Source organism: Hydrogenophaga sp., assembly GCF_031426985.1.
Lineage (GTDB): Bacteria > Pseudomonadota > Gammaproteobacteria > Burkholderiales > Burkholderiaceae_C > Hydrogenophaga.
Genome location: NZ_JASJOY010000055.1, coordinates 46,552 through 101,867, shown reverse-complemented (window position 1 = coordinate 101,867; position 55,316 = coordinate 46,552). Strand labels below are relative to the sequence as shown.

The 55,316-nt window shown below is 68.9% G+C and carries 52 protein-coding genes and 4 riboswitches (1 of these 56 running past the window's edge); of the genes, 29 read left to right on the top strand and 23 right to left on the bottom strand.

Going from position 1 to position 55,316, the window contains the following annotated elements; translation table 11 throughout:
* The 4 genes from RMP09_RS08020 to RMP09_RS08005 all read right to left on the bottom strand — a co-directional run.
* A protein-coding gene (locus RMP09_RS08020) for a PQQ-dependent sugar dehydrogenase (protein ID WP_310565451.1) crosses the window boundary here: on the bottom strand, positions 1-292 show its 5' portion. It extends 956 nt beyond the left edge of the window; the window shows 292 of its 1,248 coding nt (coding positions 1-292); the start codon lies at positions 290-292; its stop codon lies beyond the left edge, outside the window.
* Positions 293-340: 48 nt separating this feature from the next.
* On the bottom strand, positions 341-790 hold the full coding sequence (locus tag RMP09_RS08015) for a thioesterase family protein (protein ID WP_310565450.1): 450 nt from the start codon (positions 788-790) through the stop codon (positions 341-343).
* Positions 791-883: 93 nt separating this feature from the next.
* Positions 884-1,849, bottom strand: coding sequence for a DMT family transporter (locus RMP09_RS08010; RefSeq protein WP_310565449.1), 966 nt, complete (start codon positions 1,847-1,849; stop codon positions 884-886).
* 99 nt (positions 1,850-1,948) lie between these two features.
* Complete coding sequence (locus RMP09_RS08005) at positions 1,949-2,731, bottom strand: SDR family oxidoreductase (RefSeq protein WP_310565448.1); 783 nt, start codon at positions 2,729-2,731, stop codon at positions 1,949-1,951.
* 142 nt (positions 2,732-2,873) lie between these two features.
* Between RMP09_RS08005 and RMP09_RS08000 the strand changes: the two genes are divergently transcribed.
* The 7 genes from RMP09_RS08000 (at position 2,874) to gcvP (ending at position 11,184) form a co-directional block, all read left to right on the top strand.
* Positions 2,874-4,556 carry an electron transfer flavoprotein-ubiquinone oxidoreductase gene (locus RMP09_RS08000; protein WP_310565447.1) on the top strand — a complete coding sequence of 561 codons (1,683 nt, stop codon included), beginning with the start codon at positions 2,874-2,876 and terminating at the stop codon, positions 4,554-4,556.
* On the top strand, positions 4,556-5,212 hold the full coding sequence (locus RMP09_RS07995) for a nucleoside/nucleotide kinase family protein (protein WP_310565446.1): 657 nt from the start codon (positions 4,556-4,558) through the stop codon (positions 5,210-5,212). The genes RMP09_RS08000 and RMP09_RS07995 overlap by 1 nt, the downstream gene beginning before the upstream one ends.
* 80 nt (positions 5,213-5,292) lie before the next feature.
* Complete coding sequence (locus tag RMP09_RS07990; protein ID WP_310565445.1) at positions 5,293-5,817, top strand: hypothetical protein; 525 nt, start codon at positions 5,293-5,295, stop codon at positions 5,815-5,817.
* 38 nt (positions 5,818-5,855) lie between these two features.
* Positions 5,856-5,955: riboswitch (glycine riboswitch) on the top strand.
* Between the two features lie 12 nt (positions 5,956-5,967).
* A riboswitch (glycine riboswitch) is annotated at positions 5,968-6,071 on the top strand.
* 67 nt (positions 6,072-6,138) lie between these two features.
* The gene (gene gcvT / locus RMP09_RS07985) at positions 6,139-7,275 is read left to right on the top strand and encodes a glycine cleavage system aminomethyltransferase GcvT (protein ID WP_310565444.1); all 1,137 of its coding nucleotides are present in this window, start codon (positions 6,139-6,141) and stop codon (positions 7,273-7,275) included.
* Position 7,276: 1 nt separating this feature from the next.
* Positions 7,277-7,750, top strand: a complete 474-nt coding sequence (locus RMP09_RS07980; protein ID WP_310565443.1) for a GNAT family N-acetyltransferase — start codon at positions 7,277-7,279, stop codon at positions 7,748-7,750.
* A gap of 29 nt (positions 7,751-7,779) precedes the next feature.
* Positions 7,780-8,151 carry a glycine cleavage system protein GcvH gene (gene gcvH, locus RMP09_RS07975; protein WP_310565442.1) on the top strand — a complete coding sequence of 124 codons (372 nt, stop codon included), beginning with the start codon at positions 7,780-7,782 and terminating at the stop codon, positions 8,149-8,151.
* 105 nt (positions 8,152-8,256) lie between these two features.
* A complete protein-coding gene (gene gcvP, locus RMP09_RS07970) occupies positions 8,257-11,184 on the top strand; it encodes an aminomethyl-transferring glycine dehydrogenase (protein ID WP_310565441.1) in 2,928 nt (975 codons plus the stop codon).
* Between the two features lie 49 nt (positions 11,185-11,233).
* Here gcvP and RMP09_RS07965 read toward each other — a convergent pair whose 3' ends face one another.
* Together RMP09_RS07965 and RMP09_RS07960 are read right to left on the bottom strand one after the other, a co-directional pair.
* Complete coding sequence (locus RMP09_RS07965) at positions 11,234-11,866, bottom strand: trimeric intracellular cation channel family protein (protein WP_310565440.1); 633 nt, start codon at positions 11,864-11,866, stop codon at positions 11,234-11,236.
* Positions 11,863-12,789 carry a LysR family transcriptional regulator gene (locus RMP09_RS07960; protein ID WP_310565439.1) on the bottom strand — a complete coding sequence of 309 codons (927 nt, stop codon included), beginning with the start codon at positions 12,787-12,789 and terminating at the stop codon, positions 11,863-11,865. The genes RMP09_RS07965 and RMP09_RS07960 overlap by 4 nt, the downstream gene beginning before the upstream one ends.
* 76 nt (positions 12,790-12,865) lie before the next feature.
* Between RMP09_RS07960 and RMP09_RS07955 the strand changes: the two genes are divergently transcribed.
* The 6 genes from RMP09_RS07955 to RMP09_RS07930 all read left to right on the top strand — a co-directional run bounded on the left by RMP09_RS07955 (position 12,866) and on the right by RMP09_RS07930 (position 20,750).
* Positions 12,866-14,038: a M20 aminoacylase family protein gene (locus RMP09_RS07955; protein WP_310565438.1), complete on the top strand. Its 1,173-nt coding sequence runs from the start codon at positions 12,866-12,868 to the stop codon at positions 14,036-14,038.
* A gap of 31 nt (positions 14,039-14,069) precedes the next feature.
* Positions 14,070-15,068: a tripartite tricarboxylate transporter substrate binding protein gene (locus tag RMP09_RS07950; protein ID WP_310565437.1), complete on the top strand. Its 999-nt coding sequence runs from the start codon at positions 14,070-14,072 to the stop codon at positions 15,066-15,068.
* 8 nt (positions 15,069-15,076) lie between these two features.
* A riboswitch (glycine riboswitch) is annotated at positions 15,077-15,173 on the top strand.
* Positions 15,174-15,288, top strand: a riboswitch (glycine riboswitch).
* Positions 15,289-15,349: 61 nt separating this feature from the next.
* Positions 15,350-16,606: a D-amino acid dehydrogenase gene (locus tag RMP09_RS07945; protein ID WP_310565436.1), complete on the top strand. Its 1,257-nt coding sequence runs from the start codon at positions 15,350-15,352 to the stop codon at positions 16,604-16,606.
* Positions 16,607-16,640: 34 nt separating this feature from the next.
* Positions 16,641-18,029, top strand: a complete 1,389-nt coding sequence (locus RMP09_RS07940) for an L-serine ammonia-lyase (RefSeq protein ID WP_310565435.1) — start codon at positions 16,641-16,643, stop codon at positions 18,027-18,029.
* A 157-nt stretch (positions 18,030-18,186) separates the two neighbouring features.
* Positions 18,187-20,124 (top strand): radical SAM protein, encoded by a 1,938-nt coding sequence (locus tag RMP09_RS07935; RefSeq protein ID WP_310565434.1) that lies wholly within the window; start codon positions 18,187-18,189, stop codon positions 20,122-20,124.
* 20 nt (positions 20,125-20,144) lie between these two features.
* Positions 20,145-20,750 (top strand): glutathione S-transferase, encoded by a 606-nt coding sequence (locus RMP09_RS07930; protein WP_310565433.1) that lies wholly within the window; start codon positions 20,145-20,147, stop codon positions 20,748-20,750.
* A 10-nt stretch (positions 20,751-20,760) separates the two neighbouring features.
* On the opposite strand, the gene RMP09_RS07925 is transcribed toward RMP09_RS07930, so the two are convergent.
* Positions 20,761-21,201, bottom strand: coding sequence for a GFA family protein (locus tag RMP09_RS07925; protein ID WP_310565432.1), 441 nt, complete (start codon positions 21,199-21,201; stop codon positions 20,761-20,763).
* Entirely contained in the window at positions 21,198-21,857 is a 660-nt protein-coding gene (locus RMP09_RS07920) for a DsbA family oxidoreductase (protein ID WP_310565431.1), read from the bottom strand. Before RMP09_RS07920 ends, RMP09_RS07925 begins: the two co-directional genes overlap by 4 nt.
* A gap of 89 nt (positions 21,858-21,946) precedes the next feature.
* Here RMP09_RS07920 and aroE point away from each other — a divergent pair, with 89 nt between their 5' ends.
* Both aroE and RMP09_RS07910 read left to right on the top strand, forming a co-directional pair.
* Positions 21,947-22,768: a shikimate dehydrogenase gene (gene aroE / locus RMP09_RS07915; protein WP_310565430.1), complete on the top strand. Its 822-nt coding sequence runs from the start codon at positions 21,947-21,949 to the stop codon at positions 22,766-22,768.
* 103 nt (positions 22,769-22,871) lie between these two features.
* Complete coding sequence (locus RMP09_RS07910; RefSeq protein ID WP_310565429.1) at positions 22,872-23,762, top strand: DMT family transporter; 891 nt, start codon at positions 22,872-22,874, stop codon at positions 23,760-23,762.
* A gap of 7 nt (positions 23,763-23,769) precedes the next feature.
* Here RMP09_RS07910 and RMP09_RS07905 read toward each other — a convergent pair whose 3' ends face one another.
* A complete protein-coding gene (locus RMP09_RS07905; RefSeq protein WP_310565428.1) occupies positions 23,770-24,723 on the bottom strand; it encodes a sterol desaturase family protein in 954 nt (317 codons plus the stop codon).
* A 67-nt stretch (positions 24,724-24,790) separates the two neighbouring features.
* Here RMP09_RS07905 and RMP09_RS07900 point away from each other — a divergent pair, with 67 nt between their 5' ends.
* From RMP09_RS07900 to RMP09_RS07875, 6 genes are all read left to right on the top strand, one after another.
* Positions 24,791-25,357: a TetR/AcrR family transcriptional regulator gene (locus RMP09_RS07900; RefSeq protein ID WP_310565427.1), complete on the top strand. Its 567-nt coding sequence runs from the start codon at positions 24,791-24,793 to the stop codon at positions 25,355-25,357.
* A gap of 90 nt (positions 25,358-25,447) precedes the next feature.
* Positions 25,448-26,116, top strand: coding sequence for a response regulator (locus tag RMP09_RS07895; RefSeq protein WP_310565426.1), 669 nt, complete (start codon positions 25,448-25,450; stop codon positions 26,114-26,116).
* Entirely contained in the window at positions 26,113-27,537 is a 1,425-nt protein-coding gene (locus tag RMP09_RS07890; RefSeq protein WP_310565425.1) for a sensor histidine kinase, read from the top strand. Before RMP09_RS07895 ends, RMP09_RS07890 begins: the two co-directional genes overlap by 4 nt.
* 113 nt (positions 27,538-27,650) lie before the next feature.
* Positions 27,651-28,637 carry a tripartite tricarboxylate transporter substrate-binding protein gene (locus tag RMP09_RS07885; protein WP_310565424.1) on the top strand — a complete coding sequence of 329 codons (987 nt, stop codon included), beginning with the start codon at positions 27,651-27,653 and terminating at the stop codon, positions 28,635-28,637.
* Between the two features lie 15 nt (positions 28,638-28,652).
* On the top strand, positions 28,653-29,099 hold the full coding sequence (locus RMP09_RS07880; RefSeq protein ID WP_310565423.1) for a tripartite tricarboxylate transporter TctB family protein: 447 nt from the start codon (positions 28,653-28,655) through the stop codon (positions 29,097-29,099).
* A gap of 1 nt (position 29,100) precedes the next feature.
* Complete coding sequence (locus RMP09_RS07875) at positions 29,101-30,612, top strand: tripartite tricarboxylate transporter permease (RefSeq protein WP_310565422.1); 1,512 nt, start codon at positions 29,101-29,103, stop codon at positions 30,610-30,612.
* Here the strand turns inward: RMP09_RS07875 and RMP09_RS07870 are convergent.
* Complete coding sequence (locus tag RMP09_RS07870; protein ID WP_310565421.1) at positions 30,578-32,149, bottom strand: M28 family metallopeptidase; 1,572 nt, start codon at positions 32,147-32,149, stop codon at positions 30,578-30,580. The genes RMP09_RS07875 and RMP09_RS07870 overlap by 35 nt on opposite strands.
* Before the next feature lie 332 nt (positions 32,150-32,481).
* Between RMP09_RS07870 and RMP09_RS07865 the strand changes: the two genes are divergently transcribed.
* Positions 32,482-32,961: a VOC family protein gene (locus RMP09_RS07865; RefSeq protein WP_310565420.1), complete on the top strand. Its 480-nt coding sequence runs from the start codon at positions 32,482-32,484 to the stop codon at positions 32,959-32,961.
* Between the two features lie 6 nt (positions 32,962-32,967).
* On the opposite strand, the gene RMP09_RS07860 is transcribed toward RMP09_RS07865, so the two are convergent.
* Positions 32,968-34,419: a PLP-dependent aminotransferase family protein gene (locus tag RMP09_RS07860; RefSeq protein ID WP_310565419.1), complete on the bottom strand. Its 1,452-nt coding sequence runs from the start codon at positions 34,417-34,419 to the stop codon at positions 32,968-32,970.
* Positions 34,420-34,503: 84 nt separating this feature from the next.
* On the opposite strand from RMP09_RS07860, the gene RMP09_RS07855 reads away from it, so the two are divergent.
* Together RMP09_RS07855 and ccoG are read left to right on the top strand one after the other, a co-directional pair.
* Positions 34,504-35,163, top strand: a complete 660-nt coding sequence (locus tag RMP09_RS07855; protein ID WP_310565418.1) for an acyl-CoA dehydrogenase family protein — start codon at positions 34,504-34,506, stop codon at positions 35,161-35,163.
* Positions 35,160-36,596, top strand: a complete 1,437-nt coding sequence (gene ccoG, locus RMP09_RS07850) for a cytochrome c oxidase accessory protein CcoG (RefSeq protein ID WP_310565417.1) — start codon at positions 35,160-35,162, stop codon at positions 36,594-36,596. Before RMP09_RS07855 ends, ccoG begins: the two co-directional genes overlap by 4 nt.
* Before the next feature lie 173 nt (positions 36,597-36,769).
* Here ccoG and RMP09_RS07845 read toward each other — a convergent pair whose 3' ends face one another.
* From RMP09_RS07845 to RMP09_RS07795, 11 genes are all read right to left on the bottom strand, one after another.
* Positions 36,770-37,405 (bottom strand): SMI1/KNR4 family protein, encoded by a 636-nt coding sequence (locus tag RMP09_RS07845; protein WP_310565416.1) that lies wholly within the window; start codon positions 37,403-37,405, stop codon positions 36,770-36,772.
* A 128-nt stretch (positions 37,406-37,533) separates the two neighbouring features.
* Positions 37,534-37,926 carry a hypothetical protein gene (locus RMP09_RS07840; protein ID WP_310565415.1) on the bottom strand — a complete coding sequence of 131 codons (393 nt, stop codon included), beginning with the start codon at positions 37,924-37,926 and terminating at the stop codon, positions 37,534-37,536.
* A gap of 138 nt (positions 37,927-38,064) precedes the next feature.
* Positions 38,065-38,391: a hypothetical protein gene (locus RMP09_RS07835; RefSeq protein ID WP_310565414.1), complete on the bottom strand. Its 327-nt coding sequence runs from the start codon at positions 38,389-38,391 to the stop codon at positions 38,065-38,067.
* A gap of 317 nt (positions 38,392-38,708) precedes the next feature.
* Complete coding sequence (locus tag RMP09_RS07830) at positions 38,709-39,671, bottom strand: alpha/beta hydrolase (protein WP_310565413.1); 963 nt, start codon at positions 39,669-39,671, stop codon at positions 38,709-38,711.
* Positions 39,672-39,684: 13 nt separating this feature from the next.
* Positions 39,685-40,761 (bottom strand): alkene reductase, encoded by a 1,077-nt coding sequence (locus RMP09_RS07825; protein ID WP_310565412.1) that lies wholly within the window; start codon positions 40,759-40,761, stop codon positions 39,685-39,687.
* 48 nt (positions 40,762-40,809) lie between these two features.
* Positions 40,810-41,514, bottom strand: coding sequence for an SDR family oxidoreductase (locus RMP09_RS07820; RefSeq protein ID WP_310565411.1), 705 nt, complete (start codon positions 41,512-41,514; stop codon positions 40,810-40,812).
* 134 nt (positions 41,515-41,648) lie between these two features.
* A complete protein-coding gene (locus RMP09_RS07815; RefSeq protein ID WP_310565410.1) occupies positions 41,649-42,650 on the bottom strand; it encodes an NADP-dependent oxidoreductase in 1,002 nt (333 codons plus the stop codon).
* 105 nt (positions 42,651-42,755) lie between these two features.
* Complete coding sequence (locus RMP09_RS07810) at positions 42,756-43,361, bottom strand: TetR/AcrR family transcriptional regulator (protein WP_310565409.1); 606 nt, start codon at positions 43,359-43,361, stop codon at positions 42,756-42,758.
* A 32-nt stretch (positions 43,362-43,393) separates the two neighbouring features.
* Positions 43,394-44,626 (bottom strand): efflux RND transporter periplasmic adaptor subunit, encoded by a 1,233-nt coding sequence (locus tag RMP09_RS07805; RefSeq protein ID WP_310565408.1) that lies wholly within the window; start codon positions 44,624-44,626, stop codon positions 43,394-43,396.
* Positions 44,623-46,992 carry an ABC transporter permease gene (locus RMP09_RS07800; RefSeq protein WP_310565407.1) on the bottom strand — a complete coding sequence of 790 codons (2,370 nt, stop codon included), beginning with the start codon at positions 46,990-46,992 and terminating at the stop codon, positions 44,623-44,625. Before RMP09_RS07800 ends, RMP09_RS07805 begins: the two co-directional genes overlap by 4 nt.
* A gap of 91 nt (positions 46,993-47,083) precedes the next feature.
* Complete coding sequence (locus RMP09_RS07795) at positions 47,084-47,839, bottom strand: ABC transporter ATP-binding protein (RefSeq protein WP_409559697.1); 756 nt, start codon at positions 47,837-47,839, stop codon at positions 47,084-47,086.
* Between the two features lie 105 nt (positions 47,840-47,944).
* On the opposite strand from RMP09_RS07795, the gene RMP09_RS07790 reads away from it, so the two are divergent.
* The 3 genes from RMP09_RS07790 (at position 47,945) to RMP09_RS07780 (ending at position 52,321) form a co-directional block, all read left to right on the top strand.
* A complete protein-coding gene (locus tag RMP09_RS07790) occupies positions 47,945-49,513 on the top strand; it encodes an ATP-binding protein (RefSeq protein WP_310565405.1) in 1,569 nt (522 codons plus the stop codon).
* Positions 49,510-50,211 (top strand): response regulator, encoded by a 702-nt coding sequence (locus RMP09_RS07785; protein WP_310565404.1) that lies wholly within the window; start codon positions 49,510-49,512, stop codon positions 50,209-50,211. Before RMP09_RS07790 ends, RMP09_RS07785 begins: the two co-directional genes overlap by 4 nt.
* A gap of 196 nt (positions 50,212-50,407) precedes the next feature.
* Positions 50,408-52,321, top strand: a complete 1,914-nt coding sequence (locus tag RMP09_RS07780; RefSeq protein ID WP_310565403.1) for a potassium transporter Kup — start codon at positions 50,408-50,410, stop codon at positions 52,319-52,321.
* Between the two features lie 45 nt (positions 52,322-52,366).
* Here RMP09_RS07780 and RMP09_RS07775 read toward each other — a convergent pair whose 3' ends face one another.
* Positions 52,367-53,251: a LysR substrate-binding domain-containing protein gene (locus RMP09_RS07775; protein ID WP_310565402.1), complete on the bottom strand. Its 885-nt coding sequence runs from the start codon at positions 53,249-53,251 to the stop codon at positions 52,367-52,369.
* A 123-nt stretch (positions 53,252-53,374) separates the two neighbouring features.
* On the opposite strand from RMP09_RS07775, the gene RMP09_RS07770 reads away from it, so the two are divergent.
* Together RMP09_RS07770 and RMP09_RS07765 are read left to right on the top strand one after the other, a co-directional pair.
* Positions 53,375-54,124 (top strand): SDR family NAD(P)-dependent oxidoreductase, encoded by a 750-nt coding sequence (locus tag RMP09_RS07770; RefSeq protein WP_310565401.1) that lies wholly within the window; start codon positions 53,375-53,377, stop codon positions 54,122-54,124.
* A gap of 155 nt (positions 54,125-54,279) precedes the next feature.
* Positions 54,280-55,266, top strand: a complete 987-nt coding sequence (locus RMP09_RS07765; RefSeq protein WP_310565400.1) for a TRAP transporter substrate-binding protein — start codon at positions 54,280-54,282, stop codon at positions 55,264-55,266.
* The last annotated feature ends 50 nt before the right edge of the window (positions 55,267-55,316 follow it).

Sequence of the window (55,316 nt, the reverse complement as noted above, 5' to 3'; positions counted from 1 at the left end):
TGCGCACGCTGTTGCCCTCCACGCTGATCCACCACAGCTGCCCCAAGCGCCCCGTGACCAGCATGTCGCCGTCGGGCAAAAAGGCCAGGCCCCAGGGATACTGCAAACCGGTGACCACCGGGGTGGCCGACACCGTGGCGGTGGTGGGGATGAAGGCCGGATCGGCGGGCGCGGACGTCGAGCCGCTGCCGCCGCTGCCGCCGCCGCAGGCCGACAACTGCGCCCAGCCCGCCAGCAACAGCCCCCGCCAGACCAAGCGCCTCAGACCGGAAGACGTCCATCGCGCGTTCATGAGCGCATGCTAGCCGGCGTCGTCCGGCAGCTGTGCAAGCAAATGTGCTCAGCGGCCCAGCAAGGGGGGGTGTCCCGCACCCTCGATGAGCGCCCGGGCCTGGGCCGACATGGGCACCGACTTCTGCTGCGGGAAGTCCACCCAGACGATGGTCGCGCCACCGTTGGCGTACACCGTGGCCGGATCGTCGGTGCGCAGCATCTCGTGGAAGGTGTCGAACGAGGTCTTGCCCATGGTGCCCACGTAGGTGCGCACCAGCACGTCGCCGGGGAATTCGAACTGGCGGATGAAGTTGCAGAAGGCGTTGACGATCACCGGGCCTTCGCCCTTCGGATCGATCGGCATGCCCAGCCCGAAGAACCAGTCCAGGCGCGCGATCTCCATGTAGCGGAAGTAGATCGTGTTGTTGACGTGGCCCATGGCGTCCATGTCGCCCCAGCGGATCGGCACCACGATCTCGTGCACCAGGCGTTTGTCTTCGGGCAGTTCCAGTTTCATCGGATATTCCTCAGGTTTCGCCGCCGGACCGCCTCGAGGCGAAACGCGACCCCTTGGGGGGCAGCGACCCGGGAAGCGATGGAGCGTGGGGGTTCATCTGTGCGCGCGGATCGACGCCAGGATGCCGGCCACGAACAGCACACAGGCGATCAGCTGCGCCGTCTGCGGCCAGTCACCGCTCCAGGCAAACGCGTAGACCAGCGCAAACACGGTTTCGCTCACCACCAGCTGGCCGGCCAGGCTGGTGCTCAGGCGGCGGCTGGCCACGTTCCACAGCACCGAGGCGATCCAGGCCGACCCGATGCCGGTGAAGGCGCACACAAAAACAAAGCGGCCGAAGCCGGGCCGACCGATCAGCTCGGTCCAGCCGGTGCCCCAACCCAGCCAGAGCGCTAGGCCGCCCAGCCCGGCCGCCAGCCCCAGCCAGTTGGCCCAGGCGGTGGACTTGACCTCGGGATGGCGGCGGATCCAGCGGGCGTTGAGCATGCCAAACGCCAGCCAGCTGAGCATGGCGCCCACCGCCAGCAACACGCCGCGCCAGAAGTGGCCCGCACCCGCAACGCTCACCTCGTCTGCGGTGGCGTCCATCATCAGCGCCATGCCGGCGGCGGTCAGCACCAGGCCGGGCAGCAGCGCCGTCCAGCGCAGGTGCTCGGGCTTGCCCAGCAGCATCATCCAGACCGGCAGCGTGCCAATGATGAGCGCGGGCAACGCGGCCCCGGCGTCGGCGATGCCGTAGACCAGCAGCAGGTAATAGCCGGTGTAGCCCAGCACGCTGAGCCCGAGTGCGGCGCGCGCCTGCGCCGCGCTGGGCCACAGGCCGGCGCGTCGGCCGGGGGCGGACCGCAGCGCCTCCCACAGCATCCACCCCAGCGAAAACAGACCGCAAGCGACGAAGCGACCCGCCGTGTAGTCCACCGACGAAAATCCCGGCGCCACCAGCGGGGCCACAAAGGTCGTGCCCCAGAAGGCCCCCGCCCCCAGCCCGGCCGCAATGCCCGAGGCCATGCCCGGCGGCAGGCGACCGGTCGAAACCCCTTCCACCACGTCAACCGACATGCTGTGTCTCATGCCAGCACACACCGTGGAACCGGCTTGGCCGGGCCACGGGTGTGGTCCCCATGGGGAAAAGAAGCGAAGCGGCGCAGGGGGGCCCCATCAGACAGCAAAACCGTCGTCCGCGGCGATGACGGCACCGTTCACGAAATGGCTCTCGTTGCTGGCCAGCATGACCAGGATCGCGTCCAGATCGGCCGGCTGGCCGACGCGCTTGCGCGGCAGCATGTTCACCAGCTTCTGCCCCTGCTCGGTCTGCCAGTGGTGGTGGTTGATTTCGGTGTCGATGTAGCCCGGGCAGATGGCGTTGACGTTGATGCCGTACTTGCCCCACTCCACCGCCATGGCCTTGGTCATCTGCACCACGGCCGCCTTGCTCATGCAGTACACGCCGATCTGCGGCAGCACCTTGAGCCCGGCCATGGACGCGATGTTGATGATGCGCCCGCCCACATAGGTGCCCGGTGCCGCGCCGTTGGCCCGCGCCAGCATGCGCTTGGCCACCTCTTGCGCCACGAAAAACGCGCCCTTGGTGTTGGTGTCGAACACGAAGTCGTAGTCCTCTTCGCTCACGTCCTGCAGGCGCTGGGTGGTGCTGACCCCCGAGTTGTTGACCAGGATGTCGATGGCGCCGACCTCGGTCTCGGCGTGCGCAATGGCCGCCTTGATGGACGCCAGGTCGGTCACGTCCAGCGCCACCACATGGGCGTCGCCGCCTTCGGCTTCGATGTGGGCCCGCAGCGCCATGAGCCGATCGGTCCGGCGGCTGGCCAGCACCACCGCGGCACCGGCTTTGGCCAGGGTCTTGGCAAACTGTTCACCCAGGCCACCGGACGCACCGGTGATCAGGGCCACGCGGCCCGAAAGGTCAAGGCTGTAGGCCATTTAGGGGTGCTCCTCGAAAGTCGTCGTTGGGGTCGCCGCACGGCGAAGGTGACAGAGATTGTGCGCCATCGACCACTAGAATCCGTCACGACCACGACAGGCCCCCTCGGGGCCGAGCACGACCGAGAAAGACCGCAACACCATGAGCCCTGAAGAAATCCTGAGCACCTACGGCCCGCGCGAAGCGATGGAATACGACGTCGTGATCGTCGGCGGCGGCCCTGCCGGCCTGTCCACCGCCATCCGCCTCAAGCAGCTGGCGGCCGACAAAGGCAGCGAGATCAACGTCTGCGTGCTGGAGAAGGGTTCCGAGCCCGGCGCCCACATCCTCTCGGGCGCGGTCATGGACCCGCGCGCCATTACCGAGCTGTTCCCGAACTGGAAAGAACTCGGCGCCCCGCTGAACCAGCCGGTCACCGGCGACGACCTGCTGGTGCTCAGCGAAACCGGTGCGCAGCGCACACCCGACTGGCTGATGCCGCGCAACTTCGACAACCACGGTTGTTACGTCGTCAGCCTGGGTGCCGTCACCAAATGGCTGGGCGAACAGGCCGAGGCCCTGGGCGTGGAAATCTTCCCCGGCTTCTCGGCCGCCGAAGTGCTCTACAACGACGACGGCTCCGTCAAGGGCGTGGCCACCGGCAACCAGGGCGTGGGCAAGGACGGCGAGCCCATGGACAGCTTCCAGATCGGCATGGAGCTGCACGCCAAGTACACCGTGTTCGCCGAGGGCGCGCGTGGCCACCTGGGCAAGCAGCTGATCGCCAAATACAAGCTCGACGAAGGCAAGGACGCACAGACCTTCGCCATCGGCATCAAGGAACTCTGGGAGATCCCGGCCGACAAGGCCAAGCCCGGCCTGGTGGTGCACACGGCCGGCTGGCCGCTGAACGACGACGCTTTCGGCGGTGGTTTCCTCTACCACCTCGAAGGCAACAAGGTCACGCTGGGTTACGTCATCGGCCTGGACTACCAGAACCCCTGGCTCTCCCCGTTCGAGGAGATGCAGCGCTGGAAGACGCACCCGAGCATCAAGGCGCACATCGAAGGCGGCAAGCGCCTGGGCTACGGCGCCCGCGCCCTGAACAACGGCACGCCGCAGGCGCTGCCCAAGACGGTGTTCCCCGGTGGCGCGCTGGTCGGCTGCGACGCAGGCTTCCTGAACGCCGCGCGCATCAAGGGCAGCCACGCGGCGATCAAGAGCGGCATGCTGTGCGCCGAGGCCGCGTTTGAAGCCGTGGCCGCCGGCCGCCAGTCCGACGAGCTCACCGCCTTCGAGACCGGTTTCAAGGCCAGCTGGCTGCACGAAGAACTCTGGACCTACCGCAACTTCAAGAACTGGTTCAAGAAGAGCCCGCTCATGGGCAAGCTCATGACCGGGGTGGAACACTGGTTCCTGCCCAAAGTGGGCGTGAGCGTGCCGCCCTGGACGCTGCACAACACCACCAAGGACCACACCAAGCTGCGCCCGGCGGCCGAGATGCCGCAGATCAGCTACCCCAAGCCCGATGGCGTGATCAGCTTCGACCGGCTCTCCAGCGTGTTCGTCAGCAACACCAACCACGAAGAGCAGCAGCCGGCGCACCTCACGCTCAAGGACGCCACGGTGCCGGTGCGGATCAACCTGGCCAAGTACGCCGGACCCGAGAGCCGCTACTGCCCGGCCGGGGTGTACGAGTTCGTGCAGAAAGACGGACAGGACCAGTTGGTGATCAACGCGCAGAACTGCGTGCACTGCAAGACCTGCGACATCAAGGATCCGACGCAGAACATCGTCTGGGTCACGCCCGAAGGCGGCGGCGGACCGAACTACGCGGGCATGTGATGCCGCTGCGGCTGCATCCGGACCTGGTCGACCGCCTGAACCAACTGGCCGCCGGGCCCCGCCGCCTGCTGGGCGTGGTCGGCCCGCCGGGCGCCGGCAAGTCCACGCTGGCCGCGCTGATGGCCCAGGCCGTTGGCGAGCGGGCACAGGCCGTGCCCATGGACGGCTACCACCTGGCCCAGGTGGAGCTGGAACGCCTGGGACGCGCCCAGCGCAAAGGCGCGCCCGACACCTTCGATGCCGCCGGCTACGCCGCCCTGCTGCGGCGCCTGCGCCAGCAAGGCCCGCACGAGGTGGTTTACGCGCCCGACTTCCGGCGCGAGATCGAAGAACCGGTGGCCGGCGCCCTGCCCGTGTTCGCGCAGAGGCCGCTGGTCATCACCGAAGGCAATTACCTGCTGCTGGACGACGATCCGGCCTGGGCACCCGTGGCCGACCTGCTCGACGAGGTCTGGTACCTGGAGGTGCCGGCCGATCTGCGGCTGGAACGCCTCGCGGCGCGGCACATGCAGTTCGGCCGCAGCCGCACCCAGGCCCTGGCCTGGATCGCCCAGACCGACGAACCCAACGCGCGGCGTATCGAAGCGAGCGCACACCGGGCGCAGCGCCGCGTGGTGTGCGACGAGGCCACCCAGACCTTCCGTTTCCCGGGTTGACGGCCTCACCCGCTGGCCGGGGTTTCACACCCATGACACACGCGCCACGCACAGTGCGCGCTTCGTCGTTGGAGTGAATGATGCTGATCAAGACCGAGAAAGGCCGTGGCGAACTGCGTCCGGGCAACCGGACCCTGGGGCAGCGCGAGCGCGCCCTGCTGTTGCTGGCCGACGGCCAGCAAAGCGAGTCGAAGATGGCCGAGCTGTTCGGGGTCGATGGGCGCCCGCTGCTCGAACGCTTGCTGACCCAGGGCTACCTGGAACGCCGCGGCCCCGCCCGCGAACCCCGCTCCGGCCACCCGGTGCCGCCGCCATCCGCGCCGCCCGGCCAGCACGGCGACGCCTTCACCGGCACCCGCTCGCTGGCCACCGCGCGCATGTTCCTGTTCGACCTGAGCGAACGCCTGTTCGCGCCGCGCGATAAGGCGCTGGCCGGCCGCTACCGCGAGGCCTTGCGCGAGGCACGCGACGCCGACGCCATGCTGGCCGTGGGCCGGGCCCTGATCGCCGACGTGGAGACGCTGGCGGGCAGCGAGCGGGCCGACGGCATCAGCGAACGGCTGGCCAAGCTGCTGCCGGCCGGCCTGCTGGAAAGCGCAGCCTGACACTCGGAAAAGCCGTCGACGCGGTCGATTCCGTTAAACTCGCCGGATCAGGAGAGCGCTCCCCCGTGGAGCCGCCGAAGGCGCAGGCGGTCGTTGCAACGGCCCTGAACGCTCAGGCAAAAGGACTGATGACCATTGGCCGCAAGGCCGGTGTCCCCCACTGGAGAGAGGTGGCCCTTGCGGCCATCCACCGAAGGAGCAAGTGCGGCATCGCCCGCGCGAATCTCTCAGGTAAAGCGGACAGGGGGGCAGCGCACGGATGCACCGTGTTGTCGCCGTGGCCCCGTGCCATGGCATCTGCCCCACCCACGAGAGTCCGCCATGTCCGCGTCCACCGATTCCACCGCCCTGCTCCAGACCCCGCTGAACGCCCTGCACCTTGAGCTGGGCGCACGCATGGTGCCGTTTGCCGGCTACAGCATGCCGGTGCAGTACCCCGCCGGCCTGATGGCCGAGCACCACCACACCCGCACCGCCGCCGGCCTGTTCGACGTCTCGCACATGGGCCAGCTGACGCTGTCGGGCCCGGACGCCGCCGCCGCCTTTGAGTCGCTGATGCCGGTCGACGTGATCGGCCTGGGCGTGAACAAGCAGCGCTACGGCCTGCTGCTGACCGACGAGGGCGGCATCATCGACGACCTGATGTTCGTCAACCGCGGCACCGACATCTTCGTGATCGTCAACGGCGCCTGCAAGCACGGCGACCTGGCCCACATCGTCGAGCGCATCGGCCAACGCTGCACCGTCACCCCGCAATTCGACCGCGCCCTGCTCGCCCTGCAAGGCCCGCAGGCCGTGACCGCGCTGGCCCGCCTGCTGCCCGGCGTGGAACAGCTGGTGTTCATGACCGGCCTGGCCGCCACCTGGAACGGCGCCGACCTGTTCGTCACCCGCAGCGGTTACACCGGCGAAGACGGTTTTGAAATCTCCTTGCCCGCGGCCAGCGCCGAGGCCTTCGCCCGCGCCCTGCTGGCGCAGCCCGAGGTCAAACCCATCGGCCTGGGCGCGCGCAACTCGCTGCGCCTCGAAGCCGGCCTGTGCCTCTACGGCAACGACATCGACACCACGACCACGCCGGTCGAGGCCGCGCTGAACTGGGCGATGCAGAAAGTGCGCCGCAGCGGCGGCGAACGCGCTGGCGGCTTCCCGGGTGCGGCCCGCGTGCTGGCCCAGCTGGACGGCGCCGACGCCCTGACGCGCAAGCGCGTCGGCCTGGTCGCGCTGGAACGCGTGCCGGTGCGCGAGCACGTCGAGCTGCAAAGCCTGGACGGCGTGAAGATCGGCGAAGTCACCAGCGGCCTGCTCGGCCCGACGGCCGACAAGCCGGTCGCCATCGGCTACATCGCGCCCGCCTTCGCCGCCGTTGGCACCCGCGTCAACGCCCTCGTGCGCGGCAAGGCCGTGCCGATGGAAGTCGCGCCCATGCCGTTCGTGCCCAACCGCTATCACAGGGGATGACATGACCGTTCGGCGCGCCACAGCGGACGATGCGACGGCCATGGAGTCATTGCTCCTGGCGGAAGCCCCGCACATCACGCTGTCCACGGACGGCGCGGGTGCTGAGCCGGTCCTCGCCAGCATGCGTGCCGACGCCCTGGCTCGAAACATGGAAAGCGGGCGCTTTTGTTACTGGGTTTTCACGGAACCGACGGACCACGCTCTGCGCGGTTTAATCGGATTGCGCGAAGGCACCCACCTCTACCAACTCTTTGTCCGCAGTGGCTGGCATCGACAAGGTGTCGGTCGAACGCTGTGGCTATACATGCTCAGCGATTGGCCCAGCCAATGGTCGCGGCCCGAACACATCACGGTCAACGCCAGCCCCTACGGTCTGCCCGCTTACAAGGCATTGGGTTTTGTCCCCACAGGTCCGCGCGCAGAAACCAATGGCATCGCATTTGTGCCCATGCGCTGCGTCCTCAATCACCACTGAACATCCCTTTTCACCACCCGGAGCCCACCATGACCACCAAGTACACCGAAGACCACGAATGGATCACCGTTGACGGCGACGTCGCCACCGTCGGCATCACCCACCACGCGCAGGACGCGCTGGGCGACGTGGTGTTCGTCGACCTGCCCGAAGTGGGCAAGAGCTTTGCCCAGAAGGACGTGGCCGGCGTGGTCGAGTCCGTCAAGGCCGCGGCCGACGTCTACATGCCCGTCAGCGGCGAGATCACCGAAGTGAACGAAGCCCTGCGCGACGACCCCTCGCTGGCCAACAGCGACCCGCTGGGCGCCGGGTGGTTCTTCAAGGTCAAGCTGTCGGACGCCGCCCAGGTCGATGCCCTGCTGGACGAAACCGCCTACACCACCTTCTCGGCCAACGCCTGATCCACCCCCTTCCGTTCGGGCTGAGCCTGTCGAAGCCCTTGCACATCTTTGCTGTTCGCTGCCTTTCGACAGGCTCAGGGCGAACGGCCTGTGGAAGTTGCCACCATGCTGATGCCGTCCGTCAAATCCCTGGGTGAACTCGAAAACGCCAGCGAGTTCATCGCCCGCCACATCGGCATCAGCGAAGCCGATGAAACGCTGATGCTGTCGGTCATCGGCGAGGCCTCGCGCCGCGCCCTGATCGACGGCATCGTGCCGCGCAGCATCGCGCGCAGCGCCGCCATGGACCTGCCGCCCGCGACCACCGAGGCCGCGGCGCTGGCCGAGCTCAAGGCCATCGCGGCCAAGAACAAGGTCTTCAGGAGCTTCATCGGCCAGGGCTATTACGGCACGCACACGCCGGGCGTGATCCTGCGCAACATCCTCGAAAACCCCGCCTGGTACACCGCCTACACGCCCTACCAGGCCGAAATTTCGCAGGGCCGCATGGAGGCGCTGGTCAACTTCCAGACCATGGTGACCGACCTGACCGGCATGGCGATCGCCAACGCGTCGATGCTGGACGAAGCCACCGCCGCCGCCGAGGCCATGACGCTCGCCAGGCGCTCGGTCAAAGCCAAGGGCAACACCCTCGTGGTGGCCGGTGACGCGCATCCGCAGACCATCGAAGTCATCCAGACCCGCGCCAAGCCGCTGGGCCTGACCGTCAAGCTGGCGAACTCGGCCGAAGAGTGGAAAGCCGCGCTGGCCGGCGACGACTACTTCGCCGTGCTGGCGCAGTACCCGTCCACCAGCGGCCGCATCGACGACCTGCGCGCCGAGGTGCAGACGGTGCACGGCAAGCAAGCCGCTTTCATCGTCGCGGCCGACCTGCTGGCGCTGACGCTGCTGGTGCCCCCGGGCGAGTTCGACGCCGACATCGTGATCGGCACCACGCAGCGCTTTGGCATGCCGATGGGCGCGGGCGGCCCGCACGCCGCCTACATGGCCTGCCGCGACGAATTCAAGCGTTCCATGCCCGGCCGCCTGGTCGGCGTGAGCGTGGACACGCACGGCAACCCGGCCTACCGCCTGGCGCTGCAGACGCGCGAGCAGCACATCCGCCGCGAGAAGGCCACCTCCAACATCTGCACGGCGCAGGTGCTGCCGGCCGTCGTGGCCAGCATGTACGCCGTCTACCACGGCCCGCAGGGCCTCAAGCGCATCGCCCAGCGCGTGGCCGCCTACACCGCCGTGCTGGCCGCCGGCCTGCAGCAGCTGGGCTGCACGCTGACCAGCGCCACGGCCTTCGACACGCTCACCGTGAAAGCGGCCGACAACGCACAGGCCCAGGCCGTTGTGGCCAAGGCCCTGTCCCGGGGCGCCAACCTGCGCCTGGCCTGGGGCCAGTTCGTGAGCATGTCGCTGGACGAAACCTCCACGCGCGAGGACATCGTCCTGCTGTGGTCGGCGTTCGCGCAGGACGGTCAGGCCCTGCCCTCGTTCGACGCGTTCGAAAAGGGCGTGGAGCCGCTGATCCCCACCGAGCTGCGCCGCACCAGCGCCTACCTCGGCCACCCGGTGTTCAATAGCCACCACTCCGAAACCGGCATGCTGCGCTACATCCGCGCGCTGTCGGACATGGACCTGGCGCTGGACCGCAGCATGATCCCGCTGGGCTCGTGCACCATGAAGCTCAACGCGACCAGCGAGATGATTCCCATCACCTGGCCCGAGTTCGCCGGTGTGCACCCTTTCGCCCCGGCCGACCAGCTCGCCGGCTACCAGGAACTCGATGAGCAGCTGCGCGCCTGGCTGTGCCAGGCCACGGGCTACGCCGGCATCAGCCTGCAGCCCAACGCCGGTTCGCAGGGCGAATACGCCGGCCTGCTCGCCATCCGTGGCTGGCACGCCTCGCGCGGCGAGAGCCACCGCAACATCTGCCTGATCCCCTCGTCGGCCCACGGCACCAACCCCGCGTCGGCGCAAATGGTCGGCCTGCAGGTGGTGGTGACCAAGTGCGACGAGAACGGCAACGTCGACATGGCCGACCTGCAGGCCAAGTGTGAACAGCACAGCGCGAATCTCGCGGCCGTGATGATCACCTACCCCTCGACGCACGGCGTGTTCGAGACCACGGTCAAGGAACTCTGCGCCCTGGTGCACCAGCACGGCGGCCGGGTGTACGTGGACGGCGCCAACATGAACGCGCTGGTCGGCGTGGCGGCGCCGGGCGAGTTCGGCGGCGACGTGAGCCACCTGAACCTGCACAAGACCTTCTGCATCCCGCACGGCGGTGGCGGCCCGGGCGTCGGCCCGGTCTGCGTGGTGGCCGACCTCGTGCCCTTCCTGCCCGGCCACGGCCGCGGTGCCGAGCCGGGGGGTGTCTGCGACACGCCCGCGTCGGCGCACGCCGTGGGCGCGGTCAGCGCCGCGCCGCTGGGCAACGCCGCCGTGCTGCCGATCAGCTGGATGTACATCCGCATGATGGGCGCCGACGGACTCAAGCACGCGACCGAGGCGGCCATCCTCTCGGCCAACTACATCAGCAAGCGCCTGGCCGACCACTACCCCACGCTCTACGCCTCGGCCAACGGCCACGTGGCGCACGAGTGCATCCTGGACCTGCGCGGTCTGAAAGAGACCAGCGGCGTGATGGCCGAAGACGTGGCCAAGCGCCTGATGGACTACGGCTTCCACGCGCCCACGCTGAGCTTCCCGGTGGCCAACACGCTGATGGTCGAGCCCACCGAGAGCGAGACACTGGAAGAACTGGACCGCTTCATCGACGCGATGATCGCCATCCGCGAGGAAGTCCGTCGCGTGGAAAAAGGCGAATGGCCGCAGGACGACAACCCGCTGAAGAACGCGCCGCACACGGCCGACAGCCTGATGAAGGCCGACTGGCCGCACCCCTACGGCCGGGACGTCGGCGCCGCTTCGCAATCGACCCGCGCGCACGCCAAGTACTGGCCGCCCGTGGGCCGCATCGACAACGTCTACGGCGACCGCAACCTGTTCTGCAGCTGCGTGCCGGTCAGCGAACTGGCCTGACCGTTCCGGGGACGCGAACGCCGGTGGGGCCTGCCCTCACCGGCGTTTTTCATTTCTGCGGCAGGCGCCAGCCCGGCAGCTGCCAGTCGAGGGCGATGGCCAGCAGGCGGCTGCCCGTGGCCACGGCGATGCCCGCCAGGCTGGCCAGCTCGGAGCCCAGGCCGAGCCCGCCCAGCCCCAGAAACGCCAGGCTGCCGGCCACGGCGCACAGCGCGTAGGGCCGGTGGTCCTGGTAGACCTTGGGCACCTCGTTGCACAGCACGTCGCGCGCGACGCCGCCCACGATGGCGGTGGTCGCGCCCATCAGCACGCTCACGCCGGGCGACATGCCGGCCGCCACCGCGATGCTGGTGCCGGAGATCGCGAACAGCCCCAGGCCGAAGGCATCGGCTCCGTCCATCAGGCGGCTGCCCGCATCGCGCAGCGCGGCCTTGAGCCACCAGGGCGCGGTGATCACCATGGCGAACACCAGCCAGAGGTAGGCCTCGTGCTCGACCCAGAACAGGGGCCGGCGGTCGAGCAGCAGGTCGCGCACCGTGCCCCCGCCGAAGGCGCTGACGAAGGCGACCGAGAACACCCCCACCACGTCCATGCGTTTGCGCATGGCCTCGATCAGCCCGGACATGGCGAAGGCCACCGTCCCGCCCACCTCGATCGCGATCAGCAGTGCCGTGAGTTTCATGCGGATGCATTCTGGCCGATCCAGCCGGACAGCCACTCGCGCAGGATGCGCAGGGCTGGGGCCTCCTGGCGCTGGCCGAGCGTGACCAGGCCGAAGCTGGCGGTGGCGTCCAGTTTGGAGGCCATGTCCAGCGGCACCAGGCCCTGGGCGGCGGCGTTGGCGGTCAGCACGATGGCGTCGCTGCGGCGCGCGACCTCGACGATGTTCATCGTCTCGTCGCTGCGCAGGGTCACCATGTCGTCCGGGTTGGCCTGCGGTCCGTAGCGGCCGATCAGCAGGCGCGCCACCTCGTCGCTCAGCGGCGTCGACGCCACCGGGTAGGCCAGCACGTCTTCGATGCCCACCGGCCGGCCAAGCTGCATCAGCGGGTGCTCAGGCCGCACCAGGAAGCCGGCCGCCAGTTCGAAGGTCTGCGCGATCTCCAGATCGGCCGCCGGCCGCACCGAGCGCAGGTCCAGCACGGCGGCGTCCAGCCGCTGTTCGCGCAGCGCATCGATCAGCACCGCCGTGTTGCCGCGCGAGATCTGCAGCTGCAGCTTCGGGTGCTGCCCGGCCATGTGCAGCATCAGCGGGGTGGACAGCAGCGCGCCCGGGCCGGAACTCAGGCCGATGCGCAGCGTGCCGATCAGGCCCGCATGCAGTCCTTTGCCGGTCTGCTTGAGCGACTCGGCGTCGGCCACCAGACGCCGGGCGCGCTGCAGCACCTCGGCGCCAAACGGCGTGAGCGCGATGCGCCGCCCCAGCCGGTCGAACAGGCGCCCGCCCAGCTCGTCTTCCAGCGCCTGGATGCTGCGCGTGAGCGCGGGTTGTGTGAGGTACAGGGCCTTGGCCGCCTGCACGAACGCGCCAAGTTCGGCCAGCACCACGAAGTGCCGCAACTGCACCAGCGTCATCCAGAACCTCCAGTCCAATGCATGGATCATTGATGATCAATGCATTGGACTTTAATCCAGTCGCTTCCTAACATGCAACAAAGTTCATGTTTCAGGAGTGTTTTGCATGGATCGCCTCAGTGACGCCGCCGTCGAACAGTTCATCGCCGTGCGCCGCGATATCCACCGCCACCCCGAGCTGGCGTTCAACGAGCGCCGCACGGCCGCCCTGGTCGCCGCCCAGCTGGGCGCCTGGGGCTATGCCGTCACCACCGGCCTGGGCGGCACGGGCGTGGTCGGGCAACTCCAACGCGGCACTTCGAAGCGCCGCATCGGCCTGCGCGCCGACATGGACGCGCTGCCGATCGCCGAGGCCACGGGCGCGGCCTGGGCCAGCTGCGAGCACGGCGTGATGCACGCCTGCGGCCACGACGGCCACACCGCGATGCTGCTGGCCGCCGCCCAGCACCTGGCCACCCAGGGCGATTTCGACGGCACGCTGAATTTGATCTTCCAGCCGGCCGAAGAAGGCGGCGGCGGTGCGCTGAAGATGATGGAGGACGGTCTGTTCCAGCGCTTCCCCTGCGACGCGATCTTCGCGATGCACAACATGCCCGGCTTCCCGCAGGGCCAGCTGGTGTTCCGCAGCGGCCCGACCATGGCCTCGTCCGACTACGCCACCGTCACCCTGCACGGCCACGGCGGCCACGGCGCCATGCCACACAAAGCGACCGACCCGCTGGTGGCCGCCGCGTCCATCGTCATGGCGCTGCAGACCATCGTCTCGCGCAACGTCGACCCGATGCAGCCGGCCGTGGTCACGGTCGGCGCACTCCACGCCGGCCAGGCCAACAACGTGATCCCGGCCGAAGCGACGCTGGAGATCAGCCTGCGCGCGCTGGACCCGCAAGTGCGGCGCGACATGGAGCGGCGCATCCAGGACCTGATCGCGCTGCAGGCGCAGAGCTTCGGCGTGCGCGCCGAGATCGCCTGGCGCCCGGGTTACGCGGTGCTGGTGAACGACGCCGAACAGACCGCCCGCGCGCTGGCGGTGGCACAGCGGCACTTCCCGGCCGGGCAGATCACACCCCAGGGCCCGATGCTGACCGGCAGCGAAGACTTCGCCTTCATGCTCGAACGCGTGCCGGGCAGCTACCTGTTCATCGGCAACGGTGCCGACGGCGAACCCGGCGCCTGCATGGTGCACAACCCGGCCTACGACTTCAACGACCTGAACATCGCCCCCGGCGCGGCCTACTGGATCGCGCTGGTGCAGGACCTGCTTTCCCCCACCCCCTGACCCCTCGATCACCACAACAGGAGACAAACCCATGAACGCACGCATCCGCATCAAGACCCTCATCGCCGGCGCCGCGCTGGCCACCTTGGGCCTGGCCGGCACGGCCATCGCCCAGACCTTCCCCGCCAAACCGGTGACGCTGATGGTCCCCTACCCGGCCGGCGGCATGTCGGACGTGATCGCGCGTTCGGTCAACGTCACCCTGGGCAAGCAGCTGGGCCAGCCGGTGGTGATCGAGAACCTGGGCGGCGCCAGCGGTGCCATCGCCGCGCAGAAAGTGCTCAACGCGCCCAGCGACGGCTACACCGTCTTCCAGGGCTCGCCCAACGAGCTGATCCTCGCGCCCCTGGCCGTCGCGTCCAACAAGGTCAAAAGCGAAGACTTCCGCCTGGTGCAGATGATCGCCACCGCGCAGATCGCCTTCCTGGCCAAGAAGGACCTGCCGGTGGGCAGCGTCGACGAATTCGTCGAGCACGCGCGCAAGGCCGCCAAGGACGGCAAGCCGCTGACCTTCGCCAGCGTCGGCCCCGGTTCGTTCTACCACCTGCTGGGCGAGCACCTGTCCAAGGTCACCGGCATCCCGATGATCCACGTGCCCTACAAAGGCGCCGCCCCCGCCGAGCAGGACCTGATGGCCGGCCAGGTCGATTTCTTCCTGGCGCCCTACGGCAAGAAATACGACGAGATGCACAAGACGGGCCGCATCAAAGTGCTGGCCATGCTCAACAGCGAGCGGCTGGACAGCGTCAAGCAGTACCCCGCGGTCAGCGAGAGCAAGCAACTCAAGGACTTCACGTTCAAGATCTGGACCGGCTACTTCGTCAAGCGCGACACGCCGGAACCGGTCGTGGCGGCACTGCACAAGGCGATCACCGGCACGCTGGGCGACCCGGCCGTGCACGCCGCGCTCGAAGCCAACAGCCAGCTGCTGCCCAAGCCGCAGACCCTGGCCGAGGCCGACAAGGCCTATGCCGACGGCACCCAGCAGTTCCGGAACATTGTCAAAGCCATCGGGCTGCAGGCACAATAAGCGCCTTCTTCCGTCGATCGGGAGAGACCGGCCCCTTCCGAGGCGGCCGGCGCCGAAGGAGCAACCGCCCCGGAAACTCTCAGGCAAAAGGACCGATCGACACGCTTCAAACTCTGAAGAGTGGCCGGGATTCGTCCCCCGGCCCACCGCAGGAGCAAGCCAGTCCACCCATGTCAATGGGGACCGGTGAATCTCTCAGGTCACAAACAGAGGGGGTCATGGCCCGCACACGGTGTGCGGGGCGTGCCCATCCCTGTTTGACGGCTTTGAAAGAGATTCCCATGGCACAGCAACACCTCATCGTCATCGGCGGCGGCATCACCGGCGTCACCAGCGCCTATGCCCTGGCCCGCGAAGGCCACCAGGTCACCCTGATCGAACAACACCGCTACGCCGGCATGGAAACCAGCCATGCCAACGGCGGGCAGCTCTCGGCCTCCAACGCCGAAACCTGGACCCACCCGTCCACCCTGCTCAAAGGCATCAAGTGGATGCTCAAGGCCGACGCACCGCTGCTGGTCAACCCCAAGCCCTCGTGGCACAAGCTGTCCTGGTTCGCTGAATTCGCGGCCGCCATCCCCAAGTACCGCGAGAACACCATCGCCACCGCGAAGCTGGCCATCGCCGCACGCGAACACCTGTTCGGCTGGGCGCAGGCCGAGGGCATTGACTTCGACCTGAAGCAGCAGGGCATCCTGCACATCTACCGCGACAAGGCCGGCTTCGACCACGCGGGTGAGGTCTCCAAGCTGCTGGCCGAAGGCGGCCTGCCGCGCCGCGCCGTGACGCCCGACGAAATGCGCGCCATCGAACCCACGCTGGCCGGCACCTACTACGGCGGCTACTACACCGAGAGCGACAGCACCGGCGACATCCACAAATACACCCACGGTCTGAGCCTGGCCTGCGAGCGCCGCGGCGTGCGTCTGCTGACCGGCCGCGCCGTGGCCCGCGTCAAGAGCGATGGCCGGACCGCCCAGGTCACCCTGTCCGACGGCGAGGTGGTGAGCGCGGATGCTGTGGTGGTCTGCGCCGGCGTGCACAGCCGGGCGCTGGGCGCGCAGCTGGGCGACCGGCTCAACGTCTACCCGGTCAAGGGCTACTCCATCACCGTGATGCTGAACGACGAGCAGAGCCAGGCTGCCGCGCCGCAGGTCAGCCTGCTGGACGACGAGACCAAGCTGGTCACCAGCCGCCTGGGACAGGACCGCTTCCGCGTCGCCGGCACGGCCGAGTTCAACGGCATGAACCTGGACATCCGCGCCGACCGCATCCGCCCGCTGGTGAACTGGGTCAACCAGTGCTTCCCGGGCGTGAGCACGCGCCGCGTCGAGCCCTGGGCCGGCCTGCGCCCCATGATGCCGGACATGCTGCCCCGCGTCGGCCCCGGCCGCCTGCCCAACGTGTTCTACAACACCGGCCACGGCCACCTGGGCTGGACGCTCTCGGCCATCACCGCGCACCAGCTGGCCGGCCACGTCGCCCAGTGGGAAGATGCGCGCTCGGGCCGCGGCGCCGTCCGGCCGGCCCTGGCCTGAACGCCGCAACCCATCCACCACACGGGAGACAGCCATGGCGGTTTCGGCCTTCGACCTGTTCAAGATCGGCATCGGGCCCAGCAGCTCGCACACCGTGGGGCCCATGCGGGCGGCGCGCCTGTTCGCGCACGGGCTGCAGACCGCTGGCCTGCTGCCGGCGGTGGCGCGGGTGCACGGCGGACTCTACGGTTCGCTGGGCGCCACCGGCCGCGGCCACGGCAGCGACAAGGCGGTGCTGCTCGGCCTGTGCGGGCATGAGCCGGAATCGGTGCCGATCGAATCGGTCGAACCCACCATCGCTGCCATCCGGCAGCAGGCGCGCATCGCGCTCATGGGCGTGCACAGCATCGGCTGGAACGACCGCGAAGACCTGACCATGCACCGCCAGCCCCTGCCGCTGCACGCCAACGGCATGCGCCTGACGGCCAGGGACGCGGCCGGCGCAGTGCTGGCCGAGCGCACCTTCTATTCGGTCGGCGGCGGCTTCGTGGTGAGCGAGGAGGTCATGGCCGACGGCCAACGGCAGAAGGTGATCGCACCCGACATCACGCAACTGCCGATCCCGTTTCGCACCGGCGACGAGCTGCTGCAGCGCTGCCGCGCACACGGCCTGAGCATCGCCGGCGTGATGCACGCCAACGAACGCCACTGGCGCAGCGACGATCAGATCCGCGATGGCCTGCTGCGCATCTGGGCCGTGATGCAGGCCTGCGTGCAGCGCGGCTGCGCCACCGACGGCGTGCTGCCCGGCGGCTTCAAGGTGCGCCGCCGCGCGCCCGCGCTGTACCGCGACCTGACCGGCAACCCTGAGAAAGCGCTGACCGACCCGCTGGCCGTGCTCGACTGGGTCAACCTCTACGCGCTCGCGGTCAATGAAGAAAACGCTGCCGGCGGCCGCGTGGTCACCGCGCCGACCAACGGCGCGGCCGGCATCGTGCCCGCCGTGCTGCATTACTACAGGCGCTTCGTGCCCGGCGCGAACGACGACGGCGTGGTCGACTTCCTGCTCACCGCCGCGGCCATCGGCATCCTCTACAAGGAAAACGCCAGCATCAGCGGTGCCGAGGTGGGGTGCCAGGGCGAGGTGGGCGTGGCCTGCTCGATGGCCGCGGCGGCGCTCTGCGCCGTTCTCGGCGGCACACCCGAGCAGGTGGAGAACGCGGCCGAGATCGGCATGGAACACCACCTGGGCCTGACCTGCGACCCGGTCGGCGGCCTGGTGCAGATCCCCTGCATCGAACGCAACGCCATCGCTTCGGTCAAGGCTATCAACGCCGCGCGCATGGCGCTGCGCGGCGACGGCGTGCACCACGTCAGCCTGGACAAGGTCATCAAGACCATGCGCGAGACCGGGGCGGACATGAAGACGAAGTACAAGGAAACGGCGCGCGGCGGGCTGGCGGTCAACATCGTGGAGTGTTGACCCCCCCCCCGCGCCGCCTGCGGCGTCACCCCCCAGGGGGCGATGCCAGCGGCCCGGCAAAGCCGGTTCCACGGCATCCTTGAAGGGGACATCGCGCGCCGACCACTGCGGGGGATTTCTTCTGGGCTAAGCTCCCAGCAAACTCTTTCTCACACGCATGTCCACCTCTTTCCGCGTGCTGAGCCTCATCCCGCCGATGACGCAGCTCAACACGCCCTACCCCTCCACCGCCTACCTCACCGGTTTCCTGCGTTCGCGCGGCATCACGGCGGTGCAGGAAGACCTCGCGCTGGCGCTGGTGCTCCAGCTGTTCACGCCCGCCGGGCTGGAAGCGCTGCGCGGCTGCGCGCTGGCCCAGCCCGAGGCGCTGCGCAGCGCCAGCGTGCACAACTTCCTCGACCAGTTCGAGGCCTACCGCGCCACCATCGGCCCGGTGATTGCCCACCTGCAGGGGCGCGATTCGACCCTGGCCTACCGCATCGCCGCGCGCGGCCTGCTGCCCGAGGGGCCGCGTTTCCTGGCGCTGGACAACTACCAGAGCCTGGACGAAAGCGACGGCAGCGGCGACCCGCTCGCCTGGGCCTTCGGCGCGCTGGGCGTGCAGGACAAGGCGCGCCACCTGGCCACGCTCTACCTCAACGACCTGTCGGACGTGATCCGCGACGCGGCCGACGAACGCTTCGAGTTCGTGCGCTACGCCGAATCCCTGGCCAGCAGCCAGCCCAGCTTCGAGCCGCTGGCCCAGGCGCTGGCCGCGCCCCCCACCCTGGTGGACGATCTGCTGTGCGACCTGACCCTGGCCGCCCTGCAGCGCCACCAGCCCACGCTGGTGCTGCTGTCCGTGCCCTTCCCGGGCGCCATGTACGCGGCGCTGCGCATCGCACAGACCATCAAGGCGCAGAACCCGCACATCCGCATCGGCCTGGGCGGCGGCTTCGTCAACACCGAGCTGCGCGAACTGTCGGACCCGCGCGTGTTCGACTTCGTCGATTACGTGACGCTGGACGCCGGCGAGCGGCCCGTGCTTTCGCTGATCGAACACCTGCACGGCGAGCGTGGCCAGCAGCGCCTGCAGCGCACCTTCCTGCGCGACAACGGTGCCGTGAAGTACGTCAACCTGGCCGAGCCCGACATCCCGTTCGAGGACGTGGGCACGCCCACCTGGGACGGCCTGCCGATCGAGCGTTACCTGAGCCTGCTGGACATGCTCAACCCCATGCACCGGCTCTGGAGCGACGGCCGCTGGAACAAGCTGACGGTGGCCCACGGCTGCTACTGGAAGAAGTGCAGCTTCTGCGACGTGAGCCTGGACTACATCGGCCGCTACGAAACCGCGACCGCCTCGACCCTGGCCGACCGCATCGAAAACATCGTCAAAGAGACCGGCCAGACCGGCTTCCATTTTGTCGACGAGGCCGCACCGCCCAAGGCGCTCAAGGCCCTGGCCGAAGAGCTGATCCGCCGCGACCTGCAGATCAGCTGGTGGGGCAACATCCGCTTTGAAAAAACCTTCACGCCCGAGCTGGCCGAGCTGCTGGCGCAAAGCGGCTGCATCGCCATGAGCGGCGGGCTGGAAGTGGCCAGCGACCGGCTGCTCCAGCTCATGAAAAAAGGCGTGAGCGTCGAACAGGTGGCGCGCGTCACCAAGGGCTTCAGCGACGCCGGCATCCTGGTGCACGCCTACCTGATGTACGGCTTCCCGACCCAGACGCTGCAGGACACCGTCGACGCGCTCGAATACGTGCGCCAGCTGTTCGAGAACGGCTGCATCCAGAGCGGCTTCTTCCACCGTTTCAGCTGCACCGTGCATTCGCCCGTCGGTCTGAACCCGGCCGAATACGGCATCGAGCTGATCCCGCTGCCCAACATCACGTTCGCCAAGAACGACATCGGTTTCACCGACCCCACGCCCATGCCGCCCGGCGTGGACCACAACGCGCTGGGCGAGGGCCTGCGCAAGGCGATCTACAACTACATGCACGGCCTGTGCGTGGAAGACGACGTGCGCCGCTGGTTCGAGCACCTGCCCTGCCCGGTGCCACGGCCCACGGTCAAGCGCGGCAAGATCGGCAAGGCCCTGTCGGCCCACCACTGAACACGGAACGGAGAACGCCCATGAAACTGATCGGCATGCTCGACTCGCCCTATGTGCGCCGGGTCGCCATTTCCCTGCAACTGCTGGGGCTGCCCTTCGAGCACCAGTCGCTGTCGGTGTTCCGCACCTTTGGCGAGTTCAGCCGCACCAACCCGGTGGTCAAGGCCCCGACGCTGGTCTGCGACGACGGCACGGTGCTGATGGATTCGACGCTGATCCTGCAGTACGCCGAGGCGCTGGCCGGGCGCAGCCTGCTGCCCGCCGAACCGCAGGCCCTGGCCCGCTCGCTGCGCACCGTGGGCCTGGCGCTGGCCGCCTGCGAGAAGGCGGTGCAGATCGTCTACGAACGCGGCCTGCGGCCCGCCGACAAGCAGCACGAACCCTGGGTGGCGCGCGTGACCGGGCAACTGCTGGCCGCCTGCGACGGCCTCGAACAGGCGGCGCCGATCATGGACATGGACCAGACCGGCGTGAGCACCGCGGTCGCCTGGGAGTTCATTCAGAAGATGGTGCCGGACGTGGTGCCCGGCGCGCGCTACCCGAACCTGGTGGCGTTTTCAGGGCGCGCTGAAGCGCTGCCCGCCTTCGCGGCGGCCCCCCACGGCGACAGCACCTACCGGGCCTGACACGGCCGACTCAGCCCAGCAGCTCCTGCTGCTCGCAAGCCGGCACGCCGTCCATGACATTCACCCAGGGCAATGCGCTGCGCCGCCACAGCTGCGCGGTCGGCTGGAGCAGCGCACGCTCTTGCAGCACCCCCACACGCACCGTCGCCAGACCTGCACCGTCCGGCGTACCCGCATACATCGGCGTACCGCATTCGGGACAAAAGTACTGCCATCGAACATTGCCACTGTCAGCCGTGCGCGGATAACCCTTGACGGCCCCCTGCACCTGAAGACTTCCAGGCACCACGGGCACCACGACCCGGAACGCGCTGCCGGTGAGCACCTGGCAATCGGTGCAATGGCACACGAACACACGCGACAGCTGAACCTCGGCGGTCAGGCGAACGGCCCGGCAGTGGCAAGCGCCCTGCACCCGCATCGGCCCCGCCGTTGGCTCGGCGGCATTCACGCCGCCTCCGCCGCGATCTGCCGCAGCGCCTGCTCGAACACCTCGGCCGGCTGGCCGCCGGAGATCAGGTGGCGGTCGTTGATGATCACGGCGGGCACCGAGTGGATGCCGTGGCCGGTGAAGAACTGCTCGCGCTCGCGCACTTCTTCGGTGAAGGCGTCGCTGGCCAGCACCGCGGCGGCGCGGGTTTGGTCCAGCCCGACGGCCTTCACGCAGGCCAGCAGCACCGCGTGATCGGCCGGGCTCTCGGCGCGGCCGTGGTAGGCCTCCAGCAGCGCTTTCTTGAGCGCGTGTTGCTGCCCCGGCTGGCCCTCGGCCTCGGCCCAGGTCAGCAGGCGGTGGGCGTCGAAGGTGTTCCAGATGCGCCCGCGGCCACCCGGGTTGAAGCTGAAGCCGGCCGCGGCGCCGCGCTCACGGATGGTCTCGCGGATCTGGGCCTGTTGCTCGGCCGTGCTGCCGTACTTCTTCGCCAGGTGTTCGCCCACGTCTTCGCCCTCGGGCGCCATCTGCAGGTTCAGTTCAAACGGCTGGAAATGCAGCTCGGCCGCAATGTCGGGCTGCACCCGTTCCAGCGCGCGTTCCAGCCCGGCCAAGCCGATGGCGCACCAGGGGCAGGAGACATCGGAGACGAAATCGATCTTGAGGGTCTTGGTCATGGGGCGATGGTAGCGAGCCATGCGCGACAATGCCGAACTGCCCCGCATTGCCCCCGAAAAGCCCCCTTCCGCACTGTTCGCGACTCACCATGACCGACCGTTACGCCGTCATCGGCAACCCCATTGGCCACAGCAAGTCCCCCCTGATCCACGGCGCCTTCGCGCAAGCCACCGGACAGGACATTCAATACACCGCCATCGAAGGCCCGCTGGACGGTTTCCGCGCCACGGTCGAGGCCTTCATCGCCCAGGGTGGCAAAGGCATGAACGTCACCATCCCGTTCAAGCTGCAGGCCTTCGAGATCGCCACCGACCCGATGGAGTCGGCCCGGCTGGCCGGCGCGGTCAACGCGCTCAAGTTCGAGGGCGGCCGCATCTACGCGCAGAACTTCGACGGCCTGGGCCTGGTCAACGACATCCAGCGCAACCTGGGCGTGTCGCTGGCGGGCAAGCGGGTGCTGATCTGCGGTGCCGGCGGCGCCACGCGCGGCGCCATCCTGCCCATCGCGGCGCAGCAGCCCGCCGTGATCGCCATCGCCAACCGCACCGCCGCCAAGGCGCATGGCCTGAAAGCCGACTTCGCGGCCCACACCACCCTGCAAACCGGTGGCTACGACGAGCTGGCCGGCGAGACCTTCGACGTGGTGCTCAACGCCACCTCCACCGGCCTGTCGAAAGACGCGCTGCCGCTGCCCGCGGGCGTGTTCGCGCCCGGTGCCCTGGCCTACGACCTGGTCTACGGCAAGGGCCTGACCACCTTCCTGCAACAGGCGCAGGCCGCCGGCGTCACGCAGCTGGCCGATGGCGTGGGCATGCTGGTCGAGCAGGCGGCCGAGGCCTTCGAGTGGTGGCGCGGCGTGCGCCCGAACACGCAGCCGGTGATCGCCCGCTTCACCATCCCCCTGGTCTGAAACATCGCGCCCCCACGCTCCGCCGCTGCGCGGGTCGCTGCCCCCCAAAGGGGGCTGACCCGCCTTGGGGCGGCCCGGCGGCGGGTCGTTTCTGGTTGAGAACATGACATCCTCTCCCCGTTGGTCACAGGCCGTGCCCCTGCTCGCCGTGCTCGGCTCGGTGGTGGCGCTGGGCCTGGGCACCTCGTTCGCCAAACAGCTGTTCCCGCAGGTCGGTTCGCTGGGCACCACCGCCCTGCGCGTGGGCTTTTCGGCCCTGCTGCTGCTTCTGATCTGGCGCCCCTGGCGCTGGACCACCACGCGCGCAGACCTCAAGAGCCTGGTGCGCTACGGCGTGGCGCTGGGCTGCATGAACCTGATGTTCTACCAGTCGCTCAGGACGATTCCTTTCGGCATCGCGGTGGCCATCGAGTTCAGCGGCCCGCTGGCCGTCGCCTGCTTCACCTCGCGCCAGCGCATCGACTACCTCTGGATCGCCCTGGCCATCGCCGGCCTGGGCCTGCTGCTGCCGCTGGGGCACGACGTGGCCACGATCAACCCTGAGGGGGTGGGTTTCGCGCTGGGTGCGGCGGTGTTCTGGGCCGCCTACATCCTGTTCGGCAAGCGGGTCGGCCACCTGCACGCCGGCCACTCGGTCGCGCTGGGCCTGACCATGGCCGCGATCACGGTCGTGCCCTTCGGCATCTGGCACGCCGGCAGCGCCCTGCTGCAGCCCCATGTGTTGCTGATCGGCCTGGGCGTGGCCGCGGTCTCCAGCGCCATCCCGATCTCGCTGGAAATGGTGGCGCTCAAGCGCCTCACGCCGGGCGCCTTCGGCGTCATGGCCAGCATGGAACCAGCCGTCGCGGCGCTGATGGGCGTGCTGGTGCTCGATGAGCAGCTGACCAGCCTGCAGTGGCTGGCGATCGTGCTGGTGATGTGCGCGGCGGCCGGCAGCGCCGCCACCGCCAAGCCCGAAGCGCACCGCGGCCCGGCGGACGAAATCGTGCAGTGACGGCGCATCAGCGCCGAAACGGCAAGCTCAGCAACCGGCACCACGCCGAATCGGCGGGATAGGTCTGCCGGTCTTTGACACCCAGCGCCACTGGCGCGATGCCCGGCAGCCTGTAGGTTCCGAACAGCTGGTCCCACACACTGAACACCGCCGCGTAGTTCTTGCCTTCCAGCACATCGGCGCTGTGGTGAAAGCGGTGCAGTTCCGTCCCGACGAACAAGCGGTTGAACCAGCCCGCGCGCACATCGACATTGAAGTGCGAGACCAGCCCCTGAAAACCGTTGAACACCGCCGCAGCAAATGCCGCTTCCGGCGAGAGCCCGAAGCTGATGGCTGGCAGCAACAAGAGCATCCGCACATAGGCAGCCTGTATCGGGTGTCCCGCTGCGTGCATGAAGACATAGACCTGCTCGGGAAAATGGTGATGGGCATGGGTGAGCCACATCCAGCGTCCCAGCCAGCCCGTCCCTTCATGACAATGGCGATGGATGCCGTACCACGCCAGATCGGCCAGTGCCAGGGCGACCAATGCCTGCAAGGGCCATGGCCATTCCGTCAGCGCCCACGACGGGATGGTCACGGCCCCTGAAAACGCCGTCACCACGCGGGTGGCCAGCACGATCGCCGTGCCGTTGACCACCAGCATGGGCAGGTCCCGCACGAAGAACAACCGTCGGGTCATCCCCCAGTCCCTCCTCATCGGTATCAGCTGCTCCAGTGCAAGCATCGTCAAGATGAGCACCGCCAGATACCAGGGATAGGCCGAGCCGATTCGGCCGAACCATCCCGTCGCTTCCGCCACGATGTAAGACACGGTGACTGCCAGCGCCGCTGGATAGAAGCCCCAGCGCACGGTGCGGGCCAACGCCCCATCGGCGCTTCCCTGCGCCGGCTTGTCTGGCTTCATGAACACGCCTCTTTTATTGAACACATGTCCATAATCTTGTGCAAAGCCTTTCACGACAAGTCGCCCCACCGGCCTCTTGTCCGTTTCCAGACACACTGCCCGCCGATGTTCAGGAGATGCCATGCCCCAGCCGCCCCGTGAGGTTGATCGAAGGGTCGCGCGAACCCGGCTCGCGCTGCGCGACGCGATGCTGGCCTTGTTGCCCAGTGCTGGCTGGGACGAACTCTCGATACAGGCCATCTGTGAGCGAGCCAACGTGGGCCGCTCAACGTTCTACCTGCATTACCAGGGCAAGGACGATCTGCTGTCCGACAGCTTCGCCGGCTTGCGCGACCACTTGACCTCCCAATGGGGACAGGGTCCGGCGCCTGGGCTGGGCATGCTCGGCGGGCTGCTCGACCACATGGACGAACAGCGCGCCGTGTTCAAAGCCGTCATTGGCCAACGCAGCGGACATGGCATCGCCTCACGTTTCAAGGCCATGGTGCGCGAACTGGTGGACCTGGAACTCAAGGCGCACGGCCTGACGACTGATCAGCGCCACTGGCTGGCCTGCTATCTGGCGGGCGGGATTGTCGAAACCATGGCTTGGTGGATCCATGCACCCAAGCCACCCCCCATCCGCGAGATGGAGCGCCGACTCAATCTCCTTGTCGAAGGCTCCATCGCGATGGTGTCCAAACCCTGAACAACGGAAACACCGAAGCACACTGCAGGCAGCCCGACGTGTTCGTGCCGTACCGGGTTCGACCCCGACGTTCTGTTTGACAATCGCGCCATGCGCATCCTGCTCGCCGAAGATCAAACCGAACTGGGCACCTGGCTGGTCAAGGCCCTGGGCCAGAACGACTTCCAGGTCGATTGGGTGAACGACGGGCGCCTGGTGCGCCGAAGCCTCAAGGCCACCAAGTACGACGCGCTGATCCTCGACCTGGGCCTGCCCGGCCTGGGCGGCCACGACGTGCTGTCCGACCTGCGGGAGGCCGATGAACGCCTGCCGGTGCTGATCCTCACCGCGCGCGATTCGCTGATGGAGCGCGTGAGCTGCCTGCACGGCGGGGCCGACGACTTCCTCGCCAAGCCCTTCGACGTGGCCGAGCTGGAGGCGCGGCTGATCGCGCTGATCCGCCGCTCGCGCGGGCAGGAGCACCCGCGCTTTGCCTGCGGGCCGCTGAGCTACGACAGCGCGGCCAAACAGTTCCGCCTCCAGCACGAGGTGCTCAGCCTCACGCCGCGGGAACACGCGGTGCTGCGCGCCCTGATCCAGCACCCGGGCGAGCCGCTGTCCAAGCGCGAGCTGCTGGAGCGCGTGTTCTCCGACGAGCAGGACGTGAACCCCGAGGCCATCGAGGTGCTGATCCACCGCCTGCGCAAGCGGCTGGAAACCTCGCCGGTGCGCATCGCCACCCTGCGCGGGCTGGGCTACCAGCTCGAAAGCGCCGCGTGACACCGCTGTCGTGGTCGCGCGCGAGCATCCGCCGCTTTCTGCTGGTGCTGCTGCTGCCGGGCCTGGGCGCGGTGATCGCGGGCGAACTCTGGCTGGGCTGGCGCACCGCCAGCGAGGCAGCCGACGCGGCCTACGACCGATCCCTGCTGGGGGCGGTCAAGTCCATCGATTCGAGCATCTCCACCGCCAGCGGCGGCATCGGCGTGGAACTGCCCTACCGCATGCTCGAATTTTTCGAGCTGACCGCGCAGGGCCAGGTGTTCTACCGCGTGGCCACCGAAGACGGGCTGGTGGAGATCGGCAGCGCCGACCTGCCCGCGCCACCCCGACCGCTGCAGACCGGCCAGCCGCAGTTCCACGAAGGCGTGTACCTGGGAACTGCGGTGCGCGTGGGCAGCTACGCGCGCGAGCTGAACCCGCCGCTGGCCGGGCAGACCGGGCCGCAGCGCGTGCTGATCCAGGTGGCCGAAACGCTGGAGGCGCGCAACGATTTCCGGCGCGCACTGGTTCTGCAGTCGCTGGCGCGCGACGTGTTGCTGATGCTGGCCGCCACCGGCCTGCTGGCGCTGGCCATCGCCTGGGCCATGCGGCCGCTGGACCGGCTGCGCCAGGAGGTGGACGCGCGCGACCCGCAGGACCTCACCCCCGTCGACGACACCGGCGCGCCGGCCGAGGTGCGGCCGCTGGTGCAGGCCATCAACCACCACATCGAACGCCACCGCGAACAGACCGAGGCGCGCCGCCGCTTCATCGACGACGCCTCGCACCAGCTGCGCACGCCACTGACCACACTGGCCACGCAGGTGGCCTACGCGCAGCGCGAGGCCGACCCGTCGGCGCAGCGCGAGGTGCTGGACAAGATCCGCGAGCAGCTGGACGAGACCATCCGCCAGACCAACCAGATGCTCTCGCTGGCGCGCGCCGACAGCGCGCCGCCGCAGCGCCAGCCCTTCGACGCCGTGGCGCTGGCCGAAGCCCTGGTGCGCCAGTGGTGGGGCCCCGCGCGCGAGCAGGGCGTGGACCTGGGCCTGGAGGCACCGGAACACCCGCTGCCGCTGAGCGGCGAGCCCGACCTGCTGCGCGAGGCCCTGGCCAACCTGCTGCACAACGCCATCCGCCACGGCGGCGCGGGCTGCCACGTCACGTTGACGGTGCGCGGCGAGCCGGACGGTGCGGTGCGCATGGCGGTGGTGGACGACGGCCCCGGCCTGCCGCCCGCCGAACTGCCGCGTGCCGGCGAGCGCTTCTTCCGCGGTGGCGGCGGCGCCCTGCCCGGCTCCGGTCTGGGCCTGGCCATCGTGCGCACCGTGGCCCAGCGGCATGGCGGGCAGATGCGGGTGGACGCCGGCCCCGACGGCCGCGGCCTGGCCGTCACGCTCACCCTGCCCGCCCCGCCGGGCACCGACAAAATTCAGGGTTAACCCTCGGTTTTTAGCCGTTCGCCTGAAAGCGCCTTGAAAGTGCCCGTTTTCTACAGTGCCCTCACCGCAGCGCCTGTGCTGCGCGGATTCCACCCCACCGAGGAGACACCTTCATGAGCACCGTCGCCAAGTTCATCGCCGCCGCCGTTTCGGCCGCCGCGCTCACCGCCACCGCCACCCCGCTCGACAAGACCGAGTGCATCGCCCCCGCCAAGCCCGGCGGCGGCTTCGACCTCACCTGCAAGCTGGTGCAGAGCGCGCTGCAGGAAGGCAAGTTCATCGCCGACCCGATGCGCGTGACCTACATGCCCGGTGGCATCGGCGCCGTGGCCTACAACACCGTGATCGCACAGAAGCCCGACGCGGCCAACGCCATCGTCGCGTTCTCCGGCGGCTCGCTGCTGAACCTGGCACAGGGCAAGTTCGGCCGCTACACCGAGAACGACGTGCGCTGGCTCGCCGCCATCGGCACCGACTACGGGGCCGTGGTGGTGGCCGAGAACTCGCCCTACAAGACCCTCAAGGACGTGATGGCCGCCATGAAGGCCGACCCGACCAAGGTGGTGCTGGGCGCGGGCGGCACCGTGGGCAGCCAGGACTGGATGAAGGCCGCGCTCACCGCACGCGCCGGCGGCGTGAACCCCAAGACCATGCGCTACGTGGCCTTCGAGGGCGGCGGCGAGGCGCTGACCGCGCTGCAGGGCGGCCACATCCACGTTTTCACCGGCGACGCGGCCGAGACCCAGCAGCAGATCAAGGCCGGCGCCAAGGTGCGCATCCTGGCGGTGATGAACGACAAGCGCCTGCCCGGCGACATGGCCAGCATCCCCACCGCGACCGAGCAGGGCTACGACGTGGACTGGCCCATCGTGCGCGGCTTCTACGTCGGCCCCAAGGTCAGCGACGCCGACTACAAGGTCTGGGCCGACACCTTCACCAAGCTGATGGCCACGCCCGCCTACGACAAGCTGCGCAGCGAGCGCGGCCTGTTCCCCATGGCCCTGACCGGCGCACCGCTGGACGCCTACGTCAAGAAGCAGGTGGCCGGCTACCGCAAGCTGGCCGAAGAGTTCGGCCTGAACGTCGTCCCCGCCAAGTAAGCCCGGAGCCCCGCCATGAGTGACCGCGCCCTCGGCGCGGTGTGTGTTGTCGCGTCCGCCGCCATGGCCTGGGCCGCGCAAGACTACGCCGCCGCCATCTCTTACGAACCCGTCGGCCCGCGCGCCTTCCCGCTGCTGCTGGCCTGCGGCCTGGGCCTGAGCGGCCTGTGGCTGGTGCTGCGGCCCACGGCCGGCGCCGAAGCCTTCCGGGGCGTGCCCTGGAAGCCCACCGCGCTGTGCGCGGCCGCCGTGCTGGTCTACGCGCTGCTGTTCCAGTGGCTGGGTTTCCCGCTCGCCACAGCGCTGATGGCCGTGCCGGTGGGCATGGCCTTTGGTGGCAGCTGGAAACAGTCGCTCATCGGCGGTGCCGCGCTGGGCGGGGTGCTCTACCTGCTGTTCGACAAAGTGCTCGACGTGGTGCTGCCCGCCGGCCCGCTGGCCGCACTGCTCGGAGGGAGCTGACATGGACATCCTGCAACACCTGGTCACCGGCTTCGGCGTCGCGCTGAGCCCCACCAACCTGCTGATCGCGGCCATCGGCTGCTTCATCGGCACCATCGTCGGCCTGCTGCCGGGCCTGGGCCCGATCAACGGCGTGGCCATCCTGATGCCACTGGCCTTTGCCATGAAGCTGCCGCCCGAGACCTCGCTGATCCTGCTGGCCGCGGTCTACATCGGCTGCGAATACGGCGGCCGCATCTCGTCCATCCTGCTCAACGTGCCGGGCGACGCGGGCGCGATCATGACCGCGCTCGACGGTTACCCCATGGCGCGCCAGGGCCTGGGCGGCGTGGCGCTGTCGATCTCGGCCTGGAGCTCTTTCGTGGGTTCGCTCATCGCCACCCTCGGCATCGTGCTGTTCGCACCGCTGCTGGCGAGCTGGGCGCTGTCTTTCGGGCCGGCCGAGTACTTCGCGCTCATGTGTTTCGCCTTCGCCTGCATCGCCGGCCTGATGGGCGACGCGCCGGTCAAGGCCGCGCTGGCGGCGATCATCGGCCTGTCCATGTCCTGCGTCGGGCTGGATTCGAACTCAGGCGTCTACCGCTTCACCGGCGGCGACATCCACCTCTCCGACGGCATCCAGTTCGTGGTGGTGGTCATCGGCGTGTTCTCCATCAGCGAGCTGCTGCTGATGCTGCAGGAGCACCACAGCAGCACCGGCCTGGTGACGCAGACCGGCCGCATGATGTTCAACCTCAAGGAGCTGACCCAGACCTGGTGGGGCACGGTGCGTTCCAGCGTGGTGGGCTTCGTGGTCGGCGTGCTGCCGGGGGCCGGCGCCACCATCGCCAGCGCCATGACCTACTCCATGGAAAAGCGCCTGACCGACACCGACGGCACGTTCGGCAAAGGCGACATCCGCGGCGTGGCCGCGCCCGAGGCGGCCAACAACTCGGCCGCCACCGGCTCCTTCGTGCCCATGCTCACGCTGGGCGTGCCCGGCTCGGGCACCACGGCGGTGATGGTGGGCGCGCTCTCGCTCTACAACATCACGCCCGGCCCGGCGCTGTTCACGCAGCAACCCGAGCTGGTCTGGGGCCTGATCGCCTCGCTGTTCATCGCCAACGTGATCCTGCTGGTGATGAACATCCCGCTGGTGGGCGTGTTCACCAAGGTGCTGAGCGTGCCCAACTGGCTGCTGGTGCCCGGCATCGTGGCGGTCAGCAGCGTGGGCGTGTACGCGGTGCACGCCACCACCTTCGACCTGGTGCTGATGACCGTGCTCGGCCTGGTGGCCTACCTGCTGCGCAAGCAGGGCGTGCCGATGGCGCCGCTGATCCTGGGCTTCGTGCTCGGCGACATGATGGAACAGAACCTGCGTCGCGCGCTGTCGATCAGCAACGGCGACGCAGGCATCCTGGTCGGCAGCCCCATCACCATCGGCCTGTGGGTGGCCGCGGCCCTGATGCTGGTGCTGCCGATGGTGATGCGCAGAACGGTCAGTTCGGCGCCGGCACCGGGTGCAGCGGCTTGAGCGCCGGCATGCGGAAGTTGCCCTTGCCGCGCTGGGCGTTCACGGTGGAGGTGTCCATCGAGAACAGCAGCGTGGCGTAGGCCACGGCATCGGCGTTGATGTCCAGCGCCGTGTCGTTGTTGTTGGCGTAGGTGTCGCAGGCCTGGTGGTAGCAGGGGTCGTAGGGCTGGCCCGCTGTGCCGCCCCACAGCACTGCTTCCTCCGCGGTCTTGGTGCCTTCGGCGCCGGTGAACAGGCCGCCCGCCGGGATCAGGTTTTGTATGAAGGCCCGGTAGTCCGAACGCCCATCGAAGTCCGTGCCCTTGAACGGCACGCCGCGCTGCGTGTAGAACGACTCGAAGGCCTTCTCGATCTGGTCCGATCCGCCCGGGCCGGGGCCTTCGCCGGTCGCGTCGGAATCGTCACCGTCGTAGACGAAGAACACGTGGTTGGGCGAACCGATCATGTCGAAGTTCAGGTACAGCGCGATGCGGGCCTTGTCGGCGTCGCTCAGGCCCTCGACGAAGTGCGTCGAGCCCACCAGGCCGGACTCCTCCGCACCCCAGAGCGCAAAGCGCAGCTTGTTGCGCGGCTGGACCTTGGCCATCTGCACCGCGGTTTCCAGGATCGCGGCGGCGCCCGAGCCGTTGTCGTTGATGCCCGGGCCTTCGTTGACCGAGTCCAGGTGCGCGCCCACCATGACCACGTTGTTGGCGTCGCCGCTGCCCGACTCCGCGATCAGGTTGCTGGTGGTCGCCTCGCCCCGGAAGGTGTCGGTCTTCAGGTGCAGCACCAGCCCCGGCGTCGCGGCCAGCTGCGCGCCGAGCGCCTGGGTGACCGAGGTGACGCCGATGTCCAGCGCAAAGGCCTCGCCCAGCGTGCCGTTGAGGTCACCGTCGATGTTGTTGTAGATCACCACCCCGACGGCCCCAGCCGCAAGTGCGTTGGTCGCCTTCGAAGCGAAGGTGCAGCCGCCGCGGCTGATGAGCGCGATGTTGCCGGCCGGGAAGCCGGCGAAATCCCCCGCCTCGCAACCCGGTGTGGCGTCGCCCGGCGGCGGCGTCAGCGCAGTCACCGAGGCGGTCACGTCGCCGCTGCCCGAGTACGCCATGATGTTGTTGACCAGCGGCGCCGTCGGCCCGGGGGTCACCTGCTCCAGCACCGTGGCCGAGAGCGTGATGAAGGTCTGAAACTGGAAGTCGGTGATGGTGACGAGGTAGCCCGCGTCGCGGAACACCTGGGCCGCGTAGGCCAGCGAGGCGTCGTAGCCCGGCGTGCCCGAGGTGCGGATGCCGTTGTGCGCATCGGCGATCGACTGCAGGGCCGCCTGGTGGCGTCGCACGCCGTCCAGCGTGACGCATTCCAGCAGTTTCTCGAAGGTGTTGTTGACCCGGCTGAGGCAGCTGGACGCCCCGGCAGCGGCCGACTGCCGGGACAGCGTCGCGTCGCCGCCGTCCTCACCCCCGCCGCCGCAGGCGACCACGAGCATCGCGGCCAACGCCGTCGCGCTCCACTTTCCCCGGGCCAGACGCCGACCGTTCACGTCGAACTTCTTCATGTCCATCTCCTGTGTGTTGTTGATTCAAGGGGTTCCGCCGCCGCGATGCTCAGGCTCCCCGGCCAACACCGACCGCGAGGGGAGCGCAGCGTACTCCCGGGCCGGATTCGTCCACCAGATCGGTTACAGAAAAACACGACTGATACGGTTCGCAGGGGAACGCCCGCGCGCCCGGCGGCGCACGGCGCCCGTGCGGGCGGGCGAGCGGGCCTGGGGGCGGCCGGGGCGCCCAGCACACCGACACAGGTGTCACAGCCTCACACGCGGGGCCCATCGCACGCCCCCGGTTTTGGGGCTATCGTGGCCCCCCGTTCCATTCCCAGGAGAGCACCATGCCCGCCCCAAACACCATCTGCCTCTGGTTCGACGGCACGGCCGAAGAGGCCGCCCGCTTCTACGCCCAGACCTTCCCCGACAGCGCGGTGCTCGCGGTCCACCGCGCGCCCGGCGACTACCCCTCGGGCAAAGAGGGCGATGTGCTGACGGTCGAGTTCACCGTGATGGGCATTCCCTGCCTGGGGCTCAACGGCGGCCCGGCGTTCCAGCACAGCGAGGCCTTTTCCTTCCAGGTCGCCACCGACGACCAGGCACAGACCGACCGCCTGTGGAACGCCATCGTCGACCACGGCGGGCAGCCCAGCGCCTGCGGCTGGTGCAAAGACCGCTGGGGCCTGTCGTGGCAGATCACGCCACGCGCCCTGATCGCCGCCATCACCGACCCCGACCGCGCTGCGGCCAAGCGCGCCTTCGAGGCCATGATGGAGATGACGAAGATCGACATCGCGGCCATTGAAAAGGCCCGACGGGGCTGAGCGCCTTCACCCCCTCTGTGCCGCCAGCCGCCCCAGCGTCTTGATCGCGTCGTCAAAGCGCGCATCGCCCGGGTGGCCCACGTTCAGCCGCAGGTGGTGGGTGAAGCGCTGGTCGGCCGAGAACAGCAGGCCCGGCGCGGTGCTGATCGACTCGGCCCGGGCGCGCTGGTGCAGCGCCAGCGCGTCCACCGTTGGCGGCAGTTCCAGCCAGAGGAAGTAACCGCCCTCGGGTCGCGTCACGCGGGTGCCGGCCGGGAAGTGCCGCTCCACCAGCTTCAGCGCATGGCTGCGCTGCGCGGCCAGGGCCTCGCGCAGGCGCCGCAGGTGGCGGTCGTAGCCGCCCTGGGCCAGGTAGTCCGACAGCGCCAGCTGCGGCGGGATCGCCGTGGCCAGCGAGGTCATCATCTTCAGCCGCTCGACCTGCGGCGCGTAACGCCCCGCCGCCGCCCAGCCCACGCGGTAACCGGGCGCCAGGCATTTGGAAAACGACGAACAGTGCAGCACCCCGCCCTGCTGGTCGAAGGCCTTGGCCGGCGGCGGGCGGCGCGCGCCGGCGTGCAGCTCGCCGTAGACGTCGTCCTCGATCAGCGGCACGCCGTGCTGCGCCAGCAGCGCCACCAGCGCCTGCCGCCGTGCCACCGGCATGAGCGCGCCCAGCGGGTTCTGAAAGCTGGGCATGAACCAGCAGGCCGCCACCTTCTGCCGCGCCAGCAGTTCGGCCAGCGCGCCCAGGTCCACGCCCTCCTTCGGGTCGGTCGCCACCTCCACCGCCTTCAGGTGCAGGCGTTCGAGCGCCTGCAGCGCGGCGTAGAAGGTGGGCGACTCCACCACCACCACGTCGCCCGGTTGCGTGACCGTCTGCAGGCACAGGTTCAGCGCCTCCATGGCGCCGTTGGTGATGATGAGTTCGTTGTCCGCCAGCGGCACGCCCTGCAGCGCGTAGCGCTTGCGCAGCGCCAGCCGCAGGCCCTCATCGCCCGCGGTCAGCGCGCCGGTGATCTGGCTCGCTTTCAGGCGGCGCATGGCGCGCGCGCCGCAGCGGGCAAGTTCGTCGAACGGGAACAGGTGCGCCGCCGGGAACGCCGAGCCCAGCGGCACCACGTCGGCGTCGCGGGTCGAGCCCAGCAGGTCGAACACCAGCCCGCTGATCGCCACCGGCGTGGCCTCGTGCCGCGGGGCCGCCGCCTCGGGCGCGGCGCGCAGCGGCCGCCGCGTGGCCCGCACAAAAAAGCCCGACCGCGCCCGCGCCTCCACCAGCCCCATCGCTTCGAGCTGGCCGTAGGCCTGGAACACGGTGGACGGGCTGACCCGGCGCAATTCACAGGTGGCGCGCACCGACGGCAGCCGCTCGCCCGGGCGCAGCACCCCGGCGCGGATCGCGTCGGCCATGTCGTCGGCCAACCGCTGGTAACGGGTCGAGTTCGGTGTCGGGTTCAAGGTCGGGTTCGCGTCGCTCATCTCTCAAGCCCTTCATCTGATCCGGTCAAGTTTCATTTCATCTGAATCTACCGCATCAGATGGGCCGCGACCACCATACGGGGCATGCTCAGCCCTGCCCTTGCCCACACCGCGCCACCTCCGAGCCCCCGCTCCCCGCTGGCACACCTGGCCCAGACCGGCCTGCTGCGCTGCGCGGTGCCGTCGTCCATGGGCGGTGATGGTGGTGGCCCGGCCGACCTGGCGTTGGCGGCCGGCCTGCTGCTGCCGCACGGCACCACCGCCGCCACGGTGTTCTGGGCGCAGCGCCTGGCCATCGAGGCCCTGGTGCGCTCGCCCAACGTGGCCCTGCGCGAACGCTGGCTGCCCGACCTGCTCAGCGGTGAACGCGCCGGCACGCTGTCGCCCCACACCACCCCGCTGACCGGCCACGACACCGGCCGGGGCTGGTGGCTCAGCGGCGCACTGCCCGATGTGCCCAACCGCCCGTGGGAAGGCTTCTCGCTGGTGGCGCCGCTGCGCCTGGGCGACGCGCCGGCCGGCTGGGCCCTGCTGCGCAGCGAAGAAGACGGCCTGGGCGCCCTGCCCGCCGCGGATCACCCCACGGCCCCGCCGCACACGGCCACGCTCCAGTTGCGCCGCGTGTATTTCCGCGAAGACGAATGGCTGGGCGAGGCCGACCTGGCCCAGCGCCTGGCGCCTGTGGCCCAGGCCCTCGCCCCGTTCCAACCCCGCCCGCAGGCCACCACGGCCACAGCACCATGACCTCCCGAACCATCCCCATCGTCCCCATCCCGAGCACGCCGGCCATCGCCGCCGGCACCCCCATCCACGCCCGCGCCACCCGCGGCCGCTTCACCCGCTGGCGCTGGGCACTGGTCTGGCTCACGCAGCTGGCGTACTACGGCCTGCCCTGGCTCACATTCAACGGCCGCCAGGCCGTGCTGTTCGACCTGCAGGCCGACCGCTTCTTCCTCTTCGGCGCGGTGCTCTACCCGCAAGACCTGATCTACCTCGCCGGGCTGCTGGTCATCAGCGCCCTGCTGCTGTTCTTCGTCACCACGGTGGCCGGGCGCCTCTGGTGCGGCTTCGCCTGCCCGCAGACCGTCTACACCGAGCTGTTCCAGTGGATCGAACACCGATGTGAGGGCGACCGCCAGGCCCGTCTGCGGCTGGACCGCAGCCCCTGGACCGCGCACAAGCTCGCGCGGCGCGGCGGCAAACACCTGGCCTGGGCGCTGCTCGCGCTGTGGACCGGCTTCACCCTGGTCGGCTACTTCACCCCCGTCCGCGAACTGGCGCTGGCCGTGCCCTTCCAGCTCGGGCCGTGGGAGGGGTTCTGGATCGGCTTCTACGGCCTCGCCACCTACGGCAACGCCGGCTTCCTGCGCGAAAGCGTGTGCCAGCACATGTGCCCCTACGGCCGCTTCCAGGGTTCGCTGATGGACGCCGACACCCTGTGCGTCGCCTACGACGAACGCCGCGGCGAACCCCGCGCCTCACGGCCGCGCGGCACCGACCCGGCCACCCACGGAAAGGGCGGCAACGGCGCCTGCGTGGACTGCACCCTCTGCGTGCAGGTCTGCCCGGTCGGCATCGACATCCGCCAAGGCCTGCAGGCCGCCTGCATCAGCTGCGGCCTGTGCATCGACGCCTGCAACCAGGTCATGGACCAGCTGCGCGCCCCGCGCGGCCTGATCCGCATGGCGTCCGAACGCGAACGCTCGGGCCAGCAGGCGCAGGCCCTGGGCTGGCGCGGCCAGCTCGCGCGGCGCCGGGTGCTGGTCTACGGCGGCCTGCTGCTGCTGGGCAGCGGCCTGCTGGTGACGGGCTTTGCGCAACGCCCCACCCTGCGCGTCAACGCCCTGCGCGACCGCGCCGTGCTGGCCCGGCAGCTCGGGCACGGCGCGGTGGAAAACGTCTACCGCCTGCAGGTGATGAACGCCCTGGAACACCCCCGCGACCTGCGCATCAGCGTGCACGGCGTGCAGGGTTTGCAGCTGACCTCGGCCGACACCCTGCGGCTGCCCCCCGCCGGCGCGGCGCAACACAGCGTGACCGTGCGGGTGGACGCGAAGCAGGCCCAGGCCCTGGCGGGGCGGGTGGTGCCGATCTGGTTCGAGGTGGGGGATGTGGGGCGTGAAGCTTCAGCGGCCGAACACACCGAGACCCCGTCCACCTTGTTGTTGCCGCGCTGAGATTGGGCTGGTGGGGGATGACCGATTTTGGCCAGGATCGGCCTTCGGTTCGATGGAAATGCGGTCACTCAACGTAGAAGTGATGGGCGGCCGGAGCACGCAGCGCGCAGGGAACCCAAAAGCGCAACTTTTGGGCGGTCGGGTTGACGACGGGTTAGACCGCGTGCCCCGATTCATTGCCAAGTACTCCAGTACGCTTTCGCCCTTCCGCCAGCGCCTGACGGGTCAATTTCGAAAAATCTTTGAATGACTGCTGCCACATTGGACACCCCACCATTAGGCAGTCCTGATTCTTCGAAGATAAGGTCAGAATTTGCGGCCATCTTCAAGCATTCGAACATCTTTCGACTACTCGAAAACATTAGCTGTATCTCGCGATCGGTGTCGACCCACTCGTGATCCAAGAACACCACTGGACAATCACCATCCGGGATCCGTGCGCGTGTGTCGAAGCAAACCTGGCCAGCGTCCATGAACGCTTCCGATCCGAACGGAAGAAGACCTCGTCCAATAGTTCTCTCCGGCTCCCATTGGTCGAAGACAGTCGCTGTGAGAACACGCCTCCAATCTGAGGAAGTGTGTCTTTCAAATCGAACGCCAAACTCCGTCAAGTCGATGAAGTGCTTATAGCGGAGAAAAGATCGATAAAGCGGCGGGAATGCGACCCCAGCCCGGACCTCAAGTTCGTTAAGGTCCGCTTCCGTTACTTGGCTTGGTACCGGTTTCCAGCCAATCCAATCATCGATGGATGGCATGGAGTGGTCGACCATGTCAAGCGGGATGCGGCCTGGATGGCGCATCAAATTCATTCGGCGCAACTGGTCGAGGGCTGCGTCTACGTAGACAGCATGAGATTCGGACATTTGTCGGGGCTAACGTGGAAGTGAGCGGACTGCGCGGCTTTTCGTGCAGCTCCGATCGACTGCTGGGTTGGGCGTCATTTCGAGGTGGCTCCGTGAATGACCTTAGTGAAGCCGCCGGAATGCGCATAAATAACCTGAGGCCCCGCAAGCTGGGCGATGCCACCAACGACAGTTTCGATAAGCATGCTTTCACCACCACGAAAATGAAATTCACATGGTTCGGAGTCACTTCCAGGGTTCCCAACGATGATGCTGGTGTTCATGCCAGAGACTGAACTGACTGCACCATCAAGAAACTCGGGGCCATTGCCCCACTTGGCAAAAATTCCGGGCAGCGACGCGACGATGCCTTTTAACTCTTGGAGAGTGATTGGCTTTCCATCAATCGCTGGCGGTACGATTCCCTCGCTGCTAAGCCAAGTGCGAACCTCAGGTGTGAGAGGAAGAACAGAGTAAGAGTCGCTCATGGTCTATGACGCTCAACGTTTGAGTTCACCCGATGGCGGAAGCGGGCGAAGCCCGCTGTAGCCATTCGGGTGCAATGGGGTTAGGCGTCACGGCCGGCAGCGCAAAAGAAGACAAAAGCGACCTGCACATGATGAAGCCTACTGGCTACCACCGTGAAGTTGCCGCCACGCCTCGGCTTCGAGCTCACCGCACTTCGAGATGACATTTCCATCTTCATCTGTGATTGTGTAAGGCCTCTGATCTCTGCCAATGCTGGCGGCGCCGTCAAGGCCAAGCAGCAGCGTGTACATGGTGTCGCGAAGCATCCCATCGACTGCAGCTCGCAACAACTCACTCTGCTGGGGTTCCAGCTCCAAGCGTTGAATCTGGATGGCAACTTCAGACTTGCTCTGCTTGCCTAGAAATGCTTCAAGGAGTTCGGCCTTGAGCTCAAGCCAATGAGAGACGAACTGCTGCGCGTTCATGGTGGATTCGGACGCCTAACGTAATGTATCTCGCAGAACCTGCGGGATAAGCTGGGCGGTGCGGGATATTCTGGTCACTTCAATCCTCCATTTTTTCAACCAAATCAACGAGTTATGCTTTCGAACATGATCTTTATACAGGTAGAAGTAAACCACGAAACCCGGCAAGCACTCCCGCCAAGTTTCGGGAGGCCAACGGCCATCAATGAGCCTCCCTGCCCCGCACAGCCCCCCATCCTTCATCCCGCTCCCCGGACAAAGGATCACCGACACCCCGGCCTTCAGGTCGTCCTTGACCCCGGCGCTACCGGCCAGCGTCAGCGGGCCAGAAACGCCAGCGTGCTGCGCACGAAGTCGGCATGGAACTGGAAGGCGCCGCCGTGTCCGGCATCGGGGTAGATGATCAGCTGGCTGTTCGGCAGCCGCCGCGCCAGGTCGTGTGTGTTGACGGTCGGCACCATGCGGTCGTTGTCGCCGTTGACCACCAGCACCGGCTGTTTGACCACCGACAGATCGGCGGGCGCCTTCTTGCCCCACAGGCGCAGCGCCTCCAGTTGCGCCAGGAATGCGCTCACCGAGATTTCCTTGTCACGGTTCTCGGTGCGCTCCTTCAAGCGGGCCAGGAAGGCCTTGCCGGCTTCGATACCGCTGGGCGTGCGGGTGAAGAACAGGAACTGCTTCGGATCCTGCCCCGTGAAGAAACCCCGGAGGATGTCGTAGAAGGTCACCCCGGCCACGGTGCTGATGCCTTCGCCGCCCGCGGGGCCGGTGCCCGCGAGCACCATCTTGCGAACGAGTTGCGGCTGCTTGAGCACGATTTCCTGGGCGACCATGCCGCCCAGGGAAAAGCCCAGCAGGTCCACCTGCTGGAAGCCCTTGGCCTGGATGAAGGTGATGGCGTCGTCCGCCATCTGCTCCATCGAATTGGCCGGTGAACCGCTGCTGGAGCCGATGCCGCGGTTGTTGAAGGCAATGACGTGGTGCCTGGCCGCGATGCCGTCCATGATGCGCGGGTCCCAGTTGTCGAGGACGGCGGCCAGGTGCACCAGGAACACGACCGGTGTGCCGCCGTTGTGCTGGCCCATCTCTCGGTAGGTGAAGTCCACACCACCCGCGGTGATGGTTTGGGTGGGGACGTTTTTCCAGGAAAGCTCGGACTGTTGCCCTGCGGCCATCTGGCTTTGAGCCGCAGCAGCAGGCTCTGCCGCTGACGCGGCGGTCGCGGGCAGCGTGTTGGTCAGGGCGAGCCCCAGAACGGCCGTGTTGAGCAGGCGTTTCATCACAGTGCTCCGCTCAGGCGCCGAGCGCCGGGTAGTCGGTGTAGCCCTGGGCGCCGGGCGTGTAGAAGGTCGCCATGTCCAGCGGGTTCAGCGCCGCGCTGGCCTGCAGGCGCTCCACCAGGTCGGGGTTGGCGATGAAGGGGCGGGCAAAGGCGATGAGGTTCGCGTGACCCGCCTGGAGTGCGGTTTCGGCACTGGCCCGGTCAAAACCCCCGGCCAGGATGAACACGCCGTGGAAGGCCACGCGCAGGCGGAACTTGAACTCGGCGGGCACGGGCGGCGCACCCAGGGCCGAGTGGTCCAGCAGGTGCAGGTACAGGATGCCCAGCTGCGACAGTGCTTCGGTGAGGGCGATGTATTGCGCCTCGACGTCGGGGCTGGCGCCCGTGGCGTTGAGCGCCCCGTAGGGCGAGAGCCGGATACCCACGCGGTCGGCGCCGATGGCGGCGACCGTGGCGCGGGCCACCTCCAGCGCAAAGCGGTTGCGGCCCTGGATGCTGCCGCCATACGCGTCGCTGCGGTGGTTCACGTTGGCGTTCAGGAACTGCTCGATCAGGTAACCGTTGGCGGCGTGCAGCTCGACCCCGTCGAACCCCGCTGCGATCGCCAGCTGGGCCGACCGGGCGTATTCCGCCACGGCCTGGTCGATGTCGGCTTCGGTCATGGCGCGGGGGGCGCTGTGCGGCTGCATGCCCTGGGCGTCGGTGTGTATCTGACCGGGGCAGACCTCGGCGGTCGGCCCCAGCACGTCGGCCCCGGCCGGCAGGTTGGCCACATGGCCCACACGCCCGGTGTGCATCAGCTGCACGAAGATCTTGCCGCCGCGGGCGTGCACGGCGTCCGTCACCTGCTTCCAGCCTTGCACATGCGCTTCGGTGAACAGGCCCGGAATGCGGGCGTAGCCCAGGCCGTTGGGCGACGGCGAGGTGCCCTCGGTGACGATCAGCCCGGCCGTGGCCCGCTGGCCGTAGTACTCGGCCATCAGGGCATTGGGCGTGTTGTGCTCCACGGCGCGGTGCCGCGTCATGGGTGCCATGACGATGCGGTTGTTGAGTTGCAGGGCAGGCGCGGTGAGTGGGGTGAAGAGCATGGTGGTCTTTCTGTTCGGGGGGTGTGGGTTGGATGGTCCGGGCCGGGTTCAGTGGCCCTGGGGCAGGTAGCTCGGGCGCGGCGCCGTCAGGCCCTGGCGGACCTGTTCGGTCAGGCCGTCGGCCAGCACCTCGTCGGCGCCCGCGGCCAGCCCGTCCAGCGCGCGCTGCACGATCTCTTCGGCGCTGCTCTTGGGCACTTCAAAGCCGCGCGTGAGGTCGGTGTCGACGTAGGCCATGTGCAGGCCCAGCACCTGGGTGTTCTGACCGGCCAGCTCGTGGCGCAGGGCGTTGGTCAGGGACCACGCCGCCGACTTGCTGGCCGAATAGGCGGCCAGCTCGCCGCCGTTGACCCACGAGGCCACCGACAGCACGTTGAGCAGTGCGCCGCCGCCGTTGGCCTTGAGCACGGGCGCAAAGGCTTTGCTCATGTTCAGCACGCCGAAGAAGTTGGTCTCGAAGAGGCGGCGGGCCACGGTGTCGCTGTCCTCCGCCAGAAAGCCACCGGGCTGGGCGATGCCCGCGTTGTTGATCAGCAGGGTCACATCGCCGGCCTGCCGGACCGCGGCAGCGATCTGATCGGGCTGGGTGACGTCGAGCCGCAGGGCCTGGACACCGGGCAGGGTCACGGTCGAGGGATCGCGGGCCGCGGCGTAGACCTTGCGGGCACCCCGTGCCAGCAGTTCGCGGGCAAAAGCCAGGCCGATGCCGCGGTTGGCACCTGTGATCAGGACGACAGCGTTTTCAATGTTCATGAGAGGCTCCAGAAAGAAGAAGGGACAGAAAAAGAACGGGACAGGAAGGGAGGGACAGGGAAATCACATGACGACCGTCATATGTAGAGGTCTGAAAAAGGCGCGAAGCTGCGCCTGGGTTCAGGGGGAACGGTTCAGCGGACCTTGATGACCACCTTGCCTTTGGCGCGGCCGCTGTCGACATAGGCCATGGCTTCGTTGGTGGCGTCGAAGGGGAACACCCGGTCGATCACCGGGCGGATGGCGCCCGATTCGATGAGCTGCGTGATCTGCCTCAGCTGGCTTCCGCTGGCCTTCATGAACAGGAAGGCGTAGCCGACCTGGAGGCGCCGGGCTTGCCTGCGGGTGCCGAAGCTGATGGCGCGCACGACCTGCTTCATCAACCACGGGGCCTTGATGTCTTGCGCGAACTGCGGATCGGGCGGCCCGGAGATCGAGATGAGGTGGCCGCCGGGCTGGAGCACGCCCAGGGACTTCGCCAGGGTCTTGCCGTCCTGGCTGTTGAGCACCACGTCGTAGCCGCTCAGGCGTTCTTCAAAGGCGTCGTTCTTGTAGTCGATGACCACGTCCGCCCCCAGGCCCTTGACCAGGGCGGCGTTGGTCGCGCTGGCGGTGGTGGCCACCGTCGCGCCCAGGTGCTTGGCCAGCTGGATGGCGAAGGTGCCCACGCCACCGGAACCCGCCTGGATGAAGACCTTCTGCCCCGGCTGGAGGTGGGCCATCTCCACCAGCGCCTGCCAGGCCGTCAGGCCCACCAGGGGGATGGACGCGGCCTCTTCCATGCTGATGTTCCGCGGTTTGAGGGCCACCGAGTCTTCCTTGACGGCGATCAGCTCGGCGAACGTGCCGATGCGGAAGTCATCGGCCCGGGCATAGACCTCGTCACCGACCTTGAACTGGCGCACGCGCGGCCCGACACGCACCACCACGCCCGCCACATCGTGCCCCAGGATCAGCGGCGTGCGGTACGGCAGGATGAGCTTGAACTCGCCGTTGCGCAGCTTGGAATCGAGCTGGTTCAGCGCGGTCGCGTGCACCTGGATCAGCACATCGTCGTCGCGCACCTCCGGCTCCGGCACATCGGCGGCCCGCAAACGTTCCTGTTTGCCGTAGCGGTCGAGGATGAAAGCTTTCATGGTTGTTCCTTGTTCCCAAAAGTGCCGGAGATCAACCCAGCGGACTGGGGTGAGAGAAGATTTGGCATGACGATCATCATACTTTTAAGCAAAAAAAAGCCCGCTTCAGCCCGTGGAAGGCGCCAGACGGTCGAGGGCCGCACTGCACAGCGCGTCCGACAACGCGGGGTCGTCGACCGCACGGGCCAGCACCAGGGTGCCCACCATGGTGGCCGCCGTCACCAGGGCCCGCTCATGGGCGCCGGGCTGCCCCCAGTCGGGCGACTGGCGGGCGATCAGATCGATCATTTCCTTGATGCGGCGCGTGGCCGCGCGGCGCACCTCGGGCGACTGGCGGGGCATTTCAGAGCCCAGGGCCGAAATGGGGCAGCCCGTCTCGATGCCCGCCAGGTGTTCCCTGGACAGATAGGCCTGCATCAGCGCACGCAGCGCCTGCTCGGGCGGGGCGGCGGCAATGACGCTGGCCGCCGCGGCGTTGGCCTCGGCGCCCGCGCGGTCCGCCGCTTCGGCCAGCATGGCTTCGCGGGACTCGAAATGGGCATAGAAGGCGCCGTGCGTCAGACCCGCCTCTTTCATGATGTCGGCCACACCCGTGCCGTCGTAACCGCTGCGCCGGATGGCGCGTGCCGCGGCCTGCACGATGCGCTCGTGCGAAGCTTCTTTGGCGGCGGCCCGGACATTGGCTGGTTCTTTTCGCATGACGTGCATCATACATAAAATCCGCCGTCCGTGCAAACGCACGCTCAAGAAGCCGCCCGGCCCCGCACCGGCTGCCCGTCCGTCATCCCGCTCCCCGGATAAAGAATCACCGTCTCCCCGGCCTTCAGCCCGTCCTGAACCCAGGCGCTGTCGGCGTTGCGGTCGCTGAAGGTGACGGCTCTGGCCCGGGCCTTGCCGGCTTCCATCACGAACACGCGCCAGGCCTGACCGTCGCGCACCAGCGCGGCCGAGGGCACGAGCAGCGCCCCGTCTTTCGCCGACACGGTGATGCGCGCGTCGACGCGGAAGCCGTCGCCGAGCGGCTGCAGGGCTTCGGCCGGCGCCTGCAGCGCGACGGTGACGTTGACGCGCTGTTCTTCGATGCCCAGGGCCGAGACCTTGGTGAAGGCGACCGGGTCGACCCGGGCCACGCTGCCGGCCAGCGGCGGCTGGCCGCGGCCGGTGCTCAGCTGCACGGTGGCGCCGGCGGCGATGCGCGGTGCGTCGCCCGAGAGCACGTCGATCACGGCTTCCATCGCGCCGGTGTCGCCGATCTCCAGCAGCGCCTGCCCGGCGGTCACGGGTTCGGCGCTGTCCTTGTGCAGCTTGAGCACGCGGCCACTGACCGGGCTCTTGAGCGACCACAAGCCTTGCGTGGCACCGCCCGCCGGTTCGGCACGGCCCAGCGCGGCACGGGCTTCGCCCAGGGCGTGGTCGGCGGCGGCCTGTTCGGCCTGCGCGGCTTTCAGGGCCTGGGCCGCGGCGTCGCGGGCCAGGCGGCTCTGGTCGCGGGCGGACGGGGCGATGAAGTTTTCTTTGGCGAGCTGGGCCGAGCGGTCGGCTTCGAGCGTGGCCTGCGCCAGCGCGGCCTGCAGGCGCCGCGCATTGGCGGCGGCGGCCCGGGTGGCGGCTTCGGCGCTGCCCACGCGCTGTTGCAGGACCTCGCGGGTGCGGGTGTCGATCAGGCCGGGTGCGGACGGCGCCAGCACGGCCACCACGTCGCCGGCCTTCACCGGGTCGCCCACCTTGAGCGTGGGCCGCTGCAGCTGCGCCGCCGTCGGCGCCGCGACCACATAGCGCTGCTGCAGGCGCAGCTGGCCGTCTTCTTCGATCACCTGCTCGAAGCGGCCCTGCGTCACGGCGGCGGTCTCGACCGTCACCGGCCGCGGCCGGTAAGCGGCCCACACCAGCGCGGCCACCATGGCGGCCACGGCCAGCCCCACGCCCCATTTGCGCGCGGGCGTCCACTTGCCACTGCTCTTGTTGATGTCGTTCATTCGCGTACCTTCAAAACGGAAACCAGGTCCAGCCGGTCGATCTGCCGGCGCACCAGCAGCGCGCTGGCCACGCCGGCGGCCAGCACGATCAGCGCCGCCGAGGCGTAGGTCGAGGGTTCGATCACCACCGGAAAATCGATCGCGTCGCTGGCCATCAGGGCCATCATGGCGCTGGCCAGCCCGTAGCCCAGCACGGCGCCGATCGGCAGCGCCAGCAGCAGCTCGCCGCCCAGCTCGGCCAGCAGCAGCACAGACACTTCGGCCCGCGTCATGCCCAGCACGCGCAGGCTGGCCAGCTCCCAGGCGCGCTCGGAGAGCGAGATGCGCGCCGCGTTGTAGATGATGCCCACCGCCATGGCGATGGCGAACAGCGTGAGGATGCCGCTGAACACGCCCATGTTCTTCGAGGTGCGCTGGTTGAAGGCGTCCATGGAGCCGGCCTTGTCGAACACCGAGCTGATGGTCGGCGCGGCCTTCACCGCGGCCCAGAAGCGGCCCATGGCCGCCGGGTCGACCTGCAGCGCCGCGTCGGCCACGCCCTCGCCGTCGCCGGCCAGGCGGTTCATGGTGTCCAGGTTCATGTAGAGCAGCTTGCCGAACATGCTGTGCACGATGTCGACCACCTCGACCTGCACCTGGCGCCGGTTCCACAGCCGGAAATCGATCTGCACCTGGTCGCCCACGCGCGCGCCCAACGCCTCGGCCAGCAGGGCCGAGAGCACCACGCCGTGCGGCGGCATGGCGACGGCGCCGCGCTGTTCGTCGACCACACGCAGCAGCCGCGCGTTGCCCCGGTAGCCGCTGAGCGCCGTGTCTTCGCTGCGGCCGCGCAGGCTGATCTTGACCGGCTCGGTTCGGTAGGGCTCGGCGTCGAGCACGCCGGGCAGGCGTTTCAGGTCCTGCACCACGCCCAGCGGCACCGGGCGGCGGAAGTTGACGAGCACATCGCCCTGCTGCACCTGGCGGAACTGCACGTCCACGATGACGGCGATGGCGTCGAGCCAGAAGGCGCCCGAGATCTGCAGCGCCACGGCCAGCGCGATGCCGGTGACGGTGAAGGCGGCGCGCAGCGGCCGTCGTTCGAGCTGGCGCACCACCATGCGCGCGCTGGTCGAGAGAAAGCGCCCCAGGCCCAGCCGCTCGACCAGGGTCTTCGAGTACAGCGGCGGCGCGGGCGGCATCATGGCCTGTGCGGGGCGCAGCCGCACCACGGCGTGGATGGCGGTCCAGGTGCCGGCCGCCGCGGCCAGGCCGGCGATCAGCGCCGAGGCCAACACCAGCCAGGGGCTGGTCGCGTAGGCCAGGCCGTTGAAGCGGAACACCTCGTCGTAGAGGCTGAGCATGCCGCGGCCGATGCCTTCGCTCAGCAGCAGACCGGCCGCCACGCCCAGACCGGCGATCACCAGCGCGAGCTGGATGTAGTGCCCCGCGATGGCGCCGTCGCTGTAGCCCAGGGCCTTGAGCGCGGCGATCTGGCTGCGCTGCGTCGCGACCTGGCGGCTGAGCACCACGTTGAGGATGAACATGGCCACGGCCAGGAAGATCGCCGGCAGCACCGTGCCCATGACCTTGAGCGAGGCCAGTTCGTCGCTCACGATCTTGGCAGAGAGCTGGCCGTCGCGGCCCACCGCGCCGACGCTGCCGTAGGGCGCGAGCAGGCGGTCGACCTGCGCGCGCACGGCCGTGACCGGCATGCCCGCGTTCAGGCTGAGCGAGGCCTGGTTGAAGGCGCCTTCCATGTCGAACTGCTCGGTCAGGCGCGCGCCGTCGACCCACCAGATGCCGAAGGCCGAGTCGTCGGGCGCCCCGCCCTGCGAGGCGAACACGTATTCGGGCGTGGCCGCCGTGCCAACCAGGTGCAGGGTCTCGCGCCGGCCGTTGAGGATGGCGTGCACCGTGTCGCCAGGGTTGAGCCCGCGCGCGGCGGCGAAGCGGTCACTGACCAGCGCTTCAAGAGCGCCGCCGCGTTCGGGCCAGCGGCCGCGCTTGAGCGTGAGCGCGTTCAGGCCCTGGCGCCCGGCGTGCACGGCCGAGAGGTTCAGCGCGATAAAACGGCCGGTGACCGGCGGGATGACTCCGGGCAGGTCGACCTGGGCGTCGAACACCACGGCCAGCTGTACGTCGGCCACGCCGTCGATCGCGGCCAGACGCTCGCGCAGCTGCAGCGGCGCGCGCTTGACGCCGACGAACACGTCGGCCAGCCGGTTGTCGGCGTAGAAGGTGTCGCGCGAGGACTTGAGCGAGGCGTGCACCGCGAACATGCCGACGAAGCCCGAGACGCCGATGGCCACCACCATGGCAATGGTCAGCACCTGCGCGCGCAGCCGCGTCAGGTCGCGCCAGAGCTTGGTGTGCAGAGCCGTCATGGCGCTGCGCTCCAGCGGAGCACCCTTCGGCCTGCGGCCTGTCCCGCCAGGCGGGAGCGAGCTTGCTTGGGGCGGCCCGGCGCTGCGCTCATCACCAGCTCAGCGCCGAGGCCGGCTGCTTGTGGGGGTTGTCGCGGCTCTCGACGATGCGGCCATCGGCCAGGCGCAGCACGCGGTCGGCCATCTCGGCAATGGGCGCGTTGTGGGTGATGACGACCGTGGTCGTGCCCAGTTCGCGGTTCACCCGCTCGATGGCCTGCAAGACCATCACGCCGGTCGCGCAGTCCAGCGCGCCGGTGGGCTCGTCGCACAGCAGCACGGCGGGCCGCTTGGCGATGGCGCGCGCAATGGCCACCCGCTGCTGTTCGCCGCCTGAGAGCTGCGACACAAAATGCCGCCGCCGCTCGGCCAGCCCGACCAGGGCCAGCGCGTCGGCCGGCACCATCGGGTCGTCGGCCAGGTCGGTCACCAGGGCCACGTTTTCTTCGGCGGTCAGGCTGGGGATCAGGTTGTAGAACTGGAACACGAAGCCCACATGCTCGCGCCGGTAGCGCGTCAGTTCGGCGTCGCCCGCGCCGATGAGTTCGTGCACCGCGCCGTCGTGGGTCCAGGTGGCCGAGCCGCTGGTCGCGGTGTCCAGCCCGCCCAGGATGTTGAGCAGCGTGGACTTGCCGCTGCCCGAGGCGCCGAGCAGCACCACGAACTCGCCGCGCGCGATGTCCAGGTCCACCCCGCGCAGCGCGTGCACGGCCGTGTCGCCCTCGCCATAGGTTTTGGTCAGGGCGCGGGCGGTGAAGACAGCGGGGAGAGTGGCGCTCAAAGGCGCACGGGGGCCGGTGGAGTCCATACGGGAATGTTCCACAACCCGCATGTCAGCGGGCTGACCGGGATCAAGCCCCCGACGGCTGGCGTCCATACACATTCCTGATGCGACCGGCGTTAGGCTTGCGCCATGAACAGCCTGAACGTTTCGCGTGTGATCCCCGCCCTGCTGGCCTGGGCCGCGGCCTGGGGTGCCATGGCCTGGCTGGACGGCCACCTGGACCTGGCCAACCTGGCCATGCTGCTGGTGCTGGCCTCGGCGCTGGCGGCCCTCTGGCTGCCGGGCTGGGCCAGCCTGGCCACCAGCGCGGTGGCGGTGATGGCCTTCAACTGGTTTTTCGTGCCGCCCCGGTTCACCTTCACCGTGGACCTGCACCAGAACGCGCTGCTGCTGGTGGCGCTGCTGCTGGTGAACTGGATCATCGCGGCCCTGGTGATCCGCCAGCGCCGCCAGGCCCATGCCGCGCAGCAGCTGGCCCACCGCGAAGCGCGGCTGCGCCAGTGGGGCGACACCCTGCGCGACGCCAGCGACCCGGCCGCCCACGCGGCGGCCCTGCAGACCGCCCTGCAGGCGGCCACCGGTGGCAGCACCGTGGCGGTGTCGGTGTTGCGCGCGCTGGGCGGCCAGCCCGACGATGCGACGACGCTGCAGGTGGGTGAACCGGACGCCGAACAGCGCGCCGGCCTGGCCCTGTGCGTGCGCGACGGACGGCCCATGGGCGCCGGCAGCGGGCGCTACGACGAGCTGCCCGACGCCTACCTGCCGTTGCGCGGCCGTGGGGTGACGCTCGGCGCGGCGCTGGTGACGGGCCTGGCCCGGCACCCGCAGGGCACCGAACTGCGGCCGCACCTGCAGGCCCTGTGCGACCAGATGGGCAGTGCGCTGCACCGCTCGCTGATCACGGCGCAGGAACAGCAGGCGCGCGAACAGGCCCAGCTGCAGGCCACGCGCAACGCCCTGCTGGCGGCCATTTCGCACGACTACCGCACGCCGCTGGCGACCATCATGGGCGCGGCCTCGGCCCTGCAGGAACAGGGCGAACGCATGGACGGCGCGCAGCGCAGCCGGCTGGCCGCGGGCATCGTGGAAGAAAGCGAACGCCTGGCCCGCCTGACCGACAACACCCTGCAGCTGGCGCGGCTGGACGCGCCCACGGTGGCCCTGCGCTGCGACTGGGAATCGACCGAAGAGATCGTGGGGGCGGTGCTGCGGCGCGCCCGGCGCCGGCCCGAGGGCGCGCGGGTGCACGTCTGGGTCGAACCGGGCCTGCCCCTGCTGTGGTGCGACGCGATGCTGGTGTCGCAGCTGCTGGACAACCTGCTGGACAACGGCCTGAAGTACAGCCCCGCCGACGCGCCGGTGGAACTGCACGCAACGCGCGAGGGCGAGCAGCTGGTGCTGGCCGTGAGCGACCGGGGGCCGGGCATTGCGCCGGCCTGGCACGACAAGGTGTTCGAGGTGTTCCAGCGCGGCGAAGGGGCCACGGGCAGCGGCGGCGGCGACGACTCCGGCCGCACCGGGGCCGGCGTCGGGCTGGCGGTGTGCCGGGCCATCGCCCGCGCGCACGGGGGCGAGATCCGGCTGCGCCCGCGTGCCGAAGGCGGCTGCCGCTTCGAATGCCGGCTGCCGCTGCGCAGCGCGGACCAGCCGGCGCCCCTGGCCCCGGAGGCGGCCCCGGCGCAGGAGGCGACGCCGTGAGCCAGCGCATCCTGCTGGTGGAGGACGACCGGGTGCTGCGCAACTCGCTGCGCGAGGCCCTGTCCATCGAGGGCTACGCGCTGAGCACCGCCGCCAGCCTGGCCGACGCCCGGGCGCAGCTGCAGCACGCCCCGCCCGGCGGGGCCATCGACCTGGTGCTGCTGGACCTGGGCCTGCCCGACGGCGATGGCCAGACGCTGCTGACCGAACTGCGCCGCAGCGGCCAACTGCCGGTGATCGTGGTCTCGGCCCGCGAGGCCGAGGGCCAGAAAATCCGCCTGCTCGACGGCGGGGCCGACGACTACCTGGTCAAGCCGTTCGGCATCGGCGAGCTGCTGGCCCGCATCCGCGTGGCGCTGCGCCGCCGCGGCCACGCCAGCGAACCGGCCCTGCTGCACTACCGCCACGGCCCGCTGGCGGTGGACCTGAAGACGCGCCGCGTGCAGCTGGCCGACACCGACGTGCACCTCACGCCCACCGAATACACCCTGCTGGCGCGGCTGGTGCGCCAGGCCGGCCAGGTGGTCACGCACCGGCAGCTGCTGGCCGACGTGTGGGGCGCCGAGCACGTGGACCAGACCCATTACCTGCGCCTGTACATGGGCCAGCTGCGCGCGAAGCTGGAGGCGGACAGCGCCGACCCCCAGCACCTGCTGACCGAGCCGGGCGTGGGCTACCGGCTGGCGGAGTCGGAATAACCCCCCTGCGCCGCTGACGCGGCTTCCCCCCTGCTGCGCGGGGGGACGCACCCTGTGGCCGGGCCGAGCCCGTTCCACGGGCGCCCTGGCCCTGGGCATTTCGCGCCGACTGCGTTGGTGTTCCGCCTGGTCCGCCCTTATGCGTTCCTGATGCCCCGCGGCGCATCGTGGAGGCCTGTGTTTCCACGGAGTCTCCATGCAGAAGATTGAAACCCCCGCCGCCGACGGCGCGGCGCCACCGGCCAGCGGCCAACAGGGCCTGGCCGCCCTCACCCTGGCCGCCATCGGCGTCGTCTACGGCGACATCGGCACCAGCCCGCTCTACACCGTCAAGGAAATCTTCGCGCCGCACACCGGCGTGCCGCTGGACGCGGCGAACCTGATCGGTGCCGTCTCGACCATCCTCTGGGCGCTGATGCTGGTGGTCACGCTCAAGTACGTGGTGCTGATCCTGCGCGCCGACAACCACGGCGAAGGCGGTGGCCTGGCGCTGACCGCGCTGGCGGCCCGTGCGGTAGAACAGCGCCCCGCGCTGCGCCGCGGCCTGCTGCTGCTGGGCGTGTTCGGTGCCACGCTGTTCTACGGCGACAGCCTGATCACCCCCGCCATCTCGGTGCTCGGCGCCATGGAAGGGTTGGAGGTGCTGACCCCGGCGCTCAAGCCCTATGTGGTGCCAGCGACGGTGGCCATCCTGATCGGCCTGTTCACGATGCAGCGCTTCGGCACCGCCGTGGTGGGCCGCTTCTTCGGCCCCATCATCGTGCTGTGGTTCGCCGTGCTGGGCGCCGTGGGCGCCTGGCACATCGCGCAACAGCCAGCCATCCTGGCGGCGTTCAACCCGCTGCACGCCTGGGCGTTCCTCGCCTCGCGCGGCTGGCATTTGTTTGCGGCGGTGGGTGCCATCGTGCTGGCGCTGACCGGGGCCGAGGCGCTGTACGCCGACATGGGCCACTTCGGCCGCCGGCCGATCCAGATCGCCTGGACCGGCCTGGTGCTGCCCGGCCTGGCGCTGAACTACCTGGGCCAGGGCGCGCTGCTGATGGGCGACCCGTCGGCGATCCAGAACCCGTTCTACCGCCAGTTCCCCGAAGCCTGGCTGCTGCCCGCGCTGGTGCTGGCCACGATGGCGGCCATCATCGCCTCGCAGGCGGTCATCTCGGGCGCCTATTCGCTGACCAAGCAGGCCATCGGCCTGGGCTTCCTGCCGCGCATGCGGGTGCGCTACACCAGCGCGCGCGAGATGGGCCAGATCTACATGCCGGGCGTCAACTGGGCGCTGCTGGTCGGCGTGCTGGCGGTGGTGCTGTTCTTCCGCAGCTCGTCGGCGCTGGCCAGCGCCTATGGCATCGCCGTCACGCTGACCATGATGATCACCACCGTGCTGACCTACTTCGTGGTGCGCGAGGGCTGGCGCATGCCGGCGCCGGTGGCCATCGGCGCCACCGCGTTCTTCCTGTGCATCGACGCGCTGCTGGTGGCCGGCTGCGCGATCAAGTTCCTCGACGGCGGCTGGTTCCCGCTCGCGCTGGGCCTGGCGCTGTTCGTGCTGATGAGCACCTGGCGGCGCGGCCGCGAGCTGCTGATGGACAGCATCCGCCGCGACGGCCTGGTGCTCAAGGACTTCATCGCCCAGCTCGACCCGCGCAGCGTGAACCGGGCCGAACGCACCGCCGTCTACGCGGTGGCCGACCCCGACACCGTGCCGCAGGCCCTGCTGCACAACCTCAAGCACAACCAGGTGCTGCACGCGCGCAACGTCATCCTCACCGTGCGCTTCCACGACGTGCCCTGGGTGCCGATGGAAGGCCGGGTGGACGTGCAGGCGCTGGACCACGGCTTCTGGCGGGTGCAGGTGAACTACGGCTTCATGAACACGCCCGACGTGCCCAAGGCGCTGGAGCTGACCGCCTCGCACGGGCTGGCCGTGCCGCTGTTCGAGACCAGCTACTTCCTCAGCCGCGAGACCGTGGTGCCCACACCGGGCGGCGGCATGGCGGACTGGCGCGAGAAGCTGTTCGCCACTATGAGCCAGAACGCGGGCGGCGTGGTGGAGTTCTTCCGCCTGCCAGGCAACGCGGTGGTGGAGCTGGGCACACGGGTGCCGATCTGAGGGCTCGGTCCGGGGAGGGCCACGGGCCACACCGCGGCCGCGGGCTCAGGTCGCCGCCGCCTCGCTGTGAAGCCACGACAGAAAGGCCTCGACCGCCGGGCGCCGGGCGTGGCGTTCGGGGTAGACGGCGAAGTGCGCCTTGACCCGCACCGCCTGCTCCAGACCGAACGGCGCCTTGAGCTTGCCCTCGGCCAGGTGGCCGCCCGCGTTCATCGCACTCTCCAGCGCCACGCCCAGGCCCTGCGTGGCCGCGTCCAGTGACATCTGCGCGCGGTCGAAGCGCAGGGAAAAGCGATCGGGCGCGCGCAGCTGGGAGAAGCGGCCGAACCAGTCAGACCACTGCACGATGCTCACATTGCTCTGGATCAGCGGCAGGTCCAGCAGTTGCTCCACCCGTTTGAGCTTGTGGGCCTTGATGAAGGCCGGGCTGGCCAGCGGCAGGATGGCTTCTTCGAACAGCGGCTCGACCACCAGATCGCCCCATTGCGGGATGCCGTAGCGGATGTCGATGTCGGCCTGGCCGAGTGCGAAGTCGCTGGGTGTGTGGGCGGCCGAGAGGTTGAGCGAGATGTCGGGGTAGGCCTGGGCGAAGCGGTGCAGCCGCGGCATGAGCCAGAGGCTGGCGATGCTGGGCGCCGAGTGCACGTAGAGGCTGTTGCGGATGCCCTGGCGCAGGTCGTCGGTGGCGCTGGCAATCGCGTTGAGCGCGGCCCCCACGTGCAGCAGGTAGTGCTCGCCCGCCGGGCTCAGGCGCACGCCGTGCGCGCTGCGCTCGAACAGGCGCACGCCCAGGTGCGATTCGAGCCGCGACACCTGGTGGCTGATGGCCGAGGCGGTGAGGTGCAGCTCGGCCGCGGCCAGTGCAAAGCTGCGCCGGCGGGCCACCGCTTCGAAGGCCTGCAGGTTGGCGATGGGGGGCAACGCGGCCATGGGGTGAACCCTCATGTTGAGTGACGATCCGTCATCTTACGCTGACCTTTTATCGCTTGTCATCAGCATGACCGGCTTTGAGAATCCGTTCCCAGCACTGTTCAACCACTGGAGACAAGACTCATGCTGCTCAAGGACAACGTGGCCATCATCACCGGCGGTGCCGGCGTCAATGGCCTGGGCTTCGCCACCGCACGGCTCATGGCCGCCCAGGGCGCCCGGGTCGCCATCCTCGACCTGGAACGCGCCGACCCGGCGGGCGCCGCCGCCCAGCTGGGCCACGGCGCCATCGGCCTGGTGGCCGACGTGACCGACAAGGCCTCGTGCGACGCCGCTGTGGCCGCCGTGCTCCAGGCCTTCGGCCGCATCGACACGCTGGTCAACAACGCCGGCATCACGCAGCCGGTGAAAACGCTGGAGATCACCGGCGCCGACTACGACCGCATCCTGGACGTGAGCCTGCGCGGCACGCTCTACATGTCGCAGGCCGTGCTGCCCACGCTGCGCGCGCAGCAGAGCGGTTCGATCGTCTGCATCTCGTCGGTGTCGGCGCAGCGCGGCGGCGGCATCCTCGGCGGGCCGCACTACTCGGCCGCCAAGGCCGGCGTGCTGGGTCTGGCCCGCGCCATGGCGCGCGAGTTCGGCCCGGAGAACATCCGCGTCAACTGCATCACGCCCGGACTGATCGGCACCGACATCATCAAAGGCAAGCTGACCGAAGAGAAGAAGGCCGAGATCGCCGAGACCATCCCGCTGGCCCGCCTGGGCCGCGCCGACGACATCGCCGGCGCGTGCGTGTTCCTGGCCAGCCCGCTCTCGACCTACTGCACCGGCATCACGCTCGACGTGAACGGCGGCATGCTGATTCATTGACCCCCCCCGCGCCGCCTGCGGCGTCACCCCCCAGGGGGCGGCACTGGCCGTCCGGCAAAGCCGGCCCGGCGGCGCCTCTGGACGGGACCGTTGCATGCGCCACGGAGCACCGATTTGAGAGAACCCTTCACCCACAACCACCGGAGACAAACACCATGCAACGCAAGACTTTCACACGCACCCTGCTCGCCGCCTGTGCCCTGGCCGCGGCCCTGCCCCTGGCCGCCCAAGCCCAGACCACCAAGCTGACCCTGGGCCACGGCGCCGCGCCGGGCAACCCGCGCCACGAGGCCGCCGTCAAGTTCGCCGAAGTGCTCAAGGCCAAGTCGGCCGGCCGCATCGAGGTGCAGGTCGCGCCCTCGGCCCAGCTGGGCGATGACGCCGCCATGGTCACCGCCGTGCGCACCGGCGCGCTGGACATGACCGCCAACTCGCAGGGCGCGGTGTCTGTGGCCGTGCCTGAGTACGCGGCCTACGGCATGCCCTTCATGTTCTCCTCGCCGGCACAGGCCTTCAAGCTGCTGGACGGCCCGCTGGGCCAGGAGCTGGCGCAGAAGTCGGCCGACAAGGGCATGGTGTTGCTGGGCACCTGGGACAACGGCATCCGCCACATGACCAACAGCAAGCACCCGATCACCAAGGTCGAGGACATGAAGGGCCTGAAGATGCGCGTGCCGCCGGACGCCACGCTGGTGGACATCATGCAGGCGCTGGGTGCCGAGGCGCAGCAGATCAAGTTTGCCGAGCTGTACGTGGCCCTGCAGCAGGGCGTGGTGGACGGCCAGGAGAACCCGCTGGTCAACATCCACGCCAGCAAGCTCTACGAGGTGCAGAAGCACCTGGCGCTGACCAACCACCAGTTCCAGATGACGCCCTTCCTGATGAGCAAGCGCAGCTGGGACCGCCTCTCCGACGCCGACCGCAAGGCCGTGACCGAAGCCGCCGCCGAAGCCACCGCGCTGCAGCGCAAGCTCTCGGCCGACGCCGACGCCAAGCTGCTGGCCGAACTCAAGGCCAAGGGTGTGCAGGTGACCACGGTGGACAAGGCCGCCTTCGCCAAGGCCACCGCCTCGGTGGACGACAAGTGGCTGGCCACACCCATCGGCCCGTACCTGAAGAAGGTCATCGCCGCCACACGCTGATCGGTTGAACCGATTGCGCGCGTCCTTCCCAGAAGCCGCCGTGGGGGGGG

What these genes read in the sequence shown, in the direction of transcription:
- RMP09_RS08015 (WP_310565450.1), bottom strand. Translation starts at nt 790, where the DNA reads ATGAAACTGGAACTGCCCGAAGACAAACGCCTGGTGCACGAGATCGTG.
- RMP09_RS08010 (WP_310565449.1), bottom strand. Translation starts at nt 1,849, where the DNA reads ATGTCGGTTGACGTGGTGGAAGGGGTTTCGACCGGTCGCCTGCCGCCG.
- RMP09_RS08005 (WP_310565448.1), bottom strand. Translation starts at nt 2,731, where the DNA reads ATGGCCTACAGCCTTGACCTTTCGGGCCGCGTGGCCCTGATCACCGGT.
- RMP09_RS08000 (WP_310565447.1), top strand. Translation starts at nt 2,874, where the DNA reads ATGAGCCCTGAAGAAATCCTGAGCACCTACGGCCCGCGCGAAGCGATG.
- RMP09_RS07995 (WP_310565446.1), top strand. Translation starts at nt 4,556, where the DNA reads ATGCCGCTGCGGCTGCATCCGGACCTGGTCGACCGCCTGAACCAACTG.
- RMP09_RS07990 (WP_310565445.1), top strand. Translation starts at nt 5,293, where the DNA reads ATGCTGATCAAGACCGAGAAAGGCCGTGGCGAACTGCGTCCGGGCAAC.
- gcvT (WP_310565444.1), top strand. Translation starts at nt 6,139, where the DNA reads ATGTCCGCGTCCACCGATTCCACCGCCCTGCTCCAGACCCCGCTGAAC.
- RMP09_RS07980 (WP_310565443.1), top strand. Translation starts at nt 7,277, where the DNA reads ATGACCGTTCGGCGCGCCACAGCGGACGATGCGACGGCCATGGAGTCA.
- gcvH (WP_310565442.1), top strand. Translation starts at nt 7,780, where the DNA reads ATGACCACCAAGTACACCGAAGACCACGAATGGATCACCGTTGACGGC.
- gcvP (WP_310565441.1), top strand. Translation starts at nt 8,257, where the DNA reads ATGCTGATGCCGTCCGTCAAATCCCTGGGTGAACTCGAAAACGCCAGC.
- RMP09_RS07965 (WP_310565440.1), bottom strand. Translation starts at nt 11,866, where the DNA reads ATGAAACTCACGGCACTGCTGATCGCGATCGAGGTGGGCGGGACGGTG.
- RMP09_RS07960 (WP_310565439.1), bottom strand. Translation starts at nt 12,789, where the DNA reads ATGATCCATGCATTGGACTGGAGGTTCTGGATGACGCTGGTGCAGTTG.
- RMP09_RS07955 (WP_310565438.1), top strand. Translation starts at nt 12,866, where the DNA reads ATGGATCGCCTCAGTGACGCCGCCGTCGAACAGTTCATCGCCGTGCGC.
- RMP09_RS07950 (WP_310565437.1), top strand. Translation starts at nt 14,070, where the DNA reads ATGAACGCACGCATCCGCATCAAGACCCTCATCGCCGGCGCCGCGCTG.
- RMP09_RS07945 (WP_310565436.1), top strand. Translation starts at nt 15,350, where the DNA reads ATGGCACAGCAACACCTCATCGTCATCGGCGGCGGCATCACCGGCGTC.
- RMP09_RS07940 (WP_310565435.1), top strand. Translation starts at nt 16,641, where the DNA reads ATGGCGGTTTCGGCCTTCGACCTGTTCAAGATCGGCATCGGGCCCAGC.
- RMP09_RS07935 (WP_310565434.1), top strand. Translation starts at nt 18,187, where the DNA reads ATGTCCACCTCTTTCCGCGTGCTGAGCCTCATCCCGCCGATGACGCAG.
- RMP09_RS07930 (WP_310565433.1), top strand. Translation starts at nt 20,145, where the DNA reads ATGAAACTGATCGGCATGCTCGACTCGCCCTATGTGCGCCGGGTCGCC.
- RMP09_RS07920 (WP_310565431.1), bottom strand. Translation starts at nt 21,857, where the DNA reads ATGACCAAGACCCTCAAGATCGATTTCGTCTCCGATGTCTCCTGCCCC.
- aroE (WP_310565430.1), top strand. Translation starts at nt 21,947, where the DNA reads ATGACCGACCGTTACGCCGTCATCGGCAACCCCATTGGCCACAGCAAG.
- RMP09_RS07910 (WP_310565429.1), top strand. Translation starts at nt 22,872, where the DNA reads ATGACATCCTCTCCCCGTTGGTCACAGGCCGTGCCCCTGCTCGCCGTG.
- RMP09_RS07900 (WP_310565427.1), top strand. Translation starts at nt 24,791, where the DNA reads ATGCCCCAGCCGCCCCGTGAGGTTGATCGAAGGGTCGCGCGAACCCGG.
- RMP09_RS07895 (WP_310565426.1), top strand. Translation starts at nt 25,448, where the DNA reads ATGCGCATCCTGCTCGCCGAAGATCAAACCGAACTGGGCACCTGGCTG.
- RMP09_RS07885 (WP_310565424.1), top strand. Translation starts at nt 27,651, where the DNA reads ATGAGCACCGTCGCCAAGTTCATCGCCGCCGCCGTTTCGGCCGCCGCG.
- RMP09_RS07880 (WP_310565423.1), top strand. Translation starts at nt 28,653, where the DNA reads ATGAGTGACCGCGCCCTCGGCGCGGTGTGTGTTGTCGCGTCCGCCGCC.
- RMP09_RS07875 (WP_310565422.1), top strand. Translation starts at nt 29,101, where the DNA reads ATGGACATCCTGCAACACCTGGTCACCGGCTTCGGCGTCGCGCTGAGC.
- RMP09_RS07870 (WP_310565421.1), bottom strand. Translation starts at nt 32,149, where the DNA reads ATGAAGAAGTTCGACGTGAACGGTCGGCGTCTGGCCCGGGGAAAGTGG.
- RMP09_RS07865 (WP_310565420.1), top strand. Translation starts at nt 32,482, where the DNA reads ATGCCCGCCCCAAACACCATCTGCCTCTGGTTCGACGGCACGGCCGAA.
- RMP09_RS07860 (WP_310565419.1), bottom strand. Translation starts at nt 34,419, where the DNA reads ATGAGCGACGCGAACCCGACCTTGAACCCGACACCGAACTCGACCCGT.
- RMP09_RS07855 (WP_310565418.1), top strand. Translation starts at nt 34,504, where the DNA reads ATGCTCAGCCCTGCCCTTGCCCACACCGCGCCACCTCCGAGCCCCCGC.
- ccoG (WP_310565417.1), top strand. Translation starts at nt 35,160, where the DNA reads ATGACCTCCCGAACCATCCCCATCGTCCCCATCCCGAGCACGCCGGCC.
- RMP09_RS07845 (WP_310565416.1), bottom strand. Translation starts at nt 37,405, where the DNA reads ATGAATTTGATGCGCCATCCAGGCCGCATCCCGCTTGACATGGTCGAC.
- RMP09_RS07840 (WP_310565415.1), bottom strand. Translation starts at nt 37,926, where the DNA reads ATGAGCGACTCTTACTCTGTTCTTCCTCTCACACCTGAGGTTCGCACT.
- RMP09_RS07835 (WP_310565414.1), bottom strand. Translation starts at nt 38,391, where the DNA reads ATGAACGCGCAGCAGTTCGTCTCTCATTGGCTTGAGCTCAAGGCCGAA.
- RMP09_RS07830 (WP_310565413.1), bottom strand. Translation starts at nt 39,671, where the DNA reads ATGAAACGCCTGCTCAACACGGCCGTTCTGGGGCTCGCCCTGACCAAC.
- RMP09_RS07825 (WP_310565412.1), bottom strand. Translation starts at nt 40,761, where the DNA reads ATGCTCTTCACCCCACTCACCGCGCCTGCCCTGCAACTCAACAACCGC.
- RMP09_RS07820 (WP_310565411.1), bottom strand. Translation starts at nt 41,514, where the DNA reads ATGAACATTGAAAACGCTGTCGTCCTGATCACAGGTGCCAACCGCGGC.
- RMP09_RS07815 (WP_310565410.1), bottom strand. Translation starts at nt 42,650, where the DNA reads ATGAAAGCTTTCATCCTCGACCGCTACGGCAAACAGGAACGTTTGCGG.
- RMP09_RS07810 (WP_310565409.1), bottom strand. Translation starts at nt 43,361, where the DNA reads ATGATGCACGTCATGCGAAAAGAACCAGCCAATGTCCGGGCCGCCGCC.
- RMP09_RS07805 (WP_310565408.1), bottom strand. Translation starts at nt 44,626, where the DNA reads ATGAACGACATCAACAAGAGCAGTGGCAAGTGGACGCCCGCGCGCAAA.
- RMP09_RS07800 (WP_310565407.1), bottom strand. Translation starts at nt 46,992, where the DNA reads ATGACGGCTCTGCACACCAAGCTCTGGCGCGACCTGACGCGGCTGCGC.
- RMP09_RS07795 (WP_409559697.1), bottom strand. Translation starts at nt 47,839, where the DNA reads ATGGACTCCACCGGCCCCCGTGCGCCTTTGAGCGCCACTCTCCCCGCT.
- RMP09_RS07790 (WP_310565405.1), top strand. Translation starts at nt 47,945, where the DNA reads ATGAACAGCCTGAACGTTTCGCGTGTGATCCCCGCCCTGCTGGCCTGG.
- RMP09_RS07780 (WP_310565403.1), top strand. Translation starts at nt 50,408, where the DNA reads ATGCAGAAGATTGAAACCCCCGCCGCCGACGGCGCGGCGCCACCGGCC.
- RMP09_RS07775 (WP_310565402.1), bottom strand. Translation starts at nt 53,251, where the DNA reads ATGGCCGCGTTGCCCCCCATCGCCAACCTGCAGGCCTTCGAAGCGGTG.
- RMP09_RS07770 (WP_310565401.1), top strand. Translation starts at nt 53,375, where the DNA reads ATGCTGCTCAAGGACAACGTGGCCATCATCACCGGCGGTGCCGGCGTC.
- RMP09_RS07765 (WP_310565400.1), top strand. Translation starts at nt 54,280, where the DNA reads ATGCAACGCAAGACTTTCACACGCACCCTGCTCGCCGCCTGTGCCCTG.